The sequence below is a fragment of the Kitasatospora sp. NPDC093679 genome (assembly GCF_040683455.1).
Taxonomy (GTDB): domain Bacteria; phylum Actinomycetota; class Actinomycetes; order Streptomycetales; family Streptomycetaceae; genus Kitasatospora; species Kitasatospora arboriphila.
On the sequence record NZ_JBFBDW010000005.1, the window covers coordinates 129,095 to 179,912 of the forward strand.

Below are 50,818 nucleotides of genomic sequence, written 5' to 3' on the forward strand. Positions count from 1 at the left end.
GTCGAGCATCTCCGCCGGATACCCGGTCTTCTGCGCCACCACCTCCAACAGCGCAGCCGACACCTCGGAGGCACTCACCGACGGCGCCGGAGCCGCCGGCACCACAGGTGCGGGCGCGGGGGCCGGAACCGGGGCCGGGGCCGGCGGCAGGGCCGGTGCGACCGGGGCTTCGGCGGCGGGCAACGGCTCGGCGGCCACCGGCACGAACTCGGCGACCGGGGCGGCGGCCGGCAGGGCGGGGACGGCCACCGGCGGCGCCGCCGCGGCAGCCTGCGGCTGGGCGGGCGCGGCCGGTGCACCGCCGAGCTCCAGGGCGGCGAGGTCGCGGAGGATCTCGTTGGCCCGCAGGTGGGTGCGGCCGATGGCGAGGCCGTGCTCCTTGACGGCGGTGACACCGGCGAGCACCTCGTCGACCCGGCCCTGCCCGGCGGCGTTCTCCAGCAGTCCGGCGAGCCGCTGGGCGCTCTGCAGCTGGCCGTTGAGGTAGTCGTCGTGGAGTGCGAGGTGGTCGGCGATCAGCTCGGGCAGTCGGTCGGGTGCCGCGGCGGCGGCGTGGTCGTGGTCCACGGGTGCGTTCTCCTGGACGGCGTTCCTCGCGGGGAGGGGGACGGGTGCGGGCTCCGGCGGTACGGCGGCGGGCGGCGGCACGGGGACCGGCACGGCGACGGGTGCGGGTGCGGGTGCGGGCGGGGCAACCGCCGCCGGAGCGGTGGCCACGGGCTCCGCGCCCGGCGCGGGTACCGCCGGTACGGCCGCCGGGGTGACCCGGTAGCCGTTCTCCAGGGCTTCGCGGTAGGCGGCCTTGCGGGCGTCCGAGACGTGGTTGATGCCGTTCAGCGGCACCGTCATGCCCTTGCTCGGGAGCGCCTCCGGTGCGGCCGCGGCGTAGCGGTCGGCGACGGACAACGGGATTCCGAGGACGGCGAGTCGGGCGACGGCCCGCTTGAGGGCGAGGTCGGCGTCGGCACCCGGTCCGCCGTCGAGCCGGACGGCGTGGTGCGGGCGGTCGCCGAGGATGCGGGCGACCAGCTGGGTGAGGACGCCCTTGGGGCCGAACTCGACGAAGGTGCGGAATCCGGCCGCGTACATCTCCTCGACCCGGTCGGCGAAGTGCACCGGGTTGATCAGCTGTTCGGCGAGCAGGGCGGCGTTGGCCGCGGGGTCGTCGCCGTAGCGGCCGCCGGGGGTGTTGGCGTACACGGGCCGCAGCGGCGGGCGGACCTCCACCCGGTCGACGGCGGCGCGGAAGGCCTCGACGGCGTGGCCGACGAAGGGGGTGTGGAAGGCGGCGGAGACCGGCAGCCGGGAGATCCGCAGCCCGGCTCCGGCCGCCGAGGCGACCAGCCGTTCCACCGCGGCGGTCGGGCCGCCGACGACGATCTGGTCGGCGGCGTTGCGGTTGCACACCACCAGTTCGGGGTGGTCGGCGAGCAGTTCGGCGACCTTCGCCTCGGGGGCGCTGACGGCGGCCATCGCGCCGGCGTCGAAGCCGGGGTCGGCGGGCGGGGCCATGGCGGCGCCGCGGGCCCGGGCGAGGGCGAAGTAGGCGTCGTCGGTGAGGGCGCCGGCCGCCCAGAGGGCGGTCAGCTCGCCGAAGCTGTGGCCGAGGTGGCCGTCCGCGGCGAAGCCGAGTTCGCCGAGGTAGCGGTACTGGCCGGCGGCGAGCGCGCCGATCGCGGGCTGCGCGTACGCGGTGCGGCGCAGCGACTCCTCCTGGGCGGTGCGGGCCGCGGTGGAGAAGGCGGGCGGCGGGAAGGCCACCCGGGAGAGCAGTTCGGCACCGTCGAACTCGCGGTTGGCGCGGTCGAAGGCGGCGCGCAGCGGCGGCAGGGCGAGGACGGCGCGGTGGCCGGGGTTGACGTACTGGCTGCCCTGGCCGGCGTAGAGGGCGCCGACCTTGCCGGTGTCGGCGGCGCGGCGGCGGTACCAGAGTCCGCGGGGGTGGGCCCAGTCGGCGGCGTCGGGCTCGGCGCGCAGTTCGGCGGCGGCGAGGGCGCGCAGCTCGGCGAGTTCGGCGTCGTCGCGGGCGGCGAGGGCGAGCCGGGCGTGGTCGGCGGGGGCGGGGCCCTCGGCGGCGGGGGCGCCGTCGGCGAGCTGCGTGGCGAGGGCGGCCGGGTCGGCGGCGTGCCAGAGGTGGACCCGGGCGACGGGGAACATCACCTTGAGGTCGTCGCCGTCGCCGTGCTCCTGGAGCACGAAGTGGAAGTTGGTGCCGCCGAAGCCGAAGGAGGAGATGGCGGCGCGGCGGTCGGTGCGCCGGGGGTCCTTGATCCAGGGCCGGCTCTCGGTGTTGACGTAGAACGGGCCGGCGGTGAAGTCGATCGCGGGGTTGGGCTCGTCGACGTTGATGGTGGGCGGGAGCACCTTGTGGTGCAGGGCGAGCGCCAGCTTGATCATGCCGGCGGCGCCGGCGGCGGCCTTGGTGTGGCCGATCTGGGACTTCACGCTGCCGACCGCGGCGTACTGCCGTTCCCCGGTGGTGTCGGCGACGACGGCGGCGAGGGCGGAGAGTTCGGTGGCGTCGCCGACGGCGGTGCCGGTGCCGTGCGCCTCGAAGAGTTCGACGCTGTCGGGGGTGCAGCGGGCGTCCTCGTACGCGCGGCGCAGGGCGACCATCTGGCCCTCCTTGCGCGGGGCGTAGATGGACTTGAAGCGGCCGTCGCTGGAGGAGCCGATGCCGCGGATGACGGCGTAGACCTCGTTGCCGTCGCGTTCGGCGTCGGCGAGGCGGCGCAGCGCGAACATGCCGATGCCCTCGCCGATCAGGGTGCCGTCGGCGTCCTTGTCGAAGGGGCGGATCCGGCCGGCCTTGGAGAAGGCAGGGGTCTTGCTGAAGCAGAGGTACATGAAGATCGTGTTCTCGGCGTCGCAGCCGCCGGCGATCATCGTGTCGGCGCGGTGCTCCAGCAGTTCGCTGACGGCGGCCTTGGTGGCGGCGAGCGAGCTGGCGCAGGCGGCGTCGATGGTCATGTTGGTGCCGCCGAGGTCGAGCCGGTTGGCGATCCGGCCGGCGACGACGTTGCCGAGCATGCCGGGGAAGGAGTTCTCCTCCCAGGGGGCGAAGGCGAGCTTGAACTTCTCGGCGATCTCCTCGGCGTCGCGCTCGCTGAGGCCGCAGCTGCGGACGACCTCCTTGAGCACGGGGGTCTGCAGCCGGGCGGAGAGCGGCTGGGTGAGCTGGTTGGCGCCGGTGACGCCGAGCACCACGCCGGTGCGGTCGGGCCGGTACCAGGGGCGGTCGGCGCCGGCGTCGCGCAGCACGTCGCGGGCGACGACGAGGCTGAGCAGCTGGAGGACGTCGGTGACCTCCAGGGTGGTCGGCGGCAGCCCGAACTCCATCGGGTTGAACGGGACGGTGGGCATGAAGCCGCCCCGTCTGGCGTAGGTCTTGTCGGGCGCGGACGGGTCCGGGTCGTAGTGCTCGGAGACGTCCCAGTGGGTGCTCGGCACGTCCTCGATGCAGTCGGCGGCGGACATCACGTTGCCCCAGAACTCCCGCAGGTCGCGGGACTTGGGGAAGAGCGCGGAGAGGCCGACGATGGCGATCGGCTCGTCCGCGAGCCGGCGGCCGAGTTCCGCGTCGGGCAGGGGGCTGGTGGGCTTCGAGGTGTTCACGGCAGGGCTCTCTCGAACTCGGAGGGCCGGGCGCCGGCCTGGGCTTGCGGGCGGCCGGGCCCGTACGGACGGGCCTGCGTCAGACCTTCGTTGCGGGTGCGCGCCGCGCGGGGGCGGCGGGGCGGACCAGGCGCGCGATCACGGCGGCGGCGTCCGGCCGGCTGAGCATGGTGTAGTGGTCGCCGGGGCTGCGGTGGACCTCCAGCCCGTGCGGGGCGAGCGGCCCCCAGCCGAGGGTGCGGTCGCCGGGCAGCAGGCTGCGTTCGGCGGTGACGAGCACCAGCGGGACGGTGGAGGGCCGGGCGGTGTAGGGGGCGGTGAGCCGGTTGTTGCGCAGCAGCCCGTCCACGTACGTGTCGTAGAGCTTGCGCAGGCCGGCCGGTGCGGTGTCGGCGGGCAGGGCGCCGCCGGCCGCGGCGGCGGCGAGGACGTGGCGCAGGCCGTCCTCGGTGCCGCCGCCGGCGAGCAGGTGCGGGTCGACGTCGACCGGTCGGCCGCGCTTGGCGCCCAGGTACATGGCGAACCAGCCGAGCAGCAGCGGTGGTTCGAGGGCGTCGTCGGGCTGCTGGTACTCGGGGGTGGGCGCGATGCTGTCGAGCAGGACGAGCCGGTCGGGCCGGCGCCCGGCCGGCATCCGTTCGACCAGGGCCTGGGCGACCACGCCGCCGAAGGACCAGCCGGCCAGGGTCCGCGGCCCGCCGTCGTCGAGGGCGTCGAGTTCGTCGCCGATGCGGTCGGCGAGTTCCTCGACGGTGGTGTCGGCGCGGCCGCCGGTGAGTGCGGCCTCCCAGTAGGCGGGGTGCCCCGACAGGTCGAGGACGGTCAGTCCGGTGCCGGCCGGCAGGGCTTCGGCGAGGGTGCGGTGGACGCCGGCGGCGAGTGCGCCGGGGTGGACGAGGAAGACCGTGCCGAGGCCGTCGCCGGCCTCGGCCAGCCGGTGGACGACGGCGGGGCCGGCGTCACGCCGAGGCCGCATGGTTCTCCCCGGCGCGTGCGGCGGACTCCTCCGCGATGTACTCGGCCAGGTCCTTGATGCTCGGGTGGTACCAGAGGGTGGTGGTCCCGAGTTCGAAGCCGAGCCAGTTCTCCATCTCCCCGGCGAGGATGAGCGCCTCGGTCGAGTCGAGGTCGAGCTCGTCGAAGTACGTCTCCGGCGGAACGTCCTCCGAAGGCACTGAGAGCCGGTGGGCGATCTTCTCGATCAGCCACTGCTGGGCCTCAACGGCGGTCACGACAGGCACGGTCGGTCCTTCCCCAGGGTACGGTGATTTCGTCCGGTCGGAACATTTCCGAGAGCCACCCGCAGGTAAATCGGCGGCAAAGCCGAGACTGCGGGAAGGCAGCCCGAATCACGCGCTCGCAGCGCGCGGCAGACACGGAATCCGGGCTCTTCACACGATGGTTCGACCGGCCGCGACCGGCGCCGGACAGGCCACAGCCTGCGACAACTCCGGTACGGCGGACGATCGTTCAGTGGGTGAGCGGTGACGGTGGGCGCACAGCGGGCAGTTCCGCCGCGTCCCGGGTCAGGACCGTACGCGAGTGACATTCGCGCTTGCAACCAACTCCGCGTAAATCAACGCGGATGCAACGCCACAGAAATGTACTGACCGGACGGAATATCCCGCCGAAACTCGTTCCGGAAAAAGAAAATTGATGCGCCGTCCGACTCGTGCTTCGAATACGCACGCGCCTTGCCGCGTCCGGCCGGCGGGCGGGCGGCGGCCCGGGCGGCCGGCGCCGCCGGCATGGTCCAGAGTTCAACGACACCTTGCAGGCCTCTCCGGCGCCTGGTTATGGTCACGTCAGCGCGCCGCGGCGACCCCGCGGCCGTGCGCCGACCACCGCACGGAGGGGGATCGAGGACGCCATGCCCGCGGACCGGCACCGGAAGCGGCCGCCGGGCGACGGTCCTCGGCCCGGACTCCCCCGGCGGCGAACGACGAGGGGCGGGCCCGCCGCCCGGCGGGCCCGCCCCTCCGACACCTTCTCAGCCCAGCTGCACCACGGCGCGGGACATGCCGAGCACCTTCTGGCCACCGCTGGTCGCCAGCAGGTCGACGCGCACCCGGCGGCCGTCCAGCAGCGCCGCGACCTTGCCGGACACCTCGATCACCGCGCCGACGCCGTCGTTCGGCACGGGCACCGGCTTGGTGAACCGCACGCCGTACTCGACCACCGCGGCCGGGTCGCCGACCCAGTCGGTGACGACGCGGACCGCCTCGGCCATGGTGAACATGCCGTGCGCGATGACGTCCGGCAGGCCGACCTCCAGCGCGAACTTCTCGTTCCAGTGGATCGGGTTGAAGTCGCCGGAGGCGCCCGCGTACTGCACCAGCGTGGCGCGCGTCACCGGGAAGGACTGCGCCGGCAGCTCGGTGCCGACCTCGACCTCGTCGAAGCTGATCGTCATCGGGTTCACTCCCCCGCCTCGTCGGCCGCACGCGCGACCAGGGTCATGACCGACGTCACCACGTGCTCGCCGGACTCGTCGTCGACCTCGCCGCGCACCGACAGGACGTCGTTGCCGGCCAGCGACTTGATCGAGTCGATCGTCACGGTGACGGTCAGCCGGTCACCCGCCCGCACCGGGCGGGTGTACACGAACTTCTGGTCGCCGTGCACCACCCGGCTGTAGTCCAGGCCGAGTTCCGGATCGGTGACGACCTGCGCGGCGGCGGCGTAGGTGATGACGAACGGGAAGGTCGGCGGCGCGATCACGTCCGGGTGACCGAACGCCTTGGCGGCCTCCGGGTCGGTGTACGCGGGATTCGCGTCGCCGACGGCGACGGCGAACTCGCGGATCTTCTCCCGGCCGACCTCGTACGGCGCGGTGGGCGGGTAGGTCCGCCCGATGAAGGAGGGGTCGAGCGGCATGGGCAACTCCTCTGATCAACCGTCATGCAGACATGCAGAAATGACTCCAGGCCGCGCCCCGCGAGGGGGAGCGGCCTGGAGTCGAGGCAAAGTCAGCGGGTCTCGCGGTGCGCCGTGTGGGCGTTGCAACGCGGGCAGTGCTTCTTCATCTCAAGACGGTCCGGGTCGTTGCGCCGGTTCTTCTTGGTGATGTAGTTCCGCTCCTTGCACTCCACGCAGGCCAGCGTGATCTTCGGGCGGACGTCGGTGGCAGCCACGGGAGTGCCTTCCTGGGACAACGAATAAGAACACAGACAAGTGTAGCCGATCGGGAGGGTGACCCCCCGATCGACTACGCGGGGTAGCGGTGACCGGACTTGAACCGGTGACACAGCGATTATGAGCCGCTTGCTCTACCAACTGAGCTACACCGCTTTGATGAGCGACCGCCCGCCGGAGCGGAAGGCCTTTCACCAGAGCCCCCATGCGGAATCGAACCGCAGACCTTCTCCTTACCATGGAGACGCTCTACCGACTGAGCTATAGGGGCGAACGAGGAAGAGATTACACGGTTCCGGGCCAGAGGTGAAATCCGTATCCGCCACGGAAGATCCCAGGTGGGGCGGGCCGCACGGACACCCGCAGGCCGTACGGCCGTTCGAGGATCCGCGCATCCCGGCGGCCCGACCGATACGACTTTCGCCCGCCTCCACGGCGACCGTGCGCCTGCGTCCTAGGCTCGACCGGCAGGCCGCGGCCGACAGGATCCGAAGGAGCGCCGATGACCGGGGCAGACGCACCCGCCGACGGGCCGCCCGGCCGGGAGCCCGTCCTGCTGCTCACCGGCGCCCGGCTCGCCGACGGCCGGGTGGTGGACGTCCGGATCGCCGGCGAGCGCATCCTGGCGGTGGGCACCCCGGGCGGCCTCGGTCCGCTGCCGCCGGCCTCCGGCCCGGCGGACGGCAGCGGCGGGACGCGGATCGACCTCACCGGCTACCTGCTGCTGCCCGCCCCGGCCGAGCCGCACGCCCACTACGACACCGCCTTCTCCGCGGCGCTGCCCGGCCCGCCGCCGGACGGCCCGCCGGAGCTCGTCCGCCGGGTCACCGAAGCCGCGCTCACCGCACTCGCCTACGGCGCCACCGCCCAGCGCACCCACGTCCGGATCGGCGACGTGCACGGGCTCGGCCGGCTGGAGGCGGTGCTGACCGCGGCGCGGGCGCTGCGCGGTCTCACCGACCTCCAGGCGGTCGCCATGCCCCGGCTGCTCACCGGCCGGGCCGGCGCGGACGGCCGGGCGCAGCTGCGCGAGGCGCTCCGGCTGGGCGCCGCGGCGGTGGGCGGCTGCCCGGAGGCCGACCCCGACCCGGTCGGGTACGTGCAGGTGCTGCTGGAGGCCGCCCGCGAGGCGGACCTCCCCGTCGACCTGCACTGTTCGGGCGCCGACCGGGGCCGGCTCGCCCGGATGACGGGTGTGCTGGCGCCGCTCCGGCCGAGGGTGACGCTGGGTCCGTGCGACGCGCTGGCCCCGGGCGCGTCCACCGTGCTGGCGAGCGCGGGCGTCCGGGTGGTCTGCCTGCCGCAGTTCGGCGGCTGCGCCGGCGGCGAGCGCCCTCCCGGCGGTCTGCGGCCCTCCGTGGTGCGCGAGTTGACGCAGGCCCGGGTGCCGCTGGCGGCGGGCAGCGGGGCGCTGCGCGATCTCGCGGCGCCGGTCGGTCGGGCCGATCCGCTGGAGGCCGCCTTCCTGCTGGCGTCCTCGGGGGCGCTCGGCCCGGAGGAGGCGTACGACGCGGTCGCCGGCCGGGCGCGGGCCGTGCTGGGGCTGCCGCCCGTCCGGGTGGACGCGGGTTTCCCGGCCGAGCTGCTGGCGGTGCGCGGCGACGGCCTGGCCGGGGTGCTGGCGGGCGGGCACAGCCGGCTGGTGGTGCACCGCGGCCGGGTGGTGTCCCGCACCAGCGCCGTCCGGGAGTTCGCCGACACCGTGGCCCTGGCCCTGCCCCGGCAGCCCCTCCCGGAGGACTGACCCGCCGGAGCCGGACGCCGGGCACGCGGTGCGGGCGGACCGTCCCCCGTGGCCGGCCCGCCCGCACTGCTCCCCCGTGGCCCGGTGCGCTCACCCCCGGGCGCGGCTCCCCCGTGCCGCGCTCCGCGGGTGAGCTCCCGTCAGCGGCCCCAGGCCGAGAACCGGACGCTCGCGTTGTTGCCCGAGCCGCCGCTCCGCGAGACGTAGAACTTCAGGTCCGTGCCCGAGGAGTCGTACGAGTTGGAGCCCGCGTACGGGTCGTTCCAGTGCACCCGCACCAGGCGGCCGTTCAGCACCGGGTCGGCGCAGTTCTCCGAGAAGAACCGGGCGTAGCCCTCGGTGCCGGTGGCGAAGCCGTTCGACTCGGACGCCCAGCTGCCGGTGCCCTGGTCGTAGATCCGGACGGGCGGCTGCGCCGTCCAGATGCCGTGGCTGAGGCCCCACTCCTCGCGGGTGAGGGTGCAGCCCGTCCAGTTGCTGAACGACACGTTGACGCTGCGGGCGGCGGAGGCCAGTGCCGGCGCCTCGGCCGCCTTCGCGCCCTTCGCCGTCCTCGCCGTGTCGGCGGCGGAGGCCGAGCCGGCCGCGCCGAGCGACAGCGCCCCGGCGGCGGCCAGGGCGAGTGCGGCTGTTCCGATCCTGCGTGCGGTTCCCATCGTGATTCCCCCGTACGGTCCGGCCCCGGGACTTCCCCTCGGCCCGGCAACCACTCTGCGCGCGACGGATAAACACCGGATCAGCAACGGCTGAGCGCGCCGTCGACGCCGGGACGTCGTCCCTCACCGACGCGACGGCACGCGGGCCAGGCTCGCGGCCGAGGACCGCGCCCGGGCCCGAGGCGGCGGCCCCGGTCACGATCCGCCGCGTCACCGGACCGCTCTCCGCCGCCTCCTTCACCGGGTTCCGCCTCCTGGCCTGCCCGGACCGCCGCGGGCAGCGGCGGCGAAGACCAGACCTTTGGTCTCCCGCCGCCACGGCCGGCCGGTGGACCTCACCCCGCCCCCCGGCCGAGGCGACCGTCGATCATGCGGAGGTGCTCCCGCCCGGCCTCGCCCGGTGACACCCCTCCGTCGTCGTGGCACCATCCCCACCGTGACCGCGCGGGTGGAGGAGACGGACTGGTCCGGGCTGTTCCACGCCCTGGGCCCCGCCTCCGACACACCGCGGCAGCTGGCGGCGCTCCTCGGCGACGACGCGAGGGCCTTCACCGCCGGGTACACGCACCTCTGGTCGGCGACGCTCCGACAGGACGGCAGGGCCTGGCCGGCGACGGCGCCCACGGCACTGCTCGTCGCCGGGCTCCTGGACGATCCGCTGCTCGGACGGGACGATCCCTCACTGCCGGAGGCGCTGCTCGCCTACCTGCACGCGGTCGCCGTCGTCGCCGACCTCGGCGACCGCGCCGAGCAGATCCGGGCCCGGGTGGCCGGCCGCGCGCGGGAACTGCGGTCATGGACCGCCGACTACCTGTCGGCCGACGGCGACGGCCGGGCCCGGATGTGGGAGGACGGAACCGGGCGGGGCCAGCTCGTCCTCGACCGGGCGGGGCTGGCCTGCTTCGACGCGGTCCCCGGGATCCTGACGCGGGTGCTGCCGCACCTGGCGTCGGGCCGTTCCAGGCACCGGGCGTGCGCAGCCGCGGCCGTCGGGTCACTGGCCCGGCACCCGTCGGCCGCGGCGCGGCGTCCGACGCTGCTGGAACGGCTGGTTTCGACGGCCCGGGCCGCCGAATCCCCCTACGACCTGGCGACGGTCGTCCTCGCGATCGGCCGGCTCGGCGGGGACACGCGCCCCTGGCTCGGCGACCCGCACCCGGGTGTCCGGGGCTGCGCGGCCCTGGCCCCCGGACTCGCCGACGACGACACGGCGGCCCGGGTGCTCGCGGAACTGACCCGTTCGCCGCGCGCCTTCGCCGCGTCCTTCGGCGACATGGCCCCTCCCCTGCAGTTCCAGAGCGAGCCGTACCGGCGGCTGCTCACACCGGCGCTGCTCCGGCAGGTCGACGCCCGCTGAACCCCGCCGACCGTGCCGCCGCCACGCGGGCCCGCGGCCCGGACCGGGCGTCACCTCCGGGCGCCTCCCGGGTTGCCGGGCGGTCGGGCCCGTGTGGTGATTGCTGACGGAAACGAATCGGGCTGCGGCGGCCCACGCGCGGCGACGGTCGGCTGGAGGTCAGGGATGGCGAAGCAGGCGGCTCCGGCGGCGGGCGGACGGAGTGCCGCAGCGAAGATCGCCTTCGCACTGGGGCTGGTGCTCTTCGCGCAGGCCCTGCTCGCCCTGTGCCTCGTCAGTGCCCAGCAGCTGCTCGTTCCGCGGAACATGCCCTTCGGCGTGACCGGGCCGCCCTCGCCCGTGGTCGCCGCGGTGGCATCGCGGACGGGGCTCGACCTGGCCGGCTATCCGAGCGCCTCCGCCGTCACGGACGCGGCCGATCGGGGCGAGCTGTACGGCGCGTACGTCAGCGGCGGTGCCGGTGACACGCTGATCGTGGTTCCGTCGAAGAGCTTCTTCGCCCAGACGGAGCTGGAGCCGGCGTTCCTCGACGCGGCCCACAAGCTGGGCCGGCCGGTGACCGTGCAGACGGTCAAGCCCCTCGCCTCCACCGACCCGGTCGGCGCAGTGACGTCGCTGTTGCTGCTGCCGTTGCTGATCGGCGGCTACCTGGCCGCGGTGCTGGTCTACAAGGCCGCCCACGGCGTCGCCGCCGCACCGTGGCGCGCAGCCATCCTGATCGGATACGCGCTGGTGGGCGCGCTGCTGACCGACCTGATCGCCGGTCTGGGGATCGGCGCGTACTCCAGCAGCCACTTCTGGCCGCTGCTGCCGTGCTTCTGGCTCGTCACCTCGGCCGTGGCGCTGGGCGCCGCCGCGATGCAGGCCCTGGTGGGGAAGATGGGCACCCTGCTGGTCGCGGTGCTCTTCATCGTCATCGGCGGGCCGCCCGCGGGCGGGCTGGGCACCTACCTGCTGCCGGTCTACTGGCGCAACATCGGCGTGGTCCTCCCGCCGCAGAGCGCGGTCACCCTGATCAACCACGTGCTCTACTTCGGGGGGAGCGACATCTCCACCCCGCTGGTCGTCCTCTTCCTCTACGCCGCGGCCGGAACGGCCGTCATCGGCTGGTACGGCCGGATCAGACCGGCCCGGGCGGCAGCCCGGGACGCCGGCGCGACGGCACCGGCCGCCGCCGCGGCGCCCCCTCCCGACCGTCGGCGCGCCGTGATCGGGATGCTCGTGGCGCTGGGCGTCTGCGCGGTCATGCAGTGCCTGTTCGCGACCAACTACATGAGCGCCTCGCACGCCCCCAAGGCCACCGACCTGCCGTTCGGCGTGGTCGGCACCTCGCCCGTCCTGCCCGCGGCCCAGAAGACCATCTCCCTGAAGGTCACCCAGTACCCGAACGAGGCGGCGGCCAAGACGGCGATCGACGAGGCCCGGATCTTCGGCGCGCTGGTCTCCTCCGGCACCTCGAACACCCTGATCGTGGTGCCGTCCATGAGCGACCTCGCACCGCTCGACCTCGCGGTGAAGTTCGAGGAGGCCGCGAAGGCCACCGGCCAGAAGGTGGCCCTGCAGCAGTACGCTCCGACGCCGCTCGCGGCCAAGGACCCGTTCGGCCTGGTCCAGGGGCTCATGCTGGTGCCGCTGCTCATCGGCGGCTACATGAGCTCGACCCTGCTCATGGCCGCCACCGGCAGGGCGGCGGGCCGCTGGCGGGCCGCCCAGCTCGCCGGCTTCGCCGTCGTGAGCGGCCTCGTCATCGACCTGATCGTCTGCTACTGGCTGCAGGGTTTCCCCAGCCACAAGTTCTGGATCACCTGGCCGATCTGCTCGCTGATCGTCGCCGTGGTCGCCTTCGTCGCCGCGATCCTGCAGAAGCTGCTCGGGCCCGTGGGCACCCTGGTGACGGTCGTCGTGATGATCCTCTTCGGCAACCCGTCCTCCGGCGGCGCGTCCGGCGTGCCGTACCTGCCCGCCTTCTGGCGCGACATCGGCCCCTACCTGCCGCCCCGCAACGGCTACGTCCTGCTGCACCACACGATCTACTTCGACGGCCACGGGACCAGCCAGGCGCTGACCACCCTGCTCGTCTACCTGGGCGTCGCCGCCGCCGTCCTCATCGTGCTCGACCTGCGGTACTCCGAAGCCGCCGTCCCCGTCGACGCCACCGAGGCCGCGGCCATGTCCGTCCCCATCGGAGCCACCCCCTGAGCGGAGGCGGTCCGATACGACGAAACAGCCCCCGACCTGCGTTTCCGCAGATCAGGGGCTGTTTTCTATCCTGTGGCTGGTGCAGGGTTCGAACCTGCGTAGCTTGCGCGACAGATTTACAGTCTGCTCCCTTTGGCCGCTCGGGCAACCAGCCAGGATGGTGTCCCCCGGGGCGTTGCCCCGTTCGACGCGGTAAACAATACCTGATGGATGGGGGTGGTTCGCCACTCGGTTGCCGGGGGCGCGATCACGGGTCGGCCGCGGCGGACGGGGGCGGCGCAGGGCCGTGCTGGATAGGCTTGGGCGGTGCCCGCGCCGTACGGCCGGGCAGCGACCGTGCAGCCAGTACCCAAGGAGACCAACACCCATGGCCGACTCCAGTTTCGACATCGTCTCGAAGGTCGAGTGGCAGGAGGTCGACAACGCGATCAACCAGACCTCCCGCGAGATCGCCACGCGCTTCGACTTCAAGGGCGTCGGCGGTGAGATCAGCCGGTCGGGCGACAAGATCGAGATGAAGGCCAACGGCGAGGAGCGGGTCAAGGCGATCCTGGACGTCCTCCAGAGCAAGTTCATCAAGCGCGGGCTCTCGCTGAAGGCCCTGGACGCCGCCGAACCCCAGCTGTCCGGCAAGGAGTACAAGATCTTCGCGGACGTCAAGGAGGGCATCACCACCGACGACGCCAAGAAGGTCGCCAAGATCATCCGCGATGAGGGCCCGAAGGGCGTCAAGGCGCAGGTCCAGGGCGACGAGCTGCGGGTCAGCTCGAAGAGCCGTGACGACCTGCAGGCCGTCCAGGCGCTGCTCAAGGGCAAGGACCTCGACTTCGCGATCCAGTTCGTGAACTACCGCTAGTCGTTCCGGCCCGGGAGGGCGCATCGGGGCGGAGTGCCGGAAACGGCCCCCGCGCCCCCGGTGCGCCCTCCCGCCGCATGTGCGCCGGGGTGTCGAGCGCCGCCGGCGACCGGTCGGCACGTCCGTCGCCCGGCCGTCCCGCGCCACCCGGAGCGCGCCGACCGGGCGCGGGGCCGAGCGACTCGCCGCTCCCACCGCCACAGCGGAACCGGCCATGCCGCCGACGCGAACGAGCCAATCGGATCGCCGTCGAACCACCCTTGGAGAACAAGGGGATAGCGTCGCCTGCGTCTGCCGCCCGGCCTGGGCGAGGGCCCTGTGCGGGACGTTGCGGCAGTCGAGGGGGGATCGTGATGCGTTCATCGCTCAGGCATGCGCTGGCTGCGGGTTTCACCGCATGCCTGCTCGCGGGGGCCTGCGCCGGCACTGCCCAGGCGGCGCCCTCGGACGGCCGGACGGCCGGGGCGGCACAGCCTGCGCCGGCCGTCCGGGCGTCGAAGCACGTGCCGCCGGCCGGCGCGACGGTCGTCAGGATGACGGTCCGCGGCGTCGACCGGAAGGTCGCGCAGTCGCACGGCTTCGAGGTGGTGACCGGCCCGGACGGCCGCGAGCGCGTGGTACCGACCGCTTCGGCGACCAACCCGGACGGCAGCCCTTACCGGGCGAAGGCCGGCGTCGGAGCGGCGGCGGTGAGTCCGCACAACGTCGTCGAGGGGGACTGCGGCGACGCCTACCTGTGGATCCACCCGGTCGGCGGCTTCGTTTCCGAGATCGAGACCGGCTTCGACCTCAACACGGATGCGGTCGCCTACCACTGGCAGGTCAACAGGTCCGACAAGTACGGCTCGGACTCCCACTCGTGGGGCGGCGGTCTGGGGGTGGACACGTCCTGGCGCGGCGAGTGGGACGTGCGGAGCGGTGGCGTGACCTGGGAGACCGCGGGCGTCACCCCCTCCAGCGACGCGCTGCTGTGGGACGGCGAGATCTGCTCCAGCGGCGGTCCCAGCGACCGCGACTACGTCGTCTGATCGGAGGATGACCGCATGACAGCGATGTCGGGCGCGCCGTGGTCGGTGTCCCTGGACTACTCGCACGACGCGGCGTTCGCGCTGGCGATCCGCGACGCGCTCGGCATCGCCGGCCCACCGGGGCTGCCTCCGGTGGCGCCCCCGCCGGAGCTGGCCGTCGACCCGGCCGCCCCGGCCGACGGGGCCGGCGCGGCGTGGCGGCACTGGTGGGACCGCGTCCTGCCGTCGACCGGGCAGGGCGGGCCCGGCGCCCCCGTCCTGCCGGATGCTCCGCTGGACCGTGTCGTCGCGGAGAACTTCGCCGCCCTGCAGGTGTGGAGCGCCGCCCGCAAACGTGAGGTCGCCCGCGCCACCGGCCCCGGTCGCGCCGTTCCCCGGATCCGGGACTTCCTGCGTGAGCACGAGCAGGCCACCGGTGTCCGGCTGGCCGGGTTCCGGCTCGACGTGACCGCGCTCCCCGTCGCGGGCTCCGTCTTCCTGCCGCTCGGCGGGGACCGGATCGCCGTCAGCATCGCGCTGCTGTCCGACCGGGCGGAGTACCTCAGGCGCATCCTCGCGCACGTCGGCCCCTGACCGGGGGCCGCAGCCCCGGAGCGGCCTGCGACCGGGCGGGTCAGCCGCGGACCCAGTCGGCCGAGTGGCGCTGCGCCCCGAGCCCGACGGCGTCGAACTCGTCGAAGCGCCCCTCCGGCACGGTCGCGCCGAGCCGGCGCAGCGCCTGCGAGATGGGGGTGCCGTCGGCGGACCGCGGCTCGTCCTCCTCGATGCGCAGCGGTCCGAGGTCGATCCGGCCGTGCAGCCAGACGGCCGCCTGCTGGGTGCCGGCGCCGCCGAAGAAGTCGGCCTCGACGTAGGCGATCGGGCCGGCCTGCGACCAGGCCTCCAGTCTGCGGCCGAATCCGGCGGGGAAGCGGGTGAAGCCCGGCTCTGCACGGTCGCCGGGGACGTTCAGGACGCCGTGCAGCCGCTCGGTCATCGGGATCAGCGCCAGGCCCTGTGCCAGTCGCGCGACCTGCGCGACCGGCACTTCGGCCGCCACCACGTCGAGCAGGTCGGCGGTGGCGAGCAGAGCGTTGAGTTCGTATGACATTCCGTCATTCTGCGCTGATCAGCACCGTCGGGTCAGCCGAATATTCGAACTGACTATCCATCGGTCAGGATGGGGGCATGACGAGTCCCTTCCGCCGTCCGACGGCCGAGGAGCTGGCGGCCGCGCACGACGCGACTATCCCGGACGTGGCGGCTCCCGGGCTACGGGTGCTGTTCTGCGGGATCAACCCGGGTCTGTGGTCCGGCGCCACGGGCCGGCACTTCGCGCGGCCGGGCAACCGCTTCTGGCCCGCGCTGCACCGCTCGGGGTTCACCCCGCGGCAGTTGCGCCCCGACGAGCAGGACGAGCTGCTCGGGTACGGCCTCGGCATCACCAACGTGGTGGCGCGCACCACGGCCCGGGCGGACGAGCTGACCGCGGACGAGTACCGGACGGGCGGGGCCGCCCTGGTCGAGCGGGTCGAGCGGCTGAGGCCCCGGGTCCTGGCGGTGCTCGGCATCGGCGCCTACCGGGCGGCGTTCGGGCGGCCGAAGGCCCGGGTCGGGCCGCAGCCGGAGGGCATCGGCGCGACCGCGGTCTGGGTGCTGCCCAACCCGAGCGGGCTCAACGCGCACTACACGCCGGACGGCATCGCCGCCGAGTTCCGCCGGCTGCGCGAGGCCGTCGAGGCGGATCAGGAAGGGGAGCGGGACGGCCGCTGAACGGCCGCCAGCCCGGCCGGCAGCGGCGCCGACCGCAGCTCGCGGACGAGTGCGCGGACGGCCGCGGTGCGGGCGAGCGCGGGAGTGGTGACGTACCCGATCCGGCGGCTCGGCGGTCTCGGGCCGAGATCGGTGACGGCGAGGCCGGGCGGGGCGCCGAGCAGGCTGAGTCCGGGCACCACGGCCATCCCGACGCCCTGGGCGACCAGGGAGAGCACCACGGTGTCGTCCTCGACCCGGATCGTGGCGGGCGGCAGCCAGTCCTGTTCTGACCACCAGCTCCTGGTGTAGGAGCTGCAGTTCTCGTCCCAGTCGACCAGCGGGAGCTCCTTGGGCCGGGTGTGGCCGGCCGGGTGGACGAGGGCGTAGGACTCCTCGAAGAGCGGCACCACGACGAGACCGGGCGGGGGTCCGGCCGCGGGGTCGACGGTGGCGATGCCGAGGTCGGCCCGGCCGTCCGCGACCTCGCCGGCCGTGCCGGGCCCCAGCTCCCGCACGATCCGCACCTGCGGGGCGAGCCCCGGGTGCCGGGCGGTGACCCCGGCGATCACGGCGGGCAGCAGCTGGGCGGCCGCGCTGCGGAAGGCGGCCACCACCGGGCGCCCGGTGACCTCACCGGTCGACGCCTCCCGGACCTCGGCCGGCAGGGCCGCGAGCAGCCGCAGCACCTGTCGGGCGTGTGCGGCGGCCCGTTCGCCGGCCGGGGTGGGGCGGGCGCCGTGCCGACCGCGGTCGAAGAGCACCGCGCCGAGTCTGCCCTCCAGGGTGCGCACCGCGTGCGAGACGGCGGACTGGGTCAGGCCGAGTGCCGACGCCGCCGCGGTGAAGCTCCGCTCCCGGTCGACGGCGGCCAGGATGCGCAGCTCGTGCGGGGCGAGGTCGGTGTCCCGCCGCGGGGATCCGTCGGTCATCGGGCCACCCTACCGCCGGTCCATGAACAGGATTCATGGAAAGGCGGCCTCCCATCGACGGCGACCCCTGCCCGGCGCCCGGACGCCGTCCTACGGTCGTCACCGATCCCCGGACCCGCGTCAGGAGCAGCGCCGTGACCCGTACCGCCACCCCCTTCACCGCCGTCCACCAGGTCGCCCGGCCGACCGGCCTGCCGTCCCCCGCGGACTTCGCCTTCGTCGACGGGACGCTCCCCGCGACCGGTGGCGGCCAGGCCCTGGTCGAGAACGTGCTGCTCTCCGTGGACCCGTACATGCGGGAGGAGATGGACGGCGGATGGGCGCTGGACGCGCCGCTGGAGGGCCGCACGGTCGGCCGGGTGGTGGAGTCCCGCACCCCGGCGCTGGCCGTCGGCGACCTGGTCTTCCACCGCCACGGCTGGCGGACGCACGCGCTGGTCAGCGCGGACGAGGCCCGGGTGTTGCCGGACCTGCCCGGTGTCCCGCCGAGCGCCCACCTCGGGCTGCTCGGCGGCACCGGCCTCAGCGCGTACGTCGGCCTGACCAGGATCGCCCGGCTGCAGCCCGGCGAGGACCTGTACGTCTCCGCGGCGGCGGGCGGCGTGGGCAGCGCCGTCGGCCGGATCGCCCGGCTGCTCGGCGCCGGGCGGCTCGTCGGCAGCGCAGGCTCCCCCGCGAAGGTCGCCCACCTCACCGACCGGCTCGGCTTCGACGCCGCCTTCGACCACCACGACGGCCGGATCGGCGACCTGCTGCGGGCGGCCGCCCCCGACGGCGTCGACGTCTACTTCGACAACGTCGGCGGCGACCACCTGGAGGGGGCGATCGAGGTGCTCCGCGACCACGGGCGGATCGCCTGGTGCGGCGCCGTCGCCCAGTACAACGGCGCCGAACCGCCCGCCGCGCCGCGCAACCTGTACGACGTCGTCGGCAAGAGCCTGCGGCTGGAGGGCTTCCTCGTCCGCAACCACCTGGCGGTGCGCGACGAGCTGTACGGCTTCCTGGTGCCCCACCTGCGGAGCGGCCTGGTCAGGTCGGACGAGACCGTGGTGGACGGCTTCGACCGGATCGTCGACGCCTTCCTCGGAATGCTGCGGGGCGACACCGTCGGCAAGGCGCTCGTCCGGGTGTGAGCGCCGCCCGGCCGGTCAGTCCGCGGTGACGGGGGCGGGTTCGCCCGCGGTCAGGTGCAGCAGCTCGCGGTAGGTCAGCGGGAGGACGGTGTGCGGGTGGCCGGCGGCCGCCCAGAGCACCGGGTGGGCCTCCAGTGCGGTGTCGACGACGGTGCGCAGCGGCGCCGGGTGGCCGACCGGGGCGACGCCGCCGATCGCCTGCCCGGTGGCCTCGCGGACCTGCTGCGCGCCGGCCCGGGTGATCGGCCCGGTGCCCAGGCGCTCGGCGAGGAAGGCGGTGTCCACCCGGTGGGCGCCGCTGGTCATCACCAGCAGCGGGGCGCCGTCGCAGACGAAGACCAGGCTGTTGGCGATCGCGCCGACCTCGCAGCCGAGGGCGGCCGCGGCCTCGGCGGCCGTCCGTGCCGAGTCCGGCAGGACCCGGATCGCGGCGCCGACACCGGCGGCGGCGAGGGCCTCGGCGACCCGACGGCTGCGCTCGGGCAGCCCGGAGGGGTCGGCGGCCGGGTCGGTGGACGGGGTCGCGGTCATGGGACTCCTCGCTCGGGGGCGGCGCCGATCCGTACTGGGCGCCAGCCTGCTCCGCGGGCTGGCGGGTTGTCCAACCGTTTCAGGGGTGGCGGCGGGCCCGGGCGAGGATGCGCAGCGGGGCGAGGAGGCCGTAGCCGATGTCGCGGCGGAGGGCGCCGGCGCGGGCCCGTTCGACGGCGGTGAGCTGGTGGGCCATCAGGTCGGTCATGGTGCGGCCGACGGCCCGCAGGCCGGGGTCGGCGTGGTCGACGACGTCCGCGGAGGCGTCCAGGGCGCGGCGGGCCCGGGCGCACTGGTCGGCGAGCAGGGCGCGGACGGAGGCGGTGTCGCGGGCCGCCCGCAGGTCCTCGGGGGTGACGCCGTGCTCGGCGAGGCGTTCGCGGGGGATGCAGAGCCGTCCGGCGGCGAGGTCGCCGGCCAGGTCGGCGAGGAAGTCGACGCGCTGGGCGGCGTCGACGAACCGGCGCCAGGCCCGGGTCTGCTCCCCGTCGGGGCCGCCGGCGTACTGCAGGCCGGTGAAGACCAGGATGCCGGGCAGGGCGTAGGCGTCGAGGTAGTCCTGGTAGTCCTGCTCGGTGCCGAAGCCGGTGAAGGCGGCCTCGGCGGTGGCCGCTCCGGCGAGGAAGCCGTGCACCCAATGCTCGGGGAGTCCTCGGGTGCGGACGGCGTGCGCGTAGGCCCGCAGCACCGGATCGGCGCTGCGGGCGGGGGTGTCGAGCGCCTCGGCGGTGCGCTCGGCGAGGTCCTTGAGGCCGTCGGCCCGCTCCCGGGCGGTGCCGTTCTCGGCGGTGTCGTCGACGAGGTTCATGAAGGCGAGCCCGGCGGCCAGGTAGGGCACCAGGGGAGGGGCGGCGAGCAGCCGCAGCGCCAGGTAGGGGGCCTGCTCGCGGCGCAGGACGCGCCGGGCGGCGGCCGTGTAGTCGGCGCGCAGCGGCGCCTCGGTGACGGCGGCGGCGGTCAGGGTGGCGCGCCAGGTGGGCACGGCTCTCCTCGGCGGCGGGGCGTGGGGACCGGCCCACCGTAGCGCGTGCCGTGCGCCGCCCCGGCCTCCCGGTGCCGGGGCGTCAGGTCCGGGCGGGCGACCGGACCTCCGGCCGCGTCCCGGGGCCGGGGCCGGGGCTCACCAGCCCGCGAACCGCTCGTCGGTGCTGACGACCTCGCGGCCGAGCGGCGCGAGCGAGATCGGGATCATCTTGAGGTTCGCCCAGCCGAACGGGATGCCGATGATCGACAGGAAGAGCGGGATGCTGGTCACGAAGTGGGCGATGGCCAGCCACCAGCCGGCGAAGATCAGCCAGATCACGTTGCCGGCGCAGGAGGCGGGACCGGCGTCGGGCTTGTCCACCGTCGTGCGGCCGAACGGCCACAGCACGTAGCCGGCGAGCCGGAAGGACGCGATGCCGAACGGGATCGTGATGATCAGGATGAAGCAGATGATCCCGGCCACCGCGTAGCCGATCGCCATCCAGAGGCCGCAGAACAGCAGCCACAGGACGTTGAGGATGAGCTCGATCACCTTCATACCGTCCAGCCTGGCATGCGCCGGGCCGGGCGGCCATCGAGACGTCCGCGATCCGCCCGGACAAGTCGCTTTACTGTTTCATTACTATAGGACGGCCGATTCCGCATCCTGGCACCGCGCCCCGCGCGGCGGTCCGCGCTGCGCGCTGCCCGGATCCGCTGACGAGAGGACAGACGCCGTGCCCGTTCCCCGAGTCCGGACGACCAGCCTGCCCGGTGTGGGCATCCAGTACGACCTGACGACCCGAGAACACCGGCACCTCTCCGTCATCGCCCACCGCGACGGCACCCGCAGCCTCAACGTCTACCGTGCCGACGACCCCGACGCCTGCGCGCAGGCCCTGCACCTGACGGCGGACGAGTCGACCGCCCTGGTCGACGCACTGATGCCCGCCCACCACAGCCCCGGTGTGCTGCACACCACCGACCTCGGGCTGGTCGCCGAACGCATCCCGCTCGGCGGCACCTCGTACTGGAACGGCCGGCTGCTCGGCGACACCAGGATGCGCACGGCCACCGGCGTCTCCATCGTCGCGGTGCTCCGCCGCACCGGCGCGGTGCCCTCGCCCGGCCCGGACTTCCGGCTGGCCGGCGGGGACACCCTCATCGTCATCGGCACCCGCGAGGGCGTGGACGCCGCCGCCGCGATCCTGGGACGGGAGTGATCGGGTGCACACCGCCACCGTCTTCATCGAACTCGGCACCGTCGTCCTCGTCCTCGGCCTGCTCGGCCGGCTCGCGAGCCGGTACGGGCAGTCCCCGATACCCCTCTACCTCCTCGGCGGCCTGGCCTTCGGCCACGGCGGGCTGCTGCCGCTCAGTTCCAGCGAGGAGTTCGTCGCGACCGGCGCCGAGATCGGCGTCGTCCTGCTGCTGCTCATGCTCGGCCTGGAGTACACCGCCGCCGACCTGGTGACCAACCTCAAGCAGCAGTACCCGGCCGGCGCCGTCGACTTCGCGTTCAACGCGCTGCCGGGCGCGGCCGCCGGACTGCTGCTTGGCTGGGGCCCGGTGGCCGCCGTGGTGCTGGCCGGCGTCACCTGGATCTCCTCCTCCGGAGTGATCGCCAAGGTGCTCGGCGACCTCGGCCGGCTCGGCAACCGGGAGACCCCGGTGATCCTCAGCGTCCTGGTGCTGGAGGACCTGTCGATGGCCCTCTACCTGCCGATCCTCACCGCCCTGCTGGCCGGCGCCGGACTGCTCGCCGGCAGCATCACCCTGGCGATCGCCCTGGCCACCGCCGGCGCGGTGCTCTTCGTCGCGCTCCGCTACGGCCGGCTGATCTCGAAGTTCGTCTCGCACGACGACCCGGAGAAGCTGCTGCTGGTGGTCTTCGGCCTCACCCTGCTGGTGGCCGGCATCGCCCAGCAGCTGCAGGTGTCGGCCGCGGTCGGCGCCTTCCTGGTCGGCATCGCCCTCTCCGGCGAGGCCGCCGAGGGTGCGCACACGCTGCTCAGCCCGCTGCGGGACCTCTTCGCGGCGGTCTTCTTCGTCTTCTTCGGCCTGAGCACCGACCCGACCTCGATCCCGCCGGTGCTGCTGCCCGCACTGGCCCTCGCGCTCGTCACCGCGCTCACGAAGATCGCCACGGGGTACTGGGCCGCCCGCCGGGCCGGCATCGGACCGCGGGGACGCTGGCGGACGGGCGGAGCGCTGGTCGCCCGCGGCGAGTTCTCCATCGTCATCGCCGGGCTGGCGGTCACCGCCGGCATCGAACCGGACCTCGGCCCGCTGGCCACCGCCTACGTGCTCATCCTGGTGATCGTCGGCCCGCTGGCGGCCCGCTGGACGGAGCCCGCGGCCGGACGCCTGGCCGCACTGCGCAGGCGCCGGTGGACGCCGGTGCGGCAGCGCGGGGCGGCGCAGCCGGCACCGGACGAGGAAGCGGTGGAGCCCGTGCAGTCCTGACACGCGGTCACCGGGCGGGTCGGTCTCGCACGGTTCGCCGCATCCGGATCGCGCGGTTCTCCCCCGGCCTTCGGCCGGAAGGCGCCCCCACGCGCCCCTGAGGGGTGCGCCCGGACCTGCCTGGGGGTGCGCTCCGGCTTCGAGTCCGTCAGCCGAGGGCTTTGGGGGGTTCGGTCGGGTGGGGGATCTCGGGGGTGTCCGGGGCCTCGGCGAGGAGGGTGCCGAGGCGGTCGCGGAGGCGGCCGGAGGCGGCCCGCAGGCGTTCGGCGCGGTCGGCGCGGGTCCCGGTCGGCTCCACGGGGACGACCGGGACGCCGTGGGCCTTCGCGGTGGCCACCAGGCCGTCGGCGGCGGCCGGCAGGGCGGCGAGCGCGGTCGCGGCGAACAGGCCGCCGCCGAGCTGCCGCGGGCGCCCGAGCAGTCCGCGGTGGACGATCTCGCAGGGCAGCAGCCGCTCCTCGCGGCCGGCGGCCTCGGCCGCCTCCGCGGCCGCCATCACCAGGGTCAGCAGGCCCTCGGCGGCGCGGGCGACGACCCACTTGCGGCCGGGCACCGGCGGCAGGAACTCCCTGATCCGGTCGACCTCCTTGTCGAGGACGACGTCGGGCAGCAGGTCGAGCGTGGAGTGCAGGCGCAGCTCCTGCACCTTCGCCCAGGGGACGTCCTCGCCGTCGAAGCCGACCTTCTCCGGGCCGAAGGCGACCTGGCCGAGCCCGTCCAGCTGGTGGAGCAGCCAGACGGCCGGCCCGGGGACGCGCGGGTGGCGGCCGATCAACGCGGCGATCGACACCTCCCAGTCCTCGGTGGCCGGTGCCTCGGGCGGCGGCAGGGTGGCGAGTGCCCGCCGGACCCAGTCGCCCTCGCCGACGACGTTGCGGGCCTTGGCCCGGCCGGTCCGTGCGGCCGTGCCGAGCGCCGTGCCGGCCCGGCGGCCGAATTCCTGCGCGCCCTCGCGCACCCCCATGTCCCGCTCCCCCTCGGCCGGATGACGTCCCGTCCAGTCTGCCCGAACGTCAGGGGCCGGGACGGTCCAGCGGCGCGGGTCGGCCGTCCGCGGCCCGGGCGCTCTCCTCGGCGCGGGCGAGCAGCACGCCGCGCTCGCGGGCGTTGCGGGTGAGGCCGGCGGCGCGGGTGAACTCGGCGGCGGCCTCGCCGTGCCGGCCGAGCCTGGCCAGCAGGTCGCCGCGGACGCCGGGCAGCAGGTGGTAGCCGCGCAGGGCGGGCTCGTCGGCGAGCTCGTCGGCCAGGTCGAGGCCGGTCTGCGGGCCGAAGGCCATGCCGAGCGCGACGGCCCGGTTGAGGTCGACCACCGGTGAGGGGCTGCGGGCGGCGAGGGCGGTGTAGAGGGCGGCGATCCGCACCCAGTCGGTCCGTTCGGCGGTGCCGGCCCGGGCGTGGCAGGCGGCGATGGCGGCCTGCAGGGCGTACGGGCCGGGCGGGGTGCCCTGCTCGGCGGCGAGGGCCTCGGCACGGTCGTGGGCGGCGAGGCCGCGGTGGATCAGCAGCCGGTCCCAGCGGCTGCGGTCCTGGTCGAGCAGCAGGACGGGCTCGCCGCCCGGGCCGGTGCGGGCGGGGGTGCGGGAGGCCTGGATCTCCATCAGGGCGATCAGGCCGTGCACCTCGGGTTCGCGGGGCATCAGGCCGGTGAGCACGCGGCCGAGCCGCATCGCCTCCTCGCAGAGGGCGGGCCGCATCCAGTCGTCGCCGGCGGTGGCGGCGTAGCCCTCGTTGAAGACGAGGTAGACGACTTCGAGCACCGAGGCGAGCCGCGGGGCGAGTTCCTCGCCCTCCGGCACCTCGAAGGGGACTTCGGCCTTGGCGAGGGTGCGCTTGGCACGGACGATCCGCTGGGCGACGGTGGCCTCGGCGGTGAGGAAGGCGCGGGCGATCTCCTCGGTGGACAGGCCGCCGAGCAGCCGCAGGGTGAGGGCGACCCGGGCCTCGGTGGAGAGCACCGGGTGGCAGGCGGTGAAGACCAGTCGGAGCAGGTCGTCCTCGATCTCGTCGGCGAGGACGACCTGCTCCGGCTGCGGGCCCTGCGGCGGGTCGGTCTCCAGGTCGTGGCCGACCAAGCGGAGCTTCTCGGCGAGCCCGGCCTCGCGGCGGATCCGGTCGACGGCGCGGCGGCGGGCGGCGACGGTGAGCCAGGCGCCCGGGTTGTCGGGCACGCCGGCCTCGGGCCACTGCTCCAGGGCGGCGACCAGTGCGTCCTGGGCGGCCTCCTCGGCGAGGCCGACGTCGCGGACCAGCCGGGCCAGGCCGGCGATGATCCTGGCCGATTCGATCCGCCAGACCGCTTCGACGGTGCGGTGGGTGTGGGGTGCCGTCACAGCTCCCCATCACAGCAGTCCGGGGCCGCCCGCGGCCAGCGCGGCGCGGCCCCGGACGGGCCGGGACGGGGTCAGCCGGTGATCGGCTTCTGGTGCTCGTCGCGCCAGGCCTGCTCCTTGGCGGCGTCCTCCGGGTCGAGGATCTCGGCCGGGAAGTCGGAGGCCTCGAAGACCTTGCGGAGCTCCAGCACCGCGCCGTCCTCGAACGGGGCGCGGCCGGCCCACTCCAGGGCCTCCTCGCGGGAGCTCACGTCGAGCACCCAGAAGCCGGCGATGAGTTCCTTGGTCTCGGCGAAGGGCCCGTCGGTGACGGTGGCCTTCCCGCCCTTGAAGGTGAGCCGGGCGCCGTTGGAGCTGGGGTGCAGGCCGTCGGCGGCGAGCATGATGCCGGCCTTGATCAGTTCCTCGTTGAACCGGTTCATCGCGTCCATCGCCTCCTTGGTCGGCATAACGCCGGCCTCGGAGTCCTCGTTGGCCTTGACGATCAGCATGAAGCGCATGGTGGTGCCTTCCTCGGGTGTCGGACTCCGCCCGGTGCGGGCCGGGGCGCCGGTCGTTCCGGCTTCCGTCTGTGCGTCGAACGGGACGGGCCCGGATCGACACGGCCGCGGAAATATTTCTGAGGATTCCTCCGCCGGGCCGTCAGCGGTGCTCGCGGCGGGGTTCGACGGCGTTCTGCAGGCGGTCCCACTCGGCGATGTCGGGGTGGTGGAGGTCGAAGGCGGGGCTCTCCGAGCGGATCCGGGGCAGTGCGGCGAAGTTGTGCCGCGGCGGCGGGCAGGAGGTCGCCCACTCCAGCGAGCGGCTGAAGCCCCAGGGGTCGTCCTCGGTGACCTTCTCGCCGTACTTGGCGGTCTTCCAGACGTTGTAGAGGAACGGCAGGATCGACAGGCCGAGCAGGAAGGACCCGACGGTGGAGAGGCTGTTCAGCGCGGTGAAGCCGTCCCCGGCGAGGTAGTCGGCGTAGCGGCGGGGCATGCCCTCGGCACCGAGCCAGTGCTGGACGAGGAAGGTGGTGTGGAAGCCGATGAACAGCGTCCAGAAGGTGATCTTGCCGAGCCGTTCGTCGAGCATCTTGCCGGTCATCTTGGGCCACCAGAAGTGGAAGCCGGCGAACATCGCGAAGACGACGGTGCCGAAGACCACGTAGTGGAAGTGGGCGACGACGAAGTACGAGTCGGAGACCTGGAAGTCGATCGGCGGGGAGGCCAGCAGCACGCCGGTGAGGCCGCCGAACAGGAAGGTGACGAGGAAGCCGATGCTCCAGAGCATCGGGGTCTCGAAGCTGAGCGAGCCGCGCCACATGGTGCCGACCCAGTTGAAGAACTTCACCCCGGTCGGGACGGCGATCAGCAGGGTCATGAACGAGAAGAAGGGCAGCAGCACCTGCCCGGTCACGAACATGTGGTGGGCCCAGACGGTGACCGACAGGCCGGTGATGGCGATGGTGGCCGCGATCAGGCCGGTGTAGCCGAAGATCGGCTTGCGGCTGAAGACCGGGATGACCTCGGTCACGATGCCGAAGAACGGCAGCGCGATGATGTACACCTCGGGGTGCCCGAAGAACCAGAACAGGTGCTGCCAGAGGATCGGGCCGCCGTTGGCCGGGTCGAAGACGTGCGCCCCGAACTTGCGGTCGGCCTCCAGGGCGAACAGCGTGGCGGCCAGCACCGGGAACGCGAAGAGCACCAGGATGCTGGTGAAGAGGACGTTCCAGACGAAGATCGACATCCGGAAGACGGTCATGCCGGGCGCCCGCAGGCAGGCGATGGTGGTGATGAAGTTGACCGCGCCGAGGATGGTGCCGAAGCCGGACAGCGCCAGACCCATGATCCACATGTCGCCGCCGGTGCCGGGCGAGTGGACCACGCCGGAGAGCGGCGTGTAGGCGAACCAGCCGAAGTCGGCGGCGCCGTCCGGGGTGAGGAAGCTGCCGACGACGATGATCGAGCCGAGCAGGTAGAGCCAGTAGGCGAGCGCGTTGAGCCGGGGGAAGGCCACGTCCGGGGCGCCGATCTGCAGCGGCATGATCCAGTTGGTGAAGCCGGCGAACAGCGGGGTCGCGAACATCAGCAGCATGATCGTGCCGTGCATGGTGAACAGCTGGTTGTACTGCTCGTTCGACACGATCTGGGTGCCCGGCCGGGCCAGCTCGGCCCGCATCACCAGGGCCATCACGCCGCCGATCAGGAAGAAGGCGAACGAGGTGGTCAGGTAGAGCGTGCCGATCTGCTTGTGGTCGGTGGTGGTCAGCCAGCCCACCAGCTTGCGCCCGCGGCCACCACGGCGGGCCGAGCCGAAACCGCGGCGGGGCTCGCGCGGCGGGGGCCGGTGCTCGGTGTCGGTCGGGAGAATCGTCACTGCACCACTCCTCCGCGCCAGGCCCACCGGCCGTTCAACGGGTAACCGGCCCATCAGTACCAGCCCGGTCCCCGAACGGACGGAGGCGCGCCGGAGCGGTGGACGGAGTCACCCGCTTCGCCCCGGGAGGTCGGGACGACCTCAGGGGCGGGAGGCGCCCCCACGCGCCCCTGGCGGCCCTCCCGCCCCCGGGGAACGGGGTGCCCGAGCCGTCAGCGGCCGGCCATGCGTTCCAGGCGGGCGATGCGTTCGGGCATCGGGGGGTGGGTGGAGAAGAGCTTGGCGCCGACCTCGCCGGGCCGGAACGGGTTGGCGATCATCATGTGGCTGGCCGTCTGCAGCTGGGGCTCGGGCGGCAGCGGCAGGCGCTGGGTGCCGGTCTCCAGCTTGCGCAGTGCGCTGGCGAGGGCGAGCGGGTCGCCGGTGATCCGGGCGCCGTCGGCGTCGGCCTGGTACTCGCGGGAGCGGCTGACGGCCAGCTGGATCAGCGAGGCGGCGATCGGCCCGAGGATCATGATCATCAGCATGCCGATCAGGCCGGGGCCCTCGTCGTCGTCGCTGCGGCCCACCGGGATCAGCCAGGCGAAGTTCACCAGGAACATCACCACCGAGGCGAGGGCGCCGGCGACCGAGGAGATCAGGATGTCCCGGTTGTAGACGTGGCTGAGCTCGTGGCCGATGACGCCGCGCAGCTCGCGCTCGTCGAGCAGCTGCAGGATGCCGTCGGTGCAGCAGACCGCGGCGTTGCGCGGGTTGCGGCCGGTGGCGAAGGCGTTCGGTGCCGGGGTCGGCGAGATGTAGAGCCGGGGCATCGGCTGGCGGGCCGAGGTGGAGAGCTCTCGGACGATCCGGTAGAGCTGCGGGGCCTCGATCTCGCTCACCGGCCGGGCCCGCATCGCCCGCAGGGCGAGCTTGTCGCTGTTCCAGTACGCGTAGGCGTTGGTGGCGATCGCGATGACCAGGGCGACCAGCAGCCCGGTGCGTCCGAAGAAGCTGCCGATCAGCAGGATCAGTGCCGACAGGCCGCCGAGAAGTACGGCCGTCCTCAACCCGTTGTGCTGGCGGTGCACGGCAGGCCCTCCGTGGTGGTGCGACGGGGAGCCCGGTGGCGGCGCCCTCGTGGGAATCAACGGAAGGATGCCGCTCGTTCGTTCCCCGCCGCACGTCGGGCGGGCCGCCCGGGTGCCCCCGGGCGGTCAGAACAGACTGCCCCCGACCACCTGCAGGACCAGCTGCGGAGCGACCGAGAGCACCACCGCGCCGCCCGCGGTGAGCGCCAGCGCGGCCGCCAGCGGACCGGGGGTGCGGACCGCGCGGACCTCGGCGCCGGCCTCCGCCGGGGCGAACAGCCGGGCCGTCCACAGCAGGTAGTAGTAGAGGGCGATCACCACGTTGACCGCCATCACGACGGCCAGCCAGCCCAGCTTCGCGTCGACGGCGGCACGGAAGACCACGACCTTGCCGAACAGACCGATCACGCCGGGCGGCAGGCCGGCCAGGCAGAGCAGGAAGAAGGCCATCGCGAGGGCGCTCCACCGGCCGCGGGCGAACAGTCCGCGGTGGTCGTCCAGCCGGGTGCCGGCCGTCCTGGCCACCACGGCGGCGACGCCGAACGCGCCCAGGTTGACCACGCCGTAGATCAGCGCGTACGCGACGGTCGCGCCGAGCGGCTGCGGCGAGCCCTGGTAGCCGGCGGCGGCCAGCGGGACGAGCAGGTAGCCGGCCTGGCCGACGGAGGACCAGGCGAGCAGCCGCACCGCGCTGAACGGGGTGTCGCCGCGCTGCCGGACGGCGGCGACGTTGCCGGCCGTCATGGTCAGCGCGGCCAGCACCGCCAGCACCGGGCCCCAGGTGTGCCCGTACGGGTGGAAGGCGATCGTGGTGACCAGGGCGAGCCCGGCCAGGCCCGCCGCCTTGCCGACCACCGAGAGGTAGCCGGCCACCGGGATCGGCGCGGCGGTGTAGGTGTCGGGCAGCCAGAAGTGGAAGGGCACGGCCGCGACCTTGAAGGCGAAGCCGACCAGGGTGAGCACCGCGCCGGCCTCGGCCAGCGGCTTCAGCTGCCCGGGCACGTGGGTCAGGCCGTCGGCGATCGCCACGAGGTGGATCGAGCCGGTCGCGGCGTAGACGAAGCCGACGCCGAGCAGCATCACGGCGGTCGCGGTGACCGAGGAGAGGAAGAACTTCAGTGCGCCCTCGGCGCCGCGGCCGTCCCGGCGCAGCGCGACCAGGGCGAAGGCCGGCAGCGAGGCCACCTCCAGGGCGATGATCAGCGTCGCCAGGTCGCGGGAGGCGGGCAGCAGGGCGGCGCCGGAGGCGCTGGAGAGCAGCAGGAACCAGTACTCGCCGCCGGGCAGCCTCTCCTCGTCCACGGTGTGCAGGGAGAGCAGGACGGAGATCAGCGCGCCGCCGAGCGCGATCAGCTGGAAGGCGAGCGCGAAGTGGTCGGCGGTGTAGCTGCACGCCCCGCCGGCCGCCTTCAGGCAGAAGGTGGAGCGGGCGTCGCCGCGCACCAGCGGCAGCATCGACAGCAGGGCCAGCAGCAGGCCCGCGGCCGAGGCCCAGCCCAGGACGCGCTTGTGGCCGGCCGGCAGGAAGAGGTCCGCGACCAGCACGGCGAGTGCGGCGAGCGCCGCGACCAGCGGCGGCGCGACGGCCACCCAGTCGACGGACTGGATGAGGCCGCCGGGGTCGGCGACGGCGAGTGGGTTCATGGCGGGCTGCCCCAGGGGAGGAGATCCGAGCGGGGTGCTGATCACGGCTCAGCCACCCCCGAGCAGGTGCTTGACGGCCGGGTCGGACAGGCTGAGCAGCAGGGCCGGCCAGACGCCGGCGACCAGGGTGAGCGCGGCCAGCGGTGTCCAGCTGGCCGCCTCGTACGCCTTGATGTCGGGCAGCTCGGTGACGAGCGCGGGCTGCTTCGGGTCGCCCATGCAGACCCGGCGGACGACGACCAGCAGGTAGCCGGCGGTCAGCAGGGTGCCGAGGCCGGCCAGCACCATGTAGGTGACGAACGCGGGCCGGGAGAGCCCGGCGGCCGGGTCGAAGGCACCGAACATGGCGAGCAGCTCGCCCCAGAAGCCGGCCAGGCCGGGCAGGCCGAGGCTGGCGACGGCGGCGAAGGCGAGCAGCGCGCCGATCCGCGGGGCCCGGCCGTACAGGGCGGCGCCGGTGGCGCCGGCCAGGGTGTCCAGGTCGGAGGTGCCGTAGCGGTCCTTGACCGCGCCGACGAGGAAGAAGAGCAGGCCGGTGATCAGGCCGTGGGCGATGTTGCCGAACAGCGCGCCGTTCACCCCGGCGGGGGTGAGCGTGGCGATCCCGAGCAGCACGAAGCCCATGTGGCCGACCGAGGAGTAGGCGATGAGGCGCTTGAGGTCGCCCTTGGCGCCCTGGCGGGCCAGGGCGAGGCAGGCCAGCGAGCCGTAGAGGATGCCGACGGCGGCGAACGCGCCCAGGTAGGGGGCGAAGGTCGCGGCGCCCTCGGGGACGACCGGCAGCAGCACCCGGACGAGGCCGTAGGTGCCCATCTTCAGCAGCACGCCGGCCAGCAGCACCGAGCCGACGGTCGGTGCGGCGGTGTGCGCGTCCGGCAGCCAGCTGTGCAGCGGCCAGGCGGGGGCCTTCACGGCGAGGCCGACCAGGATCGCGAGGGCCGCGACCACCTGGGTGGTGTGGCTCAGTCCGGCGCCGTGGGCGGCGGCCAGCCGGGTCATGTCGAAGGTGCCGGCGTTGAAGCCGATCAGCAGGAAGCCGAGCAGCATCACGGCCGAGCCGAGCAGCGTGTACAGGATGAACCGGTTGGCGGCCGGCACCTTCGCGCCGCTGCCCCAGCGGGCGATCAGGAAGTACATCGGGATCAGCACGACCTCGAACGCCACGAAGAACAGCACCAGGTCGAGCACCGCGAAGGTCGCCAGCATGCCGACCTCCAGCAGGAGCAGCAGGCCGGTGAACGACCGCGCGGAGGGCACGCCCTCGCCGGCGGGCAGCCGGCGGGTGGAGTACAGCGCGCAGAGGAAGGTCAGCAGCGCGGTGAGGACGAGCAGCGGCAGCGAGATGCCGTCCACGCCGAGGTGCAGCCGGACGTCGATCGCCGGGATCCAGCGGACGTTCGTGACGGCCTGCATCACGGCGGGACGGTCCTGGTCGAAGCCGACCGCCAGGGCGACGGCGAGCGCCAGGGTCGCGCCGGTGACGCCGGTGCCGAACCGCAGGGCGCGGCGGTCGGCGGCGGCGCGGTCGGTCCCGAACGGGACGAGGGTGGCGGCGGCGCCGGCCAGCGGCAGCAGCAGGAGGGCGATGAGGACTGCGTTCATCGGGGGCTCCAGGTTCGTGCTGCGGCGGGTCGGGTCGGGTGCGGGCTGCGGTTCGGGTACGGGCTGCGGATCATGTGCCGACCGCCACCAGGACGGCGAGCAGGACGGCCCCGGCGAGCAGCGCGCCGAGGTAGCTCTGGGCGTTGCCGGTCTGGGCCCGGCGGACGAGCCAGCCGAGGGCGTTGGTGCCGTTGCCGGCGCCGCGGACGTACGTCTCGACGACCTCGCGGTCGAGGAAGTTCACCAGCCGGGCGGCGGCCGCGGTCGGACGGACGAACAGCGCGCTGTACAGCCGGTCGACGCCGAAGCCGTGCTGGGCGAACCGGTGCACCGGGCCGAGCAGCAGCCGGCCGGGATCGGGCACGGCCCCGGCGGTGGCCGCCTGCCGGGCCCCGGCCGCCCGCCAGGCGGCGTAGGCGATCAGGACGCCGGCCAGCGCCAGGCCGGTGCCGGTGACCGAGGTGGCAAGGGTCGGGCGCAGCGAGCCGCCGTCGAGCAGCGAGGGCAGCCAGCCGTCGCGCAGCCCGAGCAGGCCGAAGGCCATGGTCGGGACGGCGAGCACCCAGAGCGGCCAGCGCATCGCGGCGGGCTCGGCGGTGGCCGGGTCGGCCTCGTCGATCTCGGGCGAGTACGGGGCGCCGGCCTCGGCGGCGGGCGCACCGGCGGCCGGTGCCGCGGCGGCGCGGCCGTGGAAGGCGACCAGCCAGAGCCGGGTGGAGTAGGCGGCGGTGAGCAGCGCGGTGAGGCCGGCGGCGACCAGGACGATCCAGCCGGCCGCCTCGGGCACCGCCGAGGCGGGGCCGACGCCGCGGGTGAGCGCCTCGCCGTGGGCGGCGTGCTCGGCGGCGGTGAACACCGACTCCTTGGAGAAGAAGCCGGTGAACGGCGGCAGGCCCATCAGGGCGACCAGGCCGATGCCCATCGCCCAGTAGGCGTCCGGCACCCGCTTGCGCAGGTCGGGCATCCGGGACATCGCGGAGATCGAGTTGGTGTGCGCGGCGTGGATGACCACGCCGGCGGTGAGGAAGAGCAGGGCCTTGAAGACGCCGTGGCCGACCAGGTAGAAGACGGCCGAGTCGCGGTCGCCGGAGGCGAGGGCGCCGGCCATGTAGCCGAGCTGGCCGACGGTCGAGTAGGCGAGCACCCGCTTGAGGTCGTCCTGGGCGAGGGCGCAGAGCGCCGAGCCGACCATGGTGACGGCGGCCATCGCGGCGAGCACCACCAGGGCGGCGGCGGAGAGCAGGAAGACCGGCATCAGCCGGGCGACCAGGTAGATGCCGGCCGCGACCATGGTCGCGGCGTGGATCAGCGCGGAGACCGGGGTGGGGCCGGCCATCGCGTCGGGGAGCCAGGTGTGCAGCGGGAACTGCGCGCTCTTGCCGGCGACGCCGCCGAGCAGCAGCAGGGCGGCCAGGGTGGGGTGGCCGAGCCGTCCCTCGGTCGCGGCGGCCAGCACGTCGGTGATCCGGAAGCTGCCGGCGTCGGCGCCGAGCACGAAGATGCCGAACACGAACGGCACGTCGCCGAGCTTGGTGACCAGGAAGGCCTTGAGCGAGGCGGAGCGGGCGTCCTCGGTCTCCCAGTGGTGGCCGATCAGGAAGTACGAGCAGATACCCATGATCTCCCAGGCGACCAGCAGCACGATCAGGTCGCCGGAGTAGAGCACCAGGAACATCGCCGCGGTGAACAGGGAGACCAGCGCCGCGTACGAGGGGTAGCGGGGGTCGTCCTTGAGGTATGCGGTGGAGTAGATCTGCACCAGGGTGGCGACCAGGCCGACCAGCAGGGAGATCAGGACGGAGAAGCCGTCCAGGTGGAGGGCGAGCGAGACGTCGGGGCCGCCGGTCGGGGTGAGCCGGGTGGCGGCGTCGAGGCTCCGCCCGGTGCCGAGCTGCAGCGCGACGACCACGGCGAGCACCGCGGAGGCCGCGACCGGCAGGACGGCCAGCGGCCGGGCGAGGCCGGGGTGCTTCTTGCCGGTGGCGAGGCCCGCGGCCGCGCCGAGCGCGGGCAGGGCGGGGACGAGGAGGGGCAGGGCGAGGTTCATGCGGCCCGGCCCTCCGGCTCGGTCGCGGCGGCCTCGGGGGCCGCCTCGGACGGGTCGCCGAGCAGGGTGAGCCGGTCGACGTCGGCGGTGCCGCGGGTGCGGAAGACCAGCAGCACGACGGCGAGGCCGAGGCCGATCTCGGCCGCGGCGACCGTGATGGTGAAGAGGGTGAGCGCCTGTCCGGCGTGGACGGCGTCGCGCAGCCAGGCGTCGAAGGCGACCAGGTTGAGGTTGACGGCGTTGAGCATCAGCTCGACGGACATCAGCACCAGGACGACGTTGCGCCGGGCGAGCACGCCGTAGACGCCGACGCAGAACAGCAGCGCGGCGAGGACGGCTGGGTAGACGAGGTGCATCGGCGTCAGCGCTCCTGCGCGGGGGCGGTCGGGGCGGTGGGCGGGGCGGTCGCCGCGGCGGGCCGGCCGACGGGCTTGCCGGCGCGCAGCTTCCCGGCCCGCGGCCGGGGCAGCGTGCCGGAGGTGCTGCGGGAGAGCACGATCGCGCCGACCAGCGCCGCCAGCAGCAGCACCGACAGCGCCTCGAAGGGCAGCACCCAGTGGCGGAAGAGGTACTCGCCGGTGGCGCGGGTGGAGCCGCCGCCCGCGGTGAGGTCGATCCAGCTGGTGCGGAAGGCGTCGGCGACGAGGGTGACCAGGGTGCCGGCGGCGGCCAGCGCCACCAGCAGGGCCGCCCAGCGGTTGCCGGAGTCGGCGTCCGGCGAGCGGCCGATCGGCGCCCGGGTGAGCATCAGGCCGAACAGCACCAGCACGACCACCGAGCCGAGGTAGATCAGCACCTGCACCCAGGCGATGAACTCGGCGGTGAGCAGCAGGAACTCCACGGCGAGCCCGCCGAGCGCGACGACCAGCCAGAGCGCGGCGTGCACCAGCTGCTTGGTGGTCACCGAGACGACGGCGGCACCGAGCACGGCCAGGCCGACGAGCAGGAAGACGACCTCGGCCCCGGTCGGGGAGAGGAAGGACCGGGCGGCCGGCTCCAGCGAGCCGGTGGCGGCGAGCAGGGTGCTCATGCGTCCTCACCCTCCTGTGCGGCCGCGGCGGCCAGCTTCTCGGCCGCCTTGCGGGCGGTCGCGATCTCCTTGGGCTCCTCGGCGGCGGGGTCGAGGGCGGGCGGCGCGGGCACCGTCCACATCCACTCGCGCAGCCGCTCCCGTTCGTGGGTGAGCTCCAGGATGTCGGTCTCCGCGTACTCGAACTCCGGGGACCAGAACAGCGCGTCGAAGGGGCAGACCTCGATGCAGATGCCGCAGTACATGCAGAGCGAGAAGTCGATCGCGAAGCGGTCGAGCACGTTGCGGGTGCGGGCGCGGGCGTTCGGGTCGGCGGCGGGCAGCGTCTCCTTGTGGGAGTCGATGTAGATGCACCAGTCCGGGCACTCGCGCGCGCAGAGCATGCAGACCGTGCAGTTCTCCTCCAGCAGCGCGATGACGCCGCGGGAGCGCGGCGGCAGCACGGGCTGCACCTCGGGGTACTGCGCGGTGACGCTCTTGCGCGTCATGGTCCGCAGGGTGACGGCCAGGCCCTTGGCGAGGCCGGTGCCGGGGATGTTGAGAGCCATCAGGAGATCGCCACCTTGACGATGCCGGTGAGGGCCAGCTGGACGAGCGCGAGCGGGATCAGCACCGTCCACGCGAAGCGCATCAGCTGGTCCTCGCGCAGCCGCGGGTAGGTGACCCGGAGCCAGATCACCACGAAGGCCAGCGCGAAGGTCTTGAGCAGCGTCCACAGCCAGCCGAGCGAGTCCGGCAGCGGGCCGTGCCAGCCGCCGAGGAAGAGCACCGTGGTCAGGCCGGAGACCACCAGGATGCCCGCGTACTCGGAGAGCAGGAAGAGCGCGAACCGCAGGCCGGTGTACTCGGTGTAGGCGCCGAAGATGATCTCCGAGTCGGCGACCGGCATGTCGAACGGCGGCCGCTGGAGCTCGGCGAGGCCGGCGGTGAAGAAGACGAAGGCGCCGATCGCCTGCCACGGGATCCACCACCAGTGGAAGGCGTCCACGATCCCGGGCAGCGACACCGTGCCGGCGGCCATCGCCACCGAGGCGGCCGCGAGCAGCATCGGCAGCTCGTAGGACATCAGCTGGGCGGCCGTGCGCAGGCCGCCGAGCAGCGAGAACTTGTTGGCGGAGGCCCAGCCGGCCATCAGCGAGCCGAGCACGCCGATGCCCATCACGGCCAGCACGAAGAAGATGCCGGCGTCGATCGCCTGGCCGACGAAGCCGTTCGGGCCGACCGGGATCGCCAGCAGCACCAGCAGGTAGGGCAGCAGGGCGACGGCCGGGGCGATCCGGAAGACCCGCCGGTCGGCACCGGCCGGGACGACGTCCTCCTTCTGCGCGAACTTGACGCCGTCGGCGACGAGCTGGGCCCAACCGTGGAAGCCGCCGGCGTACATCGGACCGAGGCGGCCCTGCATGTGCGCCATGACCTTGTGCTCGGTCTGGCCGATCACCAGCGGCAGCACCAGGAAGACCACCAGGGTGGCGACGCAGCGCAGCAGCGTGTCGAGGAGGTTCACGCGCCGTCTCCGTCCTGGCCGGGGGTCTGCGGGGTGTCGGGGTCCTGCGGGGCCTCGGGCCCGGCGGGCTCGGGCTCCACGGGCCCGGAGGGCTTCGCGGGCTCGGGCTTCGCGGGCTCGGGCTTCGCGGGCTCGGGCTTCGCGGGCTCGGGCTTCGCGGGCTCCGCCGGGGGTTCGTCGTGGGCCGGGACGGGTGCGTGCCAGGGTGCGTCCGAGGACTGCGTCCGGGCGGTCCGGCGCGGCCGCTCCTCGGCGGGGGCCGCGGGTGCGGCGGGTGCCTCGGCCCGGGTCGCGGGTGCCTCGGGTGCGGTCTGGCTGACCGAGCCCTCGCTGATCGAGCGGGTCCGCCGCGGCCGGTCGGCCCGGACGGGCGCGCCCTCGGCCCCGGCGGCGGCCGCCCGGGGACCGGCTCCGGCGGCGCGGGGGGCGGCGCCGGCCGCGCGCGGGGTGCGGGCGGCCCGGGCCGGGCGCTCGGCCACCGGCGGCAGGGTGCCCTTGAGCGGGCCCCACTCGTTGGGGTCGGGCACGCCGGGGGGCTGCATCTTGCGGCGGGCGGGGCCGTCGCCGTGGTCGGACTCGCCGGGCTCCTTCGCGCCGGGCCAGGCCTTGGCGACCCGGGCGGCGAGCACGAAGTCCTTGCGCAGCGGGTGGCCCTCGAAGCCGTCCGGCAGGAGCAGGGTGACCAGGTGCGGGTGGTCGGCGAAGTCGATGCCGAACATCTCGTGGGTCTCCCGCTCGTGCCAGGCCGCGCCGGCGTACACGCCGACGGCGGTGGGCAGGGCGGCCTTCTCGCGCGGCACCCGGGTGCGCACCAGCAGGTGGCGGACGGCGCCGGGGGTGGCGACGTCGGCGAGGTGGGCGGAGACGGAGAAGCCCTCGGCGAGCTCGTCGACGGCGCTCAGCCAGTCGAAGTAGCTGAGTCCGAGGCCGTCGCGGGCGGCGGTCAGCGCCTCGATCCAGTGCTCGGCCGGGACGTCGACGGTCAGCAGGCCGTACGCCTCGGTGGCGCTCGCCCAGGGGCCGATCCCGGCGGCCGTCCGCTCGGCCGGGGTCGGCTCGGGGGCGGGCTGCTCGGCGACCGGCTGCTCGGCCGCGGGCTGCCCGGCGGGGGCGTCCGCGGCAGCGGCGGGCTCGGCGCCCGGCACCGGCTCGGCCCCGGGCTGCTCGGGGGTGGTCACTGCGCGCCCTCCGGTCCGGCGACCAGCCCGCGGCGGAGCGCGGAGGCGGGCGCGGTGTAGCGCTGCGGCAGCGACTCGGCGGCGATCTTCTCCTGGAGCTTGAGGATGCCCTGGAGCAGCGCCTCGGGCCGCGGCGGGCAGCCCGGCACGTAGACGTCGACCGGGACGATCTGGTCGACGCCCTTGGTGACGGAGTACGAGTCCCAGTAGGGGCCGCCGGAGTTGGAGCAGGCGCCGAAGGAGATCACGTACTTGGGCTCGGGCATCTGCTCGTAGAGCCGCTTGACGGCCGGGGCCATCTTGTCGGTGACCGTGCCGGAGACGATCATCAGGTCGGCCTGGCGGGGGCCGGGCGCGAACGGGATGACTCCCATCCGGATGAAGTCGTGCTTGGCCATCGACGCGGCGATGAACTCGATCGCGCAGCAGGCGAGGCCGAAGTTGAAGCACCAGAGGCTGTAGCGGCGGCCCCAGTTGAGGACCACCTTGACCGGGTCCGGCGCGAGCCGGGCCAGCGGGCCGAGCCGGCGCGGCTCGACGGCGCCCGGGTGGGCCGGGTCGGGGATGCCGAGCGGCACGGGGCCGTCGCCGCCGTGCGCGTGGGCGTGGGTCACGTCCATTCCAGAACGCCCTTCCTCCAGGCGTAGAGCAGTCCGACCGCGAGGAAGCCGATGAAGACGAACATCTCCACCAGCGTCGCCGCCCCGTACCCCGCGGCGGCGAAGACCGTCGCCCACGGGAAGAGGTAGATCGCGTCGACCGCGAAGATCACGTAAAGGAAGGCGTAGACGTAGTACCGGATGTGGGTCTGCGCCCACCCCTCGCCGACCGGGTCCACTCCGCACTCGTACGCCAGCAGCTTCTCCGGCGAGTACACGACGGGGCGCAGCAGGCGGTTGGCGGTGAACGACACCGCGACGAACAGCACGCCGACGACGGCGAGCAAGCCCACCGCCGCGTACGCGTCGAAGTAGCCACTGCCCGCGGCAGGGCCGGCAGCAGCCAGCTGCCCCTCCATGCGTTCGCCTCCACATCGGCCGGGCCCGCCGCGCGGCGGGATCCGATCTCTTTACGCGCTCATAACCATTGCTCAGGCGTGAGTCTAAGTGCACCGCTCGTCTACTCCTGAACCCGCCCGATCCGCAAGACGCATGCTGGACACCCGCCCCGCCGGCACCACCCGGAGCGGGTGTCCCGGGGGTGGGGTTAACCCCCGGGCGGGGACGGCGTCCACCCCCATGGCGGCGGCCCGCGGCGACCCGCGATGCTGGTCGGGCAGCGGACGGCGGGGCGCCGAGGGGGCGCCCGGTCCGCCTGCGGTGACGGGGCGAGGTCCGTCGGGAGGGCGGTGCACGGATGAAGGACCAGGTCGGCCAGGAGGAGGCGGCGGCCCGGCCCTCGCTGTACGGGCGGCCACTGTGGCTGCAGGTGCAGCACATGCTGCTGAACCTGCCGCTCGGCATCGCCGGCTTCGTCTTCACGGTGGTGACGCTGTGCGTGGGCCTGGGCCTGGCGGTGACGGTGCTCGGCCTGCCGCTGCTGGCCGCGGGCCTGGCCGGCAGCCGGTGGCTGGGGGCGCTGGCCCGGCGGCGGGCCCGGGCCGCGCTGGGCTCGGACGTGCCGGAGGCCGCCCCGCTGGCGCCGGTCCGGCCGGGGCCGGCGGGCTGGGTGATCGCCTGCCTGACGGACGGGCTGAGCTGGCGCTCGGTGCTGTACGGGGTGCTGCTGCTGCCGTGGGGGATCATCGGCTTCGCCGTGACGCTGGTGCTCGTCCTGGTCGGCTGGCCGGTGCTGCCGTGGGCGATGCGGGGGCTGGCGGCGGTCGAGCGGATGCTGGTCGGGTTGCTGCTGTGCCCGAGCGCGCTGACCGAGCGGGTGCGGGAGCTGGAGGAGGACCGCGGTGCGGTGGTCGACACCGCGGCGGCGGACCTGCGCCGGATCGAGCGGGACCTGCACGACGGCGCCCAGGCCCGGCTGGTGGCGCTGGCGATGGACCTCGGCCTGGCCAAGGAGCGGCTCTCCGAGAGCACGACGCCCGAGGAGGTCGCGGGGGCCGCGCGGATGGTGGACGCGGCGCACGGCGAGGTGAAGCTGGCCCTGCGGGAGCTGCGCGACCTCGCCCGGGGCATCCACCCGGCGGTGCTCACCGACCGCGGGCTGGACGCGGCGCTCTCGGCGGTCGCGGCCCGCTGCACGGTGCCCGGCGGGGTGAAGGTGCACGTCGACCTGAAGGGGGCCGAGCGGCCGGACCCGGCGGTCGAGGGGATCGCCTACTTCACGGTCAGCGAACTGCTCACCAACGTCTCCAAGCACGCCGGGGCGCGGACGGCGACGGTGGACGTCTGGCGGTCCGACGACCGGCTGATGCTGGTGGTGCAGGACGACGGCCGGGGCGGGGCCGACCCGCGCACGGGCAGCGGCCTGGCGGGGCTGGCCGAGCGGGTGGGCGCGGTGGACGGGGTGTTCCTGGTGGAGAGCCCGGCCGGCGGCCCGACCTCGGTGACGATCGAGCTGCCCTGGCGGACGCGGGCCGCCCGGGTCTGACCGACCCTACGGCGTGTCCTCAAGGGCGATCGGGCACACAGGGGGCGCGGGGAACTGCGCGACTCGGATGTGGACCGCCGTACAAATCCGGGCTCGGCCCATGTCGCTACGGTGCCCGCCCCCGGACTGCGCAGCACTCCCCCGGCCTTCGGCCGGGAGGTGCCCCACGCGCCCCTGAATCAACCACCCGACCGCCCTTTGCCGACATGCCCGAGCGCCGAGCAGCCGATCGCCGGAGGGCCGGGCGTTGGAGGGCCCGGCGGCCGCCACCCTTGCGCGGTGCGGTCGCCGGGCCCGGCCCCGGTGGCGGGGGTCAGCCGCCGGTCGGCACCCGGAGCCTCGGCCCGGTGGGGCGCGGGCCGGCCGGGGACGGTCGGGTGGGTTCCTTCTTCGGGTGCACCGGGGCTCCTCCCGAGGCTGTGCGCGGGCGCGACGGACGGGCTGACTTTGTCAGCATTTCAGCTGTATGTCCGAATCACCGCCGCGGCGCGCCCGAGCACGCCGCACCTGCCCGGCTCATGCCTCCAGCAGGGCGAACAGCTCCTCCCACCGGTCCAGCACCCGCTCCGGCGAGTACCGCACGATCTCCTCCCGGGCCCGCGCCCCCATGGTGTCGCGCAGCTCGTCGTCGTCCATCAGCCGGCCGAGCTGGCGGGCCAGCGCGGAGGTGTTGCCGACCGGGGCCAGCAGGCCGTCCTCGCCGTCCCGGACGATCTCGTGCACGCCCGGCGCGCAGTCGAAGGCCACGCAGGGCACGCCGCAGGCCATCGCCTCCATGAGCGAGATCGGGAAGCCCTCGCCGCGCGAGGAGAGCACGAAGATCCCGGCGCCGGCGAGCGCGCCGGGCACGTCGTCCGTCCGCCCGCAGAACTCGACCGAGTCGTCGAGGCCGAGGGCGGTGCACTGCGCGCGCAGCGCCTCCTCCTCCTCGCCGAGGCCGTAGACCTTCAGCCGCCAGCCCTCGCGGCCGCGGATCGCCTCGGCCCAGGTCTCCAGCAGCAGGTCGACGCCCTTCTCCTGGGCGAGCCGGCCGATCGAGACCACCGTGCGGGCGGCGGGGGCGGCCGTCTCCGGCACCGGGAAGGGCAGCGGGTTGGGGATGCCGCAGGTCGAGTTCATGCCCTGGCGGATCCAGGCGTCCGCGTCCTCGTCGGTGAGCACCACCAGGCGGTCGACGTCCGCGTAGTGGCGCTGCACCCGGCCGAACCGCGAGGAGGCCCGGCAGGTCTCGAAGGACTCGTGGCTCATGCCGACGACCTGGAGGCCCTTGAGGTCGGCGAGCGCCACCCACTCCATCGCCCAGACCTGGGTGACGATCACCACGGCGCCGGGCCGGGCGGCGCGGAACATCGCGCTCATCCGCTCGGCGGCCTCGCGCATCCCGGCCGCGCGGGCGGACTGCCGGCGGCGGGCCGCGACGTCCAGTCGTTGCCACGGGTAGGCGGGCGTCCAGGCGGCGGGCGGCTGGCCGTCGTACAGGGTGGTCATCCCGTACGGCAGGCCGTCGCCGAAGTCCTTGTGCAGCACGGCGGGGCAGATGCCGATCAGTTCGACCCGGTGGCCGCGGCCGGTCAGCAGCTCGGCCATCCGGTGCGACCAGCTGGCGACGCCGCCCAGTTCGTCGACGCTGTTGCTGACGATGAAGATGTCGCGGCTCACCGGCCGGCCTCCCGCTCCTGCTGGTCCTGCTGGTCCTGCTGGTCCTGCTCGTCGTGCCCGGGGCGTGCGGCCGCCGGGGCCGGCCCGAACATCAGGTCGGCGATCCGGGCCGCGGCGTCGCCCCGGTCGTACTCGCCGTAGGCGGCGGCGAACTCCCGCCGCCGGTCGGCGTACTCCTTGCCGGTGGCCTCCAGCTCGTCCAGGGCCGCGTACAGCTCGCCGGCGTCGCGCAGCACCGGGCCGGGCGCCTCGCGCAGCAGGTCGAAGTAGGTGCCGCGGACGTCCTCGGCGTACTCCTCCCAGTCGTGGGCGAAGAACAGCATCGGCCGGTCGAGCAGCGCGTAGTCGAACATCAGGGACGAGTAGTCGGTGATCAGCGCGTCGGAGAGCAGGTACAGCGGGGTGACGTCCTGGACCTCGGAGACGTCGATCACCCGGCCGCGGACGGACGGCGGCAGCACCACCCGGTTCAGGTAGTGGCAGCGCACCAGCAGGGTGATCCGGTCGCCGAACCGCTCGGCGAACTCCTCGACGTCGAAGGGCAGCTCGAAGGCGCGGACCCTGCCGCGGGCGTCCGCGCGGAAGGTCGGCGCGTACAGCACCACCGGCTTGGTGAGGTCGATGCCGAGCTCGCCGGCGAGCTGCCGGTCCTTGCCCGCGTCCTCGCGCAGCAGCACGTCGTTGCGCGGGTAGCCGACCCGCAGCAGCCGCTCCTCGCCGATCCGGTACGCCGGCGCGAGGGTGCGCACGTCGTGCTCGGAGCGGACGACGAAGTGGTCGAAGCGGTTCAGCCCGGCCAGGTACTCGGCCTGCTGGACGGGCGTCTGCCGCTTCAGCGAGGCCAGGTCGAAGCCCATCTTCTTGAGCGCCGAGCCGTGCCAGGTCTGGATGTAGGTGGTCTCCGGGCGCTTGCGCAGCCGGTACGGGTAGCCCTGGTTGTCCACCCAGAACTCGGCCTGCGCCAGCGCCCGCAGGTACTTCCAGGACCAGCGGCGCACCAGGGCGGCGCCGGACGGGAAGCCCTCGGTCGACTTCGCGTACGACCAGACCGGCTTCATCGGCGCACCGCGGCGCACCAGCTCCTCGTAGACCGCGCGCGGGCTGTCGCTGAACTGCCGGCCCTGCTGGCTCTCGAAGACCACCTGGCCCTTGACCACGGGCAGCCGCTGCAGCAGCCGGTGGTAGACCTTCAGCTTGGTGTCGCCGTTGTTCAGGGTGCGCTTGAGCTGCAGCGCGCCGCGGGCGGTGCGCCGGGCCCGGTCGGCGGCGGTGTTGGCGAGCGCCGAGGCCTCGCCGCGCAGGGCCCGCTCGACGAGGTCGGTGCCGCGCCGGGCGGCCGCGCCCTCCGCCGCGATCTCGAAGGCCAGGTGGCCTCGGGCGGTGGCGTGCGGGGCGAGCCGGTCGCCGGTGAGCCGGGTCAGCCGGGGCCGGACGGCGGGGGCTGCCGCCGAGGCGAGGTCGAGGTCGCCGACGGTGAGCCGGGTGGTGGTGCGCTCGCCGTTGGCGGTCAGCACGCAGCGGACGTCCCAGACGGCGTCCAGGATGCCGAGCGGGCGCAGCCGGCGGGCGAGGTCGGCGGTGGCGCGCCAGGCGATGCCGTCGCCGTCGTGCCGGACCTCGGCGACCGGGAAGGTGAACGACTTGAGGCCCTTGCGGCGCGGCGAGAACTCCAGCCGGGCGGCGAGCTTCGCGTCGGCGGGGATCCGGCCGAGCGGGTTGACGATCCGGCCGGCCAGCTCGACGCCCTGCGGCCCGGCCGCGTAGTGGGTGAGCCGGTTGCGCAGGAAGAGCTTGCGCAGCGGGGACGCGTGGTAGCCGTGCGCCGTGACGTCGAGCACCTTGCGGCCCTCGGGGTCGTCGAGGTGCTCGGCGCAGAAGTACACCCGGCCGTCCTGCTCGGTGAGCGGGGCGGCGAGCTTGTCCCGGTTGATCAGGGTGTCGACGGCGGGCAGCAGGTTGTCCCAGTCGTCCTGCCCGAGCAGGTAGGCGCAGATCCGCTGCGGGCTGCCGACCTCCTCGTACGCCTCCGGGGCGAGCCCGGCCAGGTAGCCGCGGGCGTGCTCGGCGAACTCCTTGCGGAAGTCCTCGGGCAGGAAGGGCAGGTCGCGCAGGTGCAGCACCAGGTCGTGCTTGAGGAACTTCACGTCCTTGCGGTACTTCAGCTCGACCATGCCGCGGTCGGCGAGCATCGCGTCGATCCGGCGGTGGATCTCCAGCCGGTCGGTGAAGTTGCGGATCTCGTGGCGGCGGTTGGAGAGCGAGCGCTCGCCCTTGGTCGGCGGGGCGACGTCCCACCAGTAGACCCGGTTGGGGATCAGGGTGATCCGCTCGGCGGCGAGGTACGCCTGCGAGGAGAAGAGCAGGTCCTCGTAGAGGATGCCGACCGGGAAGGTCAGCGCGTGCTCGGCGAGGAAGGTCCGGCGGTAGGCCTTGTTGGTGGAGAGGGTGTCCCAGACCAGCAGGTCGGGCAGCTCGGCGATCGACTCCAGGGTGCGGGTGCGCGAGTAGATCCACGGGTACCAGGCGTCGGTCTTGCCGTACCGGTTGCCGAGGAAGCGTCGCACGCTCAGGCCGGAGACCAGGTCGGCGTCGGTGCGGGAGCCCGCCTCGTACAGGTTGCGGGCGGCGTGCTCGGCGAGCTCGTCGTCGCTGTCCAGGAACATCACGTACTCGCCGCGGGCCTCGGCCACGCCGTGGTTGCGCGGGGCGCCGCAGCCGCCGCTGTTGGCGGGCAGTCGCAGGGCCCGCACCCGGCCCGGGTTCTCCTGCTCCAGCCGCCGGGCCACGGCGAAGCTGTCGTCGGTCGAGCAGTCGTCGACGATCAGCACCTCCAGGCCGCGCAGCGACTGTCCGAGGGCGGAGGCCACCGCCCGGGGCAGCCGGGCGGCGTCGTTGTAGACGATCACGATGACGCTGACCAGCGGCTGCGCCTGACTGGAGGGCATGGACGGGGGTCCTTGTCGTCGGGTGGTGCTTGAGGGTGCGTGCTGAGGGTCTCCGACGCTGCCGCGGCGGCTCTGCCGATTGAGCCACGGCATCATGGGAATGGGATGAATTCTCCCACCGCGCGGGGAGTGCCCCGTCCCGCGGGCGCCCCGACGGCCGTCGCACGCCCGGCCCGGGCGGGCCGTTCGCCCTCAGCCGAGGCGGGCCAGCACCCGGCGCAGCCGGGCCCGGACGACCTCCCAGCCGCCGCGCACCCCGTCGGCGACCCGCATCCCGAGCTCGCCGTTGGTCGTCCCGTACGCCTGGACGAGGGCGAGGCGCAGCAGCGGCCGGTACACGACGGCGTGCCGCTTGCCGAGGCCCGGGGCGCGGACGGCGGTGGCGGCGCGGTCGCCGTTCTCGAAGCCCAGCACGACCCGCAGCGACCAGGCGGTCATCTCGCCGACGTCGCGCAGTTCGAAGGCGTCCACGGTGGTCTCGGCCGTCCAGCCGCCGTCGGGGTGCGCGTCCAGCTCCAGGGCGCGGCCGACGGTGAGCGGCGGGCCGAGCCGGGTGCGCAGCTCCAGGCGGGCGTGGACCGGGCGGGCGGCGGAGGCCAGCCCGTACGGGTCGTGCAGCCGCAGCCGGACGCTGCAGACCGGGCCGAGCCGGACGGTGCCGTCGACGGCCAGCGGCAGCCCGGCCGGGGGCAGCTCGTCGAGGCCGGTGAGCGGCACTCCGTCGACCAGGACGGGGCGGCCGTCCTCGTCGGCGAGGTAGGGCGGGGCGAGCCGGGGCGGGGCGGCGGCGAGCTCGCAGGCGCGGGCCAGGTCGGTGCCCTCGACCGGTTCGGGGCGGGCCAGCAGCAGTTCGCTCAGCCAGCGGCCGGCCGGGGTGGCGCCGCGCAGCGGGGCGGGGCCGAAGCCGGACAGGTGGGTGCGGGCGATCCGCCACCAGGCGGCGCGGTAGGCGGCGGGCTTCTGCCGCAGTTCGCGGATGTACATCCGCAGGTCGTGGTCGATGAACTTGGTGCGGGCGGCGTCCGCGAGGTCCGGCTCGCCGGCCTCGGCGAGGATCCGCACCACGTCGGCGTGCGCGTCCACCCGGTCCTGCCAGTTGCGGACCTCGTCGCGGCGGAGCGAGATGGACTGGCGGCCGGCCTCCCGGCGGACGTGCCACAGGTAGACGGTGTCGCCGACGGCGACCAGCCGCGGCCGGGCCGCGTACAGCCGGGCGGTGAAGACGAAGTCCTCGTAGTGCACCGGGCCCTCGGCGAACCTCACCTGGTGCTTGTCGAGGAAGTCCCGCTGGTAGAGCTTGTTCACGCAGAGGGTGTCGCGGAGGAACTCGGGGCGCTCGCCGATGCCCTCGTAGCGGCGGGCCGGGGCGCCGGCCGCGGGGAAGAGGTCGCGCTGCCAGGGGGTGTCGGTGCCGGCGGGCAGCTCGCGGCGGACGCAGACCCCGGCGACCACCTCGGCCTGCTCGGCGACGGCGGTCCGCAGCAGCGTCCGGGCGGCGTCGGGGGCGAGCACGTCGTCGCTGTCGAGCAGCATGACGTACGGCGAGCGGGCCGCGGCGAGGCCCTGGTTGCGGGGGGTGCCGCAACCGCCGCTGTTCTCCGTGCGAGTGATCACTCTCACGCGGGGGTCGGCGGCGGCGAGCCTGGCCAGGCGTTCGGGTGTGGCGTCGGTGGAGGCGTCGTCGACGACGATCACCTCGGCCACGGAGTCCCCCTGGGCGAGCGCCGAGCGCACCGCAGCGGTGATGTGCGCGGCGTCGTCGAAGACGATCACCACGACGCTGACCTGGGGTGACGTGCTGGGCGCCGTGCCGGGAGTGCTGGCGGTCATCCCGCGACCTGCTCCTCCCGCTGACGATAACCGCCTGCGATCGTACCGGACCGTACTTATCGGGGTGTCGGACAACTCGACTCGAACACGCCCGGCCCGCACCGGCCGCCGGTCACCGGGGGTTTCGAACGGGTGCCGCATAGGATCTCGGGCATGACTTGGTTGATCACGGGCGGCGCCGGCTACATCGGCGGACATGTCGTGCGGCAGCTGGCGGAGGCCGGCGAGCGGGTGGTCGTCCTCGACGACCTCAGCTCCGGCTCGGCCGACCGGCTGCCCGCCGGGGTGCCGCTGGTGGTCGGTTCGACGCTCGACCGGGAGCTGCTGGACGCGGCCGTCCGCGAGCACGGCGTCACCGGGGTGCTGCACGTCGCGGCCAAGAAGCAGGTCGGCGAGTCGGTGGCGGAGCCGCTGCTCTACTACCGGGAGAACGTCGAGGGCCTGCGGACGGTGCTGGAGGCGGCCGTCGCGGGCGGCGTCCGCAAGGTGCTGTTCTCCTCCTCCGCCGCGGTCTACGGCATGCCGGACACCGACCTGGTGACGGAGTCCACCCCGTGCGAGCCGATCAACCCGTACGGCGAGACCAAGCTGATCGGCGAGTGGCTGCTGGCCGCGGCCGCGAAGGCGCACGGGCTGTCGGCGGTCTCGCTGCGGTACTTCAACGTGGCCGGCGCGGCCTCGCCGGAGCTGGCCGACGACGGGGTCACCAACCTGGTGCCGATGGTCTTCCAGCGGCTCACCGACGGCCTGCCGCCGCTGGTCTTCGGCGACGACTACCCGACCCCGGACGGCACCTGCATCCGCGACTACATCCACGTGGAGGACGTGGCGGCCGCGCACCTGGCCGCCGTCCGCCGGCTGGACGCGGCCGGGGAGCCGGTGAGCCTGACCCTGAACATCGGCCGCGGCGAGGGCGTCTCCGTCCTCGGCGTGCTGGACGCGATCGCCCGGATCACCGGCCTCGCGGTGGAGCCCGAGGTCACCCCGCGCCGCGCGGGCGACCCGGCCCGGGTGGTCGCCGCGGCCGACCTCATCCACAAGGAGCTGGACTGGTCGGCGCGGTACGGCGTCGACGACATGATCGAGTCCGCCTGGGCGGGCTGGCGGGCCCGCCACCCGGGGCTGTGACGGGCCGGCCCCGGGGCCTTTCCGCGTCCTACTGCGGCACCGCGGTGCCGTAGTAGGAGTCCAGCGCGTAGACGCAGCGGTCCTTGCTGCCCGCGAACACCCGTCCCGCGACGGCCACCGGCGAGCCGGTGAGCTCGCCCTTGGTGCCGAGCTCCCAGCGGAGCCGGCCGGTGGCGAGGTCCACGGTGTGCAGCGAGTGGTCCCGGCTGCCCAGGTGCACCAGGCCGTCGGCGACGGCCGGGGAGCCGACGATCTCGCCGCGGGCGGCGTACCGCCAGCGCTCCCGCCCGGTGGCGGTGTCGAAGGCGTGGAGGGTCTCCCCCGAGCCGAGCAGCACGGCGCCGTCGGCGACCACGGCGGGCTCGGCGCCCTGCCGGCTGCCCGTCCGCCCGCGCCAGCGCTCCCGCCCGGTGGCGAGGTCGACGGCGTAGAGCGTGCCGAGGTAGTCGGCGACGTACGCGGCGCCGGCGTCCAGCGCGGGCGGCGTGAACAGCACCACGGGCGCGTCGAAGCGCCAGCGCTCGGCGCCGGTGGCGGCGTCCAGGGCGTACACCCGGGGGCCGGACGTGACGTACAGCACACCGCCGCGCTCGACCGGGCGGGAGGGGACGTCCTCGCCGACCGGCACGGACCAGCGCAGCCCGCCGCCCCGCGGGTCGACGCAGCGCAGCCGCCCGCCGCCGTAGTAGTAGGCGCAGCCGCCGACCAGGGCGGGCCCGGACTGCGGGTTCTCGTAGTCCTGCTGGGCGTCGTCGGCGCGCCACAGCTCCGCGCCGTTGGCGGCCGAACGCAGTTGCACGCCGCCGCCCCTGATGCCGCAGCAGAGCACCCCGTCGGCGGCGTCCAGCGAGTAGACCCAGCCGTCGAGGGAGTTGCGCCAGCGCTCGGTGCCGTCGGCGACGTCCACGGTGTAGAGGTGCGGGCCGTCGGCGGCGTGCACCCGGCCGTCGGCGACCGCGAGCGCCCAGGCGACGTCGCGGGTCTTCCAGCGCCGCTCGCCGGAGGCGATGTCCAGGGCGTGCACCTCGAAGCTGGAGACGAAGAGCGTGCCGTCGGCGACCACCGGGGTGCCCCAGACGTCGTTGGACATCCGGAACCGCCAGGGCCGCCAGCGCGGCGCCGGGGCGGGCGCCGGGACGGGTGCGCGGCGGACCCAGTCGGTGGCCGCGGGCGCGGCCGGCGCGGCGGCCGACTGCCCGGCCACGGACTGGTCGGCGCGCGGGCCCGGCCCTATCCGGACGGGTCCGCCGGAGAGCCGGACCTCCTCCTGCCGGGCGGGCCGGCGGCCGGGCGCCATCCGCTCGGTGGCGGCCTCGCCGCCGAGCGAGCCGTTGCCCCGGCTGTCGGCCGGGGGCACGGACGGCTGCGGCGGCAGCACCGGCGGCACGGGCGGCGGGGCGACGGGGGGCGCGACCGGCGGGGCGAGCGAGCGGCGGCCGCGCTTCTGCTCGATCAGCTGCAGCGCGCTGGGCGGCAGCCAGTCGCCGGCGTCGCCGAGGGCGTCGTCCCGGGAGAACAGGTGCGGGGCGAGCTCGGCCTGGATCTGCGCGGGCGTCGGCCGGTGCTCCGGCGCGGGCCGCATGCAGGCCCGGACGAGGTCGGCCAGCTCGATCGGCAGCCCGGACAGGTCCGGCTGCTCGCGCAGCAGCTGGAACACCGTCTCGACCGGGTTGGCGCCGCGGTACGGGGGGTGGCCGGTGGCGCAGAAGACCAGCAGCGAGCCGAGCGAGAAGACGTCGCTGGCGCCGGTGACGCTGCGGCTGTCGCGGGCCTGCTCGGGCGACATGTACGCCGGGGTGCCGACCGCGACGTTGGTCATGGTGAGCCGGGTGTGCGAGACGCCGGCGGCGATGCCGAAGTCGATCACCCGCGGGCCGTCCTCGACCACCAGCACGTTGGACGGCTTGAGGTCGCGGTGGACGAGGCCGGCGGCGTGGATCGACTGGAGCGCCTCGGCGATGCCGGCGACCAGCCAGCGCACCGCGTCCACCGGCAGCGGACCGCAGTGGTTGACCAGGTCCTCCAGCGAGGGCGCCGGCACGTACGCGGTGGCGAGCCAGGGCACCCGGGCGTCGGCGTCGGCGTCGACCACGGCGGCGGTGTAGAAGCCGCCGACCGTCTTGGCGGCGGCGATCTCGCGGGCGAAGCGGACCCGGAACAGGTCGTCCTCGGCCAGCTCGGTGCGCACGGTCTTGATGGCGACCCTCCGGCCCGATGCGGAGCGCGCCAGGTAGACCAGCCCCATCCCGCCCGCGCCGAGCCGTCCCAGCACCTCGAAGGGCCCGATCCGCCTTGGATCGTGCGCCGTCAGCTGGTCCACTGAGCTGCCACCTCCCCGTTGTGCCGTCCCCCGTCCGGGGTGCGCACCCGATTCTCCAATGCCCACCCCCCGGGAGCCAATCTCCCCCGCCCGCGCCGCGCGGGGCAGGCCGTTCCGGACGGGCCGCGTCCGCTCCGGACGTGCGCCCGGCGCCGCCCCGGGCGGGCCCGGACACGCCCCGGACGCGACCGCGCACGGGTCGGCCGACCCCTCCGGCGGAGCCGGGTCCGACCGCCGTGGCGATCACTGCCTGTCATCCGACCACCCCTCAGCAGACCGGTCGTCACGCTGTGGGGTCATCAGTGCACGGGGGGGCTACAACAGGAGCGCTGAATATCCGTCCGGGCGCTCCAATACCGCCACGAGCGGCCTAATTGTCGCATCACCGAATCGCGCCAAGATCGTGCCACGGTAAGCTGACGGCATGACAGGACAAGTTCGCACCGTCGACGGTCGCGTCGCCGGGCGACGCGGACAGGAGACGCGGCAGAAGCTGCTCGACTGCCTCCGCGAGATGCTCAGCACGTCGCCTTACCGGGACGTCAAGGTCATCGACGTCGCCCGTATGGCGGGTACCTCCCCCGCGACCTTCTACCAGTACTTCCCGGATGTCGAGGGCGCTGTCCTCGAGATCGCAGAGGAAATGGCCGAGGACAGCGGCGGGCTCAAAGAGCTCGTCGAAGGAAAGTCCTGGGCGGGAAAGACCGGCGCCGCCACTTCGGAAGAACTGGTGGACGGTTTCCTCGCCTTCTGGCGCAAGAACGATGCCATTCTTCGAGTGGTCACTCTCGGTGCTGCCGAGGGGGACAAACGGTTCTTCAAGATCCGGATGAAGGTGCTCAACTCGGTGGTCGCCCCGCTCACCGAGGCCGTCCGGTCGAACCAGGGCAAGACCGACAAGACGATCGACCCGGCCGCCGTGGCGGGCTCGCTGGTCTCCCTGCTCGCCTCCGCGGCGGAGCACCAGAAGGCCTTCACCTCGTGGGGCGTGAAGGTGAAGGACCTCAAGCCCAACCTGGCCCTCCAGGTCTACCTGGGCGTCGCCGGCAAGAAGCCGCCCAAGTAGCCCGTTCCACCATCGTCCACCTCGCACGTTCGCCCCGGCCTCCTGTCCGGGGCGTGGCGGGCGGCGGCCGTGTCCTCGGGGGAGGTTCGCCGACGCACCGTGACGTGCCCGAGCAGCAGTGGGGGGGGCGGGTAGGGGGGGTTAGGGGCGCCCCCGGGGTAGGGGGGGGGGGGGGGCGGGGCCGGCGGGGGGGCGGGCGACCGCCCCCCGC

Annotated in this window: 44 protein-coding genes and 3 tRNA genes; 13 read left to right on the forward strand and 34 right to left on the reverse strand. The window is 74.2% G+C overall.

The window, feature by feature from the left end; all coding sequences use genetic code 11:
- The 8 genes from AB0O09_RS06620 to AB0O09_RS06655 form a co-directional block, all read right to left on the reverse strand.
- Positions 1 to 3,615 (reverse strand): beta-ketoacyl synthase N-terminal-like domain-containing protein (locus tag AB0O09_RS06620; protein ID WP_363540486.1); only part of this gene is annotated, 3,615 nt, incomplete at its 3' end.
- 79 nt (positions 3,616 to 3,694) lie between these two features.
- On the reverse strand, positions 3,695 to 4,591 hold the full coding sequence (locus AB0O09_RS06625) for an alpha/beta fold hydrolase (protein WP_363540487.1): 897 nt from the start codon (positions 4,589 to 4,591) through the stop codon (positions 3,695 to 3,697).
- Positions 4,575 to 4,847 (reverse strand): acyl carrier protein, encoded by a 273-nt coding sequence (locus AB0O09_RS06630; protein ID WP_234443387.1) that lies wholly within the window; start codon positions 4,845 to 4,847, stop codon positions 4,575 to 4,577. The genes AB0O09_RS06625 and AB0O09_RS06630 overlap by 17 nt, the downstream gene beginning before the upstream one ends.
- Positions 4,848 to 5,605: 758 nt before the next feature.
- On the reverse strand, positions 5,606 to 6,028 hold the full coding sequence (locus AB0O09_RS06635; protein ID WP_344621428.1) for a MaoC family dehydratase: 423 nt from the start codon (positions 6,026 to 6,028) through the stop codon (positions 5,606 to 5,608).
- A gap of 5 nt (positions 6,029 to 6,033) precedes the next feature.
- Positions 6,034 to 6,492, reverse strand: coding sequence for a MaoC family dehydratase N-terminal domain-containing protein (locus tag AB0O09_RS06640; protein WP_363540488.1), 459 nt, complete (start codon positions 6,490 to 6,492; stop codon positions 6,034 to 6,036).
- Between the two features lie 92 nt (positions 6,493 to 6,584).
- Positions 6,585 to 6,749: a 50S ribosomal protein L33 gene (gene rpmG, locus AB0O09_RS06645; RefSeq protein WP_004571794.1), complete on the reverse strand. Its 165-nt coding sequence runs from the start codon at positions 6,747 to 6,749 to the stop codon at positions 6,585 to 6,587.
- A gap of 84 nt (positions 6,750 to 6,833) precedes the next feature.
- Positions 6,834 to 6,906: transfer RNA gene (locus tag AB0O09_RS06650), tRNA-Met, on the reverse strand.
- Between the two features lie 42 nt (positions 6,907 to 6,948).
- Positions 6,949 to 7,021: transfer RNA gene (locus AB0O09_RS06655), tRNA-Thr, on the reverse strand.
- Between the two features lie 231 nt (positions 7,022 to 7,252).
- Between AB0O09_RS06655 and AB0O09_RS06660 the strand changes: the two genes are divergently transcribed.
- Positions 7,253 to 8,494: a hydrolase gene (locus AB0O09_RS06660; RefSeq protein ID WP_363540489.1), complete on the forward strand. Its 1,242-nt coding sequence runs from the start codon at positions 7,253 to 7,255 to the stop codon at positions 8,492 to 8,494.
- A gap of 140 nt (positions 8,495 to 8,634) precedes the next feature.
- Here the strand turns inward: AB0O09_RS06660 and AB0O09_RS06665 are convergent, their stop codons facing one another.
- Entirely contained in the window at positions 8,635 to 9,150 is a 516-nt protein-coding gene (locus AB0O09_RS06665) for a hypothetical protein (protein WP_363540490.1), read from the reverse strand.
- A gap of 436 nt (positions 9,151 to 9,586) precedes the next feature.
- On the opposite strand from AB0O09_RS06665, the gene AB0O09_RS06670 reads away from it, so the two are divergent.
- A complete protein-coding gene (locus tag AB0O09_RS06670) occupies positions 9,587 to 10,507 on the forward strand; it encodes a hypothetical protein (protein WP_363540491.1) in 921 nt (306 codons plus the stop codon).
- Positions 10,508 to 10,672: 165 nt separating this feature from the next.
- Positions 10,673 to 12,706, forward strand: a complete 2,034-nt coding sequence (locus tag AB0O09_RS06675) for a hypothetical protein (RefSeq protein ID WP_363540492.1) — start codon at positions 10,673 to 10,675, stop codon at positions 12,704 to 12,706.
- Between the two features lie 73 nt (positions 12,707 to 12,779).
- Here the strand turns inward: AB0O09_RS06675 and AB0O09_RS06680 are convergent.
- Positions 12,780 to 12,860 (reverse strand) — tRNA-Tyr (locus tag AB0O09_RS06680).
- A 213-nt stretch (positions 12,861 to 13,073) separates the two neighbouring features.
- Here AB0O09_RS06680 and AB0O09_RS06685 point away from each other — a divergent pair.
- The 3 genes from AB0O09_RS06685 to AB0O09_RS06695 all read left to right on the forward strand — a co-directional run bounded on the left by AB0O09_RS06685 (position 13,074) and on the right by AB0O09_RS06695 (position 15,163).
- The gene (locus AB0O09_RS06685) at positions 13,074 to 13,562 is read left to right on the forward strand and encodes a YajQ family cyclic di-GMP-binding protein (RefSeq protein ID WP_363540493.1); all 489 of its coding nucleotides are present in this window, start codon (positions 13,074 to 13,076) and stop codon (positions 13,560 to 13,562) included.
- Between the two features lie 533 nt (positions 13,563 to 14,095).
- Entirely contained in the window at positions 14,096 to 14,590 is a 495-nt protein-coding gene (locus AB0O09_RS06690; RefSeq protein WP_363540494.1) for a hypothetical protein, read from the forward strand.
- Positions 14,591 to 14,605: 15 nt separating this feature from the next.
- Complete coding sequence (locus AB0O09_RS06695) at positions 14,606 to 15,163, forward strand: hypothetical protein (protein WP_363540495.1); 558 nt, start codon at positions 14,606 to 14,608, stop codon at positions 15,161 to 15,163.
- Between the two features lie 40 nt (positions 15,164 to 15,203).
- Here AB0O09_RS06695 and AB0O09_RS06700 read toward each other — a convergent pair whose 3' ends face one another.
- Positions 15,204 to 15,680 (reverse strand): hypothetical protein, encoded by a 477-nt coding sequence (locus AB0O09_RS06700; RefSeq protein ID WP_344621419.1) that lies wholly within the window; start codon positions 15,678 to 15,680, stop codon positions 15,204 to 15,206.
- A 77-nt stretch (positions 15,681 to 15,757) separates the two neighbouring features.
- Between AB0O09_RS06700 and mug the strand changes: the two genes are divergently transcribed.
- A complete protein-coding gene (gene mug, locus AB0O09_RS06705; protein WP_363540496.1) occupies positions 15,758 to 16,342 on the forward strand; it encodes a G/U mismatch-specific DNA glycosylase in 585 nt (194 codons plus the stop codon).
- Here mug and AB0O09_RS06710 read toward each other — a convergent pair.
- Positions 16,315 to 17,253 (reverse strand): LysR family transcriptional regulator, encoded by a 939-nt coding sequence (locus AB0O09_RS06710; protein WP_363540497.1) that lies wholly within the window; start codon positions 17,251 to 17,253, stop codon positions 16,315 to 16,317. The two genes, mug and AB0O09_RS06710, sit on opposite strands and share 28 nt — an antisense overlap.
- Positions 17,254 to 17,387: 134 nt before the next feature.
- Between AB0O09_RS06710 and AB0O09_RS06715 the strand changes: the two genes are divergently transcribed.
- Entirely contained in the window at positions 17,388 to 18,386 is a 999-nt protein-coding gene (locus AB0O09_RS06715; RefSeq protein WP_363540498.1) for an NADP-dependent oxidoreductase, read from the forward strand.
- A 15-nt stretch (positions 18,387 to 18,401) separates the two neighbouring features.
- On the opposite strand, the gene AB0O09_RS06720 is transcribed toward AB0O09_RS06715, so the two are convergent.
- From AB0O09_RS06720 to AB0O09_RS06730, 3 genes are all read right to left on the reverse strand, one after another.
- Positions 18,402 to 18,917 carry a YbaK/EbsC family protein gene (locus AB0O09_RS06720; RefSeq protein WP_363540499.1) on the reverse strand — a complete coding sequence of 172 codons (516 nt, stop codon included), beginning with the start codon at positions 18,915 to 18,917 and terminating at the stop codon, positions 18,402 to 18,404.
- 79 nt (positions 18,918 to 18,996) lie between these two features.
- A complete protein-coding gene (locus AB0O09_RS06725) occupies positions 18,997 to 19,899 on the reverse strand; it encodes a squalene/phytoene synthase family protein (RefSeq protein WP_363540500.1) in 903 nt (300 codons plus the stop codon).
- A gap of 138 nt (positions 19,900 to 20,037) precedes the next feature.
- Positions 20,038 to 20,439, reverse strand: coding sequence for a YccF domain-containing protein (locus AB0O09_RS06730; RefSeq protein WP_363540501.1), 402 nt, complete (start codon positions 20,437 to 20,439; stop codon positions 20,038 to 20,040).
- Positions 20,440 to 20,617: 178 nt separating this feature from the next.
- On the opposite strand from AB0O09_RS06730, the gene AB0O09_RS06735 reads away from it, so the two are divergent.
- Positions 20,618 to 21,103, forward strand: coding sequence for a TrkA C-terminal domain-containing protein (locus AB0O09_RS06735; protein WP_344621413.1), 486 nt, complete (start codon positions 20,618 to 20,620; stop codon positions 21,101 to 21,103).
- 4 nt (positions 21,104 to 21,107) lie between these two features.
- Positions 21,108 to 22,346 (forward strand): cation:proton antiporter, encoded by a 1,239-nt coding sequence (locus AB0O09_RS06740; protein ID WP_363540502.1) that lies wholly within the window; start codon positions 21,108 to 21,110, stop codon positions 22,344 to 22,346.
- Between the two features lie 148 nt (positions 22,347 to 22,494).
- On the opposite strand, the gene AB0O09_RS06745 is transcribed toward AB0O09_RS06740, so the two are convergent.
- The 15 genes from AB0O09_RS06745 to AB0O09_RS06815 form a co-directional block, all read right to left on the reverse strand.
- Complete coding sequence (locus AB0O09_RS06745) at positions 22,495 to 23,310, reverse strand: hypothetical protein (RefSeq protein WP_363540503.1); 816 nt, start codon at positions 23,308 to 23,310, stop codon at positions 22,495 to 22,497.
- A gap of 49 nt (positions 23,311 to 23,359) precedes the next feature.
- The gene (locus AB0O09_RS06750) at positions 23,360 to 24,676 is read right to left on the reverse strand and encodes an RNA polymerase sigma factor (RefSeq protein ID WP_363540504.1); all 1,317 of its coding nucleotides are present in this window, start codon (positions 24,674 to 24,676) and stop codon (positions 23,360 to 23,362) included.
- 71 nt (positions 24,677 to 24,747) lie between these two features.
- Positions 24,748 to 25,176 carry a YciI family protein gene (locus AB0O09_RS06755; RefSeq protein ID WP_363540505.1) on the reverse strand — a complete coding sequence of 143 codons (429 nt, stop codon included), beginning with the start codon at positions 25,174 to 25,176 and terminating at the stop codon, positions 24,748 to 24,750.
- A 142-nt stretch (positions 25,177 to 25,318) separates the two neighbouring features.
- Positions 25,319 to 27,031 carry a cytochrome c oxidase subunit I gene (ctaD, locus tag AB0O09_RS06760; protein WP_363540571.1) on the reverse strand — a complete coding sequence of 571 codons (1,713 nt, stop codon included), beginning with the start codon at positions 27,029 to 27,031 and terminating at the stop codon, positions 25,319 to 25,321.
- A 218-nt stretch (positions 27,032 to 27,249) separates the two neighbouring features.
- Positions 27,250 to 28,107 carry a zinc metalloprotease HtpX gene (gene htpX / locus AB0O09_RS06765; protein ID WP_363540506.1) on the reverse strand — a complete coding sequence of 286 codons (858 nt, stop codon included), beginning with the start codon at positions 28,105 to 28,107 and terminating at the stop codon, positions 27,250 to 27,252.
- A 126-nt stretch (positions 28,108 to 28,233) separates the two neighbouring features.
- Positions 28,234 to 29,751: an NADH-quinone oxidoreductase subunit N gene (locus AB0O09_RS06770; protein ID WP_363540507.1), complete on the reverse strand. Its 1,518-nt coding sequence runs from the start codon at positions 29,749 to 29,751 to the stop codon at positions 28,234 to 28,236.
- Positions 29,752 to 29,799: 48 nt separating this feature from the next.
- Entirely contained in the window at positions 29,800 to 31,353 is a 1,554-nt protein-coding gene (locus tag AB0O09_RS06775; RefSeq protein WP_363540508.1) for an NADH-quinone oxidoreductase subunit M, read from the reverse strand.
- 70 nt (positions 31,354 to 31,423) lie between these two features.
- On the reverse strand, positions 31,424 to 33,400 hold the full coding sequence (locus tag AB0O09_RS06780; RefSeq protein ID WP_363540509.1) for an NADH-quinone oxidoreductase subunit L: 1,977 nt from the start codon (positions 33,398 to 33,400) through the stop codon (positions 31,424 to 31,426).
- Complete coding sequence (gene nuoK, locus AB0O09_RS06785; RefSeq protein ID WP_363540510.1) at positions 33,397 to 33,756, reverse strand: NADH-quinone oxidoreductase subunit NuoK; 360 nt, start codon at positions 33,754 to 33,756, stop codon at positions 33,397 to 33,399. The genes AB0O09_RS06780 and nuoK overlap by 4 nt, the downstream gene beginning before the upstream one ends.
- A gap of 5 nt (positions 33,757 to 33,761) precedes the next feature.
- Positions 33,762 to 34,430 (reverse strand): NADH-quinone oxidoreductase subunit J, encoded by a 669-nt coding sequence (locus tag AB0O09_RS06790; protein ID WP_363540511.1) that lies wholly within the window; start codon positions 34,428 to 34,430, stop codon positions 33,762 to 33,764.
- Complete coding sequence (locus tag AB0O09_RS06795) at positions 34,427 to 34,978, reverse strand: NADH-quinone oxidoreductase subunit I (RefSeq protein WP_363540512.1); 552 nt, start codon at positions 34,976 to 34,978, stop codon at positions 34,427 to 34,429. The genes AB0O09_RS06790 and AB0O09_RS06795 overlap by 4 nt, the downstream gene beginning before the upstream one ends.
- The gene (gene nuoH, locus AB0O09_RS06800; RefSeq protein WP_363540513.1) at positions 34,978 to 35,937 is read right to left on the reverse strand and encodes an NADH-quinone oxidoreductase subunit NuoH; all 960 of its coding nucleotides are present in this window, start codon (positions 35,935 to 35,937) and stop codon (positions 34,978 to 34,980) included. The genes AB0O09_RS06795 and nuoH overlap by 1 nt, the downstream gene beginning before the upstream one ends.
- Positions 35,934 to 36,962 carry an NADH-quinone oxidoreductase subunit C gene (locus tag AB0O09_RS06805; RefSeq protein WP_363540572.1) on the reverse strand — a complete coding sequence of 343 codons (1,029 nt, stop codon included), beginning with the start codon at positions 36,960 to 36,962 and terminating at the stop codon, positions 35,934 to 35,936. Before AB0O09_RS06805 ends, nuoH begins: the two co-directional genes overlap by 4 nt.
- A 149-nt stretch (positions 36,963 to 37,111) precedes the next feature.
- The gene (locus AB0O09_RS06810) at positions 37,112 to 37,735 is read right to left on the reverse strand and encodes an NADH-quinone oxidoreductase subunit B family protein (RefSeq protein WP_344621399.1); all 624 of its coding nucleotides are present in this window, start codon (positions 37,733 to 37,735) and stop codon (positions 37,112 to 37,114) included.
- Positions 37,726 to 38,133 (reverse strand): NADH-quinone oxidoreductase subunit A, encoded by a 408-nt coding sequence (locus tag AB0O09_RS06815; RefSeq protein WP_263104867.1) that lies wholly within the window; start codon positions 38,131 to 38,133, stop codon positions 37,726 to 37,728. The genes AB0O09_RS06810 and AB0O09_RS06815 overlap by 10 nt, the downstream gene beginning before the upstream one ends.
- 338 nt (positions 38,134 to 38,471) lie before the next feature.
- Here AB0O09_RS06815 and AB0O09_RS06820 point away from each other — a divergent pair, with 338 nt between their 5' ends.
- The gene (locus tag AB0O09_RS06820) at positions 38,472 to 39,659 is read left to right on the forward strand and encodes a sensor domain-containing protein (protein ID WP_363540514.1); all 1,188 of its coding nucleotides are present in this window, start codon (positions 38,472 to 38,474) and stop codon (positions 39,657 to 39,659) included.
- A 516-nt stretch (positions 39,660 to 40,175) separates the two neighbouring features.
- Here the strand turns inward: AB0O09_RS06820 and AB0O09_RS06825 are convergent.
- The 3 genes from AB0O09_RS06825 to AB0O09_RS06835 form a co-directional block, all read right to left on the reverse strand.
- Entirely contained in the window at positions 40,176 to 41,318 is a 1,143-nt protein-coding gene (locus tag AB0O09_RS06825; protein ID WP_363540515.1) for a glycosyltransferase, read from the reverse strand.
- Entirely contained in the window at positions 41,315 to 44,263 is a 2,949-nt protein-coding gene (locus tag AB0O09_RS06830; RefSeq protein WP_363540516.1) for a bifunctional glycosyltransferase family 2 protein/CDP-glycerol:glycerophosphate glycerophosphotransferase, read from the reverse strand. The genes AB0O09_RS06825 and AB0O09_RS06830 overlap by 4 nt, the downstream gene beginning before the upstream one ends.
- A 192-nt stretch (positions 44,264 to 44,455) precedes the next feature.
- Complete coding sequence (locus tag AB0O09_RS06835) at positions 44,456 to 46,093, reverse strand: glycosyltransferase family 2 protein (protein WP_363540517.1); 1,638 nt, start codon at positions 46,091 to 46,093, stop codon at positions 44,456 to 44,458.
- 153 nt (positions 46,094 to 46,246) lie between these two features.
- Here AB0O09_RS06835 and galE point away from each other — a divergent pair, with 153 nt between their 5' ends.
- Positions 46,247 to 47,221 carry a UDP-glucose 4-epimerase GalE gene (gene galE, locus AB0O09_RS06840; protein WP_363540518.1) on the forward strand — a complete coding sequence of 325 codons (975 nt, stop codon included), beginning with the start codon at positions 46,247 to 46,249 and terminating at the stop codon, positions 47,219 to 47,221.
- Positions 47,222 to 47,249: 28 nt separating this feature from the next.
- Here the strand turns inward: galE and AB0O09_RS06845 are convergent, their stop codons facing one another.
- Positions 47,250 to 49,541: a serine/threonine-protein kinase gene (locus AB0O09_RS06845; RefSeq protein ID WP_363540519.1), complete on the reverse strand. Its 2,292-nt coding sequence runs from the start codon at positions 49,539 to 49,541 to the stop codon at positions 47,250 to 47,252.
- Positions 49,542 to 49,965: 424 nt separating this feature from the next.
- Between AB0O09_RS06845 and AB0O09_RS06850 the strand changes: the two genes are divergently transcribed.
- On the forward strand, positions 49,966 to 50,607 hold the full coding sequence (locus tag AB0O09_RS06850) for a TetR family transcriptional regulator (protein WP_344621391.1): 642 nt from the start codon (positions 49,966 to 49,968) through the stop codon (positions 50,605 to 50,607).
- The last annotated feature ends 211 nt before the right edge of the window (positions 50,608 to 50,818 follow it).

Bases quoted from the DNA above. Each gene is read 5' to 3' on its own strand.
- AB0O09_RS06625 (WP_363540487.1), bottom strand. From the start codon at position 4,591: ATGCGGCCTCGGCGTGACGCCGGCCCCGCCGTCGTCCACCGGCTGGCC.
- AB0O09_RS06635 (WP_344621428.1), bottom strand. From the start codon at position 6,028: ATGACGATCAGCTTCGACGAGGTCGAGGTCGGCACCGAGCTGCCGGCG.
- AB0O09_RS06640 (WP_363540488.1), bottom strand. From the start codon at position 6,492: ATGCCGCTCGACCCCTCCTTCATCGGGCGGACCTACCCGCCCACCGCG.
- AB0O09_RS06660 (WP_363540489.1), top strand. From the start codon at position 7,253: ATGACCGGGGCAGACGCACCCGCCGACGGGCCGCCCGGCCGGGAGCCC.
- AB0O09_RS06665 (WP_363540490.1), bottom strand. From the start codon at position 9,150: ATGGGAACCGCACGCAGGATCGGAACAGCCGCACTCGCCCTGGCCGCC.
- AB0O09_RS06675 (WP_363540492.1), top strand. From the start codon at position 10,673: ATGGCGAAGCAGGCGGCTCCGGCGGCGGGCGGACGGAGTGCCGCAGCG.
- AB0O09_RS06685 (WP_363540493.1), top strand. From the start codon at position 13,074: ATGGCCGACTCCAGTTTCGACATCGTCTCGAAGGTCGAGTGGCAGGAG.
- AB0O09_RS06690 (WP_363540494.1), top strand. From the start codon at position 14,096: ATGACGGTCCGCGGCGTCGACCGGAAGGTCGCGCAGTCGCACGGCTTC.
- AB0O09_RS06695 (WP_363540495.1), top strand. From the start codon at position 14,606: ATGACAGCGATGTCGGGCGCGCCGTGGTCGGTGTCCCTGGACTACTCG.
- AB0O09_RS06700 (WP_344621419.1), bottom strand. From the start codon at position 15,680: ATGTCATACGAACTCAACGCTCTGCTCGCCACCGCCGACCTGCTCGAC.
- mug (WP_363540496.1), top strand. From the start codon at position 15,758: ATGACGAGTCCCTTCCGCCGTCCGACGGCCGAGGAGCTGGCGGCCGCG.
- AB0O09_RS06710 (WP_363540497.1), bottom strand. From the start codon at position 17,253: ATGACCGACGGATCCCCGCGGCGGGACACCGACCTCGCCCCGCACGAG.
- AB0O09_RS06720 (WP_363540499.1), bottom strand. From the start codon at position 18,917: ATGACCGCGACCCCGTCCACCGACCCGGCCGCCGACCCCTCCGGGCTG.
- AB0O09_RS06730 (WP_363540501.1), bottom strand. From the start codon at position 20,439: ATGAAGGTGATCGAGCTCATCCTCAACGTCCTGTGGCTGCTGTTCTGC.
- AB0O09_RS06745 (WP_363540503.1), bottom strand. From the start codon at position 23,310: ATGGGGGTGCGCGAGGGCGCGCAGGAATTCGGCCGCCGGGCCGGCACG.
- AB0O09_RS06755 (WP_363540505.1), bottom strand. From the start codon at position 25,176: ATGCGCTTCATGCTGATCGTCAAGGCCAACGAGGACTCCGAGGCCGGC.
- AB0O09_RS06770 (WP_363540507.1), bottom strand. From the start codon at position 29,751: ATGAACCCACTCGCCGTCGCCGACCCCGGCGGCCTCATCCAGTCCGTC.
- AB0O09_RS06775 (WP_363540508.1), bottom strand. From the start codon at position 31,353: ATGAACGCAGTCCTCATCGCCCTCCTGCTGCTGCCGCTGGCCGGCGCC.
- AB0O09_RS06780 (WP_363540509.1), bottom strand. From the start codon at position 33,400: ATGAACCTCGCCCTGCCCCTCCTCGTCCCCGCCCTGCCCGCGCTCGGC.
- nuoK (WP_363540510.1), bottom strand. From the start codon at position 33,756: ATGCACCTCGTCTACCCAGCCGTCCTCGCCGCGCTGCTGTTCTGCGTC.
- AB0O09_RS06790 (WP_363540511.1), bottom strand. From the start codon at position 34,430: ATGAGCACCCTGCTCGCCGCCACCGGCTCGCTGGAGCCGGCCGCCCGG.
- AB0O09_RS06795 (WP_363540512.1), bottom strand. From the start codon at position 34,978: ATGGCTCTCAACATCCCCGGCACCGGCCTCGCCAAGGGCCTGGCCGTC.
- AB0O09_RS06810 (WP_344621399.1), bottom strand. From the start codon at position 37,735: ATGGACGTGACCCACGCCCACGCGCACGGCGGCGACGGCCCCGTGCCG.
- AB0O09_RS06815 (WP_263104867.1), bottom strand. From the start codon at position 38,133: ATGGAGGGGCAGCTGGCTGCTGCCGGCCCTGCCGCGGGCAGTGGCTAC.
- AB0O09_RS06820 (WP_363540514.1), top strand. From the start codon at position 38,472: ATGAAGGACCAGGTCGGCCAGGAGGAGGCGGCGGCCCGGCCCTCGCTG.
- AB0O09_RS06830 (WP_363540516.1), bottom strand. From the start codon at position 44,263: ATGCCCTCCAGTCAGGCGCAGCCGCTGGTCAGCGTCATCGTGATCGTC.
- AB0O09_RS06835 (WP_363540517.1), bottom strand. From the start codon at position 46,093: ATGACCGCCAGCACTCCCGGCACGGCGCCCAGCACGTCACCCCAGGTC.
- galE (WP_363540518.1), top strand. From the start codon at position 46,247: ATGACTTGGTTGATCACGGGCGGCGCCGGCTACATCGGCGGACATGTC.
- AB0O09_RS06850 (WP_344621391.1), top strand. From the start codon at position 49,966: ATGACAGGACAAGTTCGCACCGTCGACGGTCGCGTCGCCGGGCGACGC.